Source organism: Ursidibacter arcticus (assembly GCF_009761375.1).
GTDB classification, from domain to species: Bacteria; Pseudomonadota; Gammaproteobacteria; order Enterobacterales; family Pasteurellaceae; genus Ursidibacter; species Ursidibacter arcticus.
The window spans coordinates 1-40,701 of record NZ_LEKM01000114.1 but is presented as its reverse complement, the minus strand read 5'-3'; the positions used below and the strand labels follow the sequence as shown (position 1 = coordinate 40,701).

Here is a 40,701-nt window from a genome sequence, read left to right as displayed (position 1 = left end):
AACGACAAATAGGCTTGAAGGATTATTTAGTGAACTAAAACGAAAATTAAATAATCACAATGGATTAAGCAAAAAACGTAAGATTATGTTTATAAAGGATTTTTTAAATAAAAAGAGTTGCTAACAACATAAGAAAAATATTATTAGCAACCACTTTGTCCACTTGAACGTGTAATGGGTAAATCAGCAACCATTTTGTCCATTACACCAAAAAAGTGCGTTAAAACCTTGTACTATAAGGTCTTAACGCACTTTTAATAAATATTGTTAAGATATCTTTAATGCTTATATTAAAACTTGCTCTTGAACTTGGTAACCTTGTGGCACAGTTTCTTTATCTTCAAAAGTTACAAACTCCCAAGCATTTTGATTTGCTAATACCGCTCTGAGTAATTTGTTATTTAAACCGTGTCCTGATTTGTATGCAGTAAAATCGCCTAGGATATTGTAACCGCACATAAATAGATCACCGATAGCATCTAACATTTTGTGGCGAACTAATTCATCTTTAAAACGTAAACCTTCTTCATTTAGGATACGGTAATCATCTAATACAATTGCATTATCTAAACTACCACCTAATGCTAAACCAATAGATTGTAAATACTCGACATCTTTCATAAAAGTGAAGGTTCTTGCCCGACTTAATTGTTGAATAAAGTGTTGAGCTGAAAATTCCATTTTATAGTTACGCACGCTTTTCGTAATCATTGGGTGGGTAAAGTCAATGGTAAAATCTAATTTTAACCCTTGACTATAAGGTTTAAATTCAGCCCATTTATCACCTTCTTCAACACGAACGGTTTCTTTGATACGAATAAATTTTTTCGCTACATCTTGTTCTTCAATTCCAGCATCTAATAAAAGATAGATAAATGGACTTGAGCTACCATCCATAATTGGAATTTCAGGTGCATCAACTTCGACAATCACATTATCCAAACCTAATGCAGACATTGCCGCATTAAGATGTTCAACAGTCGAGATACGCACACCATCATCGTTGATCATACAGGTACATAATGTAGTATCACGAATAGAATCTGCACTTGCAGGAAAATAAACGACAGGATCAAGATCTGTGCGTGCATAAATAATACCTGTATTTGCAGGTGCTGGACGCAACGTGAGAGTCACCTTTTTACCACTGTGCAGACCAATACCTGTCACTTTTGTAGTTTGTTTAAGGGTTCTTTGTTTAATCATATCGTTTTCCTTGTTTCTCATTTATCTCAATCAAGCTATTATTGCCCATTACGCATAAAGCTAGGAATAGCTGTTGGGTTAAAAATTTGAGAATTATCTACTTGTTGTGGTTTTTGTGCCACTTGTTGCTGATGCCCCCCAAATTGAGTGGCTTGCCCATAACTAGAACCAAATGGGTATGCTGATGGTTGTTGAGCATGTTGTACTTGTGGTTGCTGTGGTTGTACTTGTTGGTAGCCCGTCATTCTTGGTGGAACAATTTCCTCTGGTTGCCCGATACCTGTTGCGACCAATGTAACACGGATTTTACCTTCCATTTCTGGGTAGAACGCAGAACCAAAAATAATCGCAGCATCAGGATCTGCAAAGCTCGTTACATATTCCATAATGGTATTCACTTCAGCAAGTTCAATATCATAACCTGATGAAATGTTTACTAAAATACCTTTAGCACCTGATAAGTCAACATCTTCTAGTAATGGGCTTGCAACTGCATCCTTCGCTGCATTTTCTGCTCGGTTTTCACCTTCTGCGATACCAGTTCCCATCATTGCTCGTCCCATTTCTGACATTACTTTTTTCACGTCAGCAAAGTCAACGTTTACTAAACCTTCAGAGGTAATCATATCTGTGATGCCTAATACTGCATTACGCAACACATCATTAGCTACCCCAAAGGCTTCGCTAAATTTTACATTTTTAGGCAATACTTTTAATAATTTATCATTTTGAATGATAATGAGAGAATCAACATGTTTCGCAAGCTCTTTAATTCCTTGCTCTGCATAACCTGAACGTTTTTTACCTTCGAAAGAGAATGGTTTAGTTACAATACCGACTGTTAGTGCACCTTGGTTCTTTGCAATTTCAGCAATAACAGGAGCAGCACCAGTTCCTGTACCACCGCCCATACCAACAGCAATAAATACCATATCTGCACCAGAAATCATATTAGTTAGCGCATCACGATCTTCTTCTGCTGCTTGATGCCCTACATTAGGATCTGCACCAGCCCCTAAGCCTTTAGTGACCGCTGCACCAATTTGAATAGTATTACGCACTGCACTACTACGCAAAACCTGAGCATCAGTATTCACTGAGAAAAACTCAACACTACCAACCTCATCAGATTGGCTTGCAACCATATGGTTTAAAGCATTACCGCCACCGCCACCGACACCGATAACTTTAATCACCGCATCTTGAGTTGTTTCAAAAATAGGCTCAAACATTTTTATTCTCCCTGTAAAACACCAGTTACCTGCTGATGTTTAAAATTTATCTTTTGTAAATTTAACTGTTTTCTTAACCGCTTTTTTTAACCATTCAACGAACCCTTCACCAGGTATCTGAGTCGTTGTATCAGAATCTTCGTTATAATGGCTGTATTGCAATAATCCTAAAACTGTAGCATATTGTGGTTTATTCACATAGTCTGTTAGACCTGTAATATTAAGTGGATATCCCACTCTTACTTGTAAACCAAAGACAGATTTTGCACATTCTACAATATCTTCGATTTGAGAACCACCACCAGTTAGAACAATTCCCGCAATTAATTCTTGTTTTATCCCTTTTTGATACAAATCAGTTCGTAATTGTGTTAATTCATTAGCAATTATACCTAATAAATCCTGATAACACTGAGATGTGATCTTCGACAACTGTTCTTTACTAAAAGTTCTTGGTGCTCTTCCACCTAAGCCAGCAACTTCAATTTTCTTTTCAGGAAAATGCGTTGGGGGAGAAATAGCACTGCCATATTGCACTTTAATATTTTCTGCATCATTACGAGACGTTGTCAGCATATTGGCGATATACTCTGTAATATTATACCCACCAAAAGGAATAACCTTACTAAAACGTAAAGCACCATCGGTATAAACAAGCACATCCATCGTGCCACTACCAATATCAATTAAACAAACACCAAGCTCTTTTTCATCTTCAGTAAGTACCGAATAACTTGATGCTAACCCTGAAAAGACAATTTGATCAATTTTCAGTTTGCTACGTTCCACTGCATTTTTAAAGTTACGCAACCAATCATTATGACAGGCTATTAAATGTGCTTGTGCTTGTAACCGCATTCCTGATAAACCAAGAGGATTTTTAGTTGCAGGCAATCTATCCACTTTATACTCTTGCGGAATAATATGTAAGGTTTCTAAGCCATCAGGTAATTTAATTGAGCGAGCAATATGGATAGCATTATCCAAATCTTCGGCTTTCACCTCGCCAGAAAGAGGAACAGTACCGCTTTCATTAAACGCTGTAATATGAGCCCCCGATAACGCCAGCGTTACCCCCATAATTTTACATTCTGAAATAGATTCGGCTTCTTCAATAGCACGTTGAATGGAACTTACTGCAGCATCTAAATCAACAACACTACCACCTTGTACACCTTTAGAAGGACTAACACCTGAACCAATGACGTTAATAACACCATCAGGCAATACTTCGCCTACTACGGCAACCACTTTATGTGTGCCAATTTCAAGACCAACTACTATTTTAGATTCTGCTACTTTTGTCATATTTATTACACTTGCCAAATGATAAAATTATTGAGAAATAAACCCTACTGCCGCACCGTGCTCATAACGTAAATCAACATAAGATAAACGTTTTCCATCTGGAATCTCTATTTCAGGGAAAATGGTAACAAAGCGATCAATTTTGGGCAACCAATCACCTCGTCCTAATCTTAATTCAACGTGATTATTGAGCGTGATTGTCCAAGAACCTCGAATATCCATTGCCACAGATTTCAAAACCAAGTTGCGAGATTCTAAATCTTTTTGGATTTTATACCAAGCCTCTAAGACTTTTTTAGCTTCTGAGTCAGGCCCATAAAGATCAGGCAAGCCATCTGCATTAAAACGCTCTTTGGGTAAATCAAATACCACACCTTGTGCAGAAACAAAACGCGTTTGGTTCCAAATTGCTGTTGGGCGATGTTCAACCAAGGTTAAACTAATGCGATCTGGATAGACTTTTCTCACTGCCACATCTCTAATCCAAGGGATTTCAAGAAATTTATCTTTAATTTCTTGAATATCTTGCCCAAAATAGCCTTTAAGTACAGGCTCTTTTGATAGCAACTCCCGAATATCCGCATTAGTGGTAAATTGTGTTTTATGGGTTAATGCGTATGCTCGAATCGGTGTCTTATCTAACAATGCTAACCAACTAGACCAGTTGCTATACATTACATAAGCAAACAGAAGACACAAAAACATCAACATTGGCTTAATCAAAAGCAACCAATTCGTTGGAGTTTTCGGTTTACTTGCTTTAGTTCGAATTACCGATGTCGTTTTTTTCCGCAACGCCATTACCATTAAATACTTAGCTCCAATACTCGCTCTACTAAGCGTTCAAAACTGTATCCTACCGTTGCTGCTGATTTAGGGAAAATGCTGTGGCTTGTCATTCCTGGGCAAGTATTCACTTCAACCAATCTGAACTGCCCTTTGTCATCTTCCATTACATCTATACGACTCCAACCACGGCAACCCACTACGTCATAAGCTTGTTTAACCAATTTTGTCACTTCTGCTTGACGTGTTTCTGATAGAACAGGGCAAAGATATTGTGTATTATCAGATACATATTTGGCGTGGTAATCATAAAACTCACCATCTGGAATAATTTGTACAGCGGGTAATACTTCACCGTCCAATACAGGTACTGAGTACTCTGCACCAGCTAAATTCTCTTCTACTAATACAATAGCATCATATTTGAGAGCTTCTTCAATCGCAGGGATAAGCTGTTCTGCTGTTTTTACTTTACTTACTCCAACGCTCGACCCTTCACTAGCAGGCTTAACAAATAAAGGTAAACCTAATTTAGCAATAATTTCATCAGAACTTACTGCTTCACCGCGACGAACAACAACCATCTCCGCAGTAGGTAAACCGACTGCATTCCATAACAATTTAGTACGGAACTTATCTAAAGTAATTGCAGATGCCATTACGCCACAACCTGTATAAGGGATACCAAGTTGCTCTAAAGCTCCCTGTAATACGCCATTCTCACCGATACCACCGTGTAAGATATTAAAGACACGCTGAATACCTTTTTCTTTTAATTTTTCAATGGGGAATTCTTTCGTATCAATCCCTTGAACATCATAACCTAAACTTTGTAATGCCCCTAAAACTGCTGCCCCTGAATTCAGTGATACTTCACGCTCGGCAGAGACACCGCCAAATAACACCGCTATTTTTTCATTTTTTAAACTCATTGCTATCACCATTATCTGCTTGCAAAATATTTTCTCATTCTCACCGCTTCCAAATTATTCTTTCAGTAAAGAGAGAATATTATTGACGCCAACTTTCTGCTAAATCACGCGAAAGTTTGCTTACATTACCAGCTCCTTGAGCTAAAATTAAATCGCCATCTTGAATAATTTGATCAATCACTTCACCTAACTGGCTAGTGTCCGAAACTAAGATTGGATCGACTTTTCCTAAGTTACGAATAGAACGGCATAATGCTTTACTATCCGCCCCTACGATTGGTGCTTCACCTGCGGCATACACATCAAGCATTACCAAAGCATCGACCTGCGATAATACTTGTACAAAGTCATCAAAGAGATCACGAGTACGAGAATAGCGGTGCGGTTGAAATACCATTACAACACGTTTATTATCCCAACCTTGTCGAGCAGCTTTAATGGTTACATCAACTTCAGTTGGGTGATGCCCGTAATCATCTACTAACATTACTTTACCATTAGGGCGAATAAATGAGCCAAGTTGGTCAAAACGACGACCAGCACCTTGGAAGTTGGCAAGTGCCGCTAAGATGGCTTCATTATCGATACCCTCTTCTTTGGCAACCGCTAATGCGGCTGTTGCATTCAATGCATTATGTTTACCTGGTACGTTCAGTAGAACATCAATTCTCTCGCCTGTTGGGCAAACTACCGTATAATGACCTTGAAACCCTGTTTGCTGATAATCTTCAATACGATAATCGGCAAACTCACTAAAACCATAACTTAAAACTTGTCGCCCTACTTTAGGTGCAATTTCCATCACAACAGGATCATCGGCACACATTACTGCTAAACCATAGAACGGTAAATTACGCAAGAAACGGATATAGGTATCCTTCATCTTCTCAAAATCACCGCCATAAGTATCCATATGATCAGGCTCAATGTTAGTTACCACAGAAACCATCGGTTGTAGATGTAAGAATGATGCATCACTTTCATCTGCTTCTGCAATTAAATAGCGACTTGCTCCTAAATGCGCATTTTTACCTGCTGATTTAACTAAACCACCATTTACAAAAGTTGGATCAAGTTTTGCTTCGGTGTAAATCATTGAAATCATTGCTGTTGTTGTTGTTTTCCCGTGAGTTCCCGCAATCGCAATCCCGTGACGGAAACGCATTATTTCTGCAAGCATTTGTGCACGTTGAATAACAGGAATTCGTGCTTCTTTAGCAGCCACAACTTCAGGGTTATCATCAGTAATTGCACTTGAAATAACCACAACACTTGCACCACAAACATTTTCGCCATAATGTCCAAAAAAGATTTTCGCACCTGCTTTTGCCAAGCGTTGAGTAACAGGCCCATCTGCAATATCTGAACCACTAATTTGATAACCTTCATTAAGTAATACTTCTGCGATACCACTCATTCCAGCACCGCCAATACCAACAAAGTGAATTTGGCTCACTCGACGCATTTCAGGTACTAGTTTTTTCACTTTATCTTGGAAATTTTTCATTCAGATTCCTTATTCGGATATTTTGTAAAAAATAAGTCGAATCTAACCGCTTAGATCTTTTTATCTAGCCTGTTATGATCCATCATAAAATTTATAAACAATGCTCTTTAATAACATCTGCCACACGTTTAGCGGCTAATGGTGTAGCTTTTTCTTTCGCTTTTATCGCCATTTCTGTTAATTTCTGACGTTCTGCAATCAATGGTGCTAAAGCTTGAGCTAAACTTTCAGGATTAAAATCTTTCTGCTCAATAATAATTGCTGCACCTGATCGAGCAAGATATTCAGCATTAAAAAATTGTTGGCGATCTTTATGTTGAAATGGTACAAAGATTGCAGGCAACCCTGCTGCTGCAATTTCACATACGGTCAAAGCACCTGAACGACAGATGACTAAATCCGCCCACTCATAAGCTGCTTTCATATCATCAATAAACTCACTAGCAATCCCATTACCTGTAGCTTGATAAACTTCAGCAACGCCAGCTAATTTACCTTTACCAACTTGATGACTAATAAAAACTTGCTCACCAAAGAGCTTAGCCATTTCAGGTACAGTTTGGTTAATCACCATCGCTCCTTGGCTTCCACCCATTACTAAAATATTGATTGGGTAGCCTTTTTCAGCAAAACGTTGTTCTGGTGGTGCAATTTGAAATAGATCTTGACGAACAGGGTTTCCAACCACTTCGGCATTAACAAAAGCACTTGGAAAGGCTTGCAATGTTTTGTGTGCAATTTTTGACAACCAAACATTAGTTAAACCCGCTACGGCATTTTGCTCGTGTAAAATGACGGGTACACCGCATAATTTTGCCGCAATACCACCCGGCCCTGATACATAGCCCCCCATACCTAATACCGCATCCGGTTGATAGGCTTTGATAATTTTTCTCGCTTGGAATACTGCTCTTAGAATAGCAAAAGGGGCGGTTAATAAGGCTTTAATCCCCTTACCTTTAATGCCTGAAATTTGAATAAACTCAATCGGAATACCGTACTTAGGCACAAGCTCCGCTTCCATTCGATCTTTAGTGCCTAACCAACGAATTTCCCAACCTTGCTGCTGTAATTCTTTTGCTACTGCGATTGCAGGGAAAACGTGTCCTCCTGTTCCGCCTGCCATTACTAATAATTTTTTTGTCATATTTATCCTTTATCAATCATCATTTAAGTGAGCGTGTCCAACTTTCACTAAACGATTTTCGTGATCTATTCTCACTAATACTGCAATGGCAATTGCCATAATAACCAAACTCGAACCGCCATAGCTAACGAGTGGAAAAGTTAATCCTTTAGTTGGTAGTAATCCTGATGCGACACCAAGATTTACGAAACCTTGTAGAAAAATCCACACTGCAATTCCAAAAGCAAAAAATCCTTTAAAACGTTCTTCTAATAACAAGGCTTCTTTACTGATTCTTAAAGCACGTAAAGTTAAAGCACAAAGTAATAACACTATTACAATGATACCGAATAAACCAAACTCTTCTCCAACAACAGCCATTACAAAGTCAGTATGTGCTTCAGGCAAATATTCAAGTTTTTGAATTGAGTTACCTAAACCACTGCCCCAAAACTCCCCTTGTCCAAAGGCCATTTGTGAATTAGAAAGCTGGAAACCATCACCATAAGCATCGGCAAAAGGATCCATAAATGATGTTACTCTTTTCAGACGATATTCAGAAGTTAAAATTAAAAATCCGAATAACAGCACTCCAAGCCCACCTAATACAATAAATTGCAGAATCTTAGCTCCCATAATAAACAACATTGCAAAAGTTAGTACAAATAGCACCGCTGTACTGCCTAAATCTGGTTGTAAAATCAGTAGTCCACCAAATAGCCCTAAGATAACCATTGGACGAATAAAACTCATATTATCATTACGCATTTCATCGAAACGACGAACATAAAAGCTGGCGAAATAGCAGATTACAGAGAGTTTTGCCAACTCAGCAGGTTGGAAGTTAATCGGACCGATTGGAATCCAACGAGTTGCACCATTTACATTTTTACCCAGTATCAAAACGAGAAATAATAGCAATAATGAGCTCATAAAAAACCACACATTCCACTTTTCCCATTTTTCACTTGGAATACGAATAAATTGGCTAAATGCTAAAAGTGAGATCGCTACATAAAACGCATCTCGAATCGCAAAATGAAAAGGATCATCATACAAACGAGTACTTACTGGGATAGACGCCGAAGTTACCATTACAAAACCAATGGTAAGCAAGCCAATAAATAACCAAATCAATGTACGATCATAAAGGGAATTTGCAGGGGTTAATCTCACCCATTTGTCCCACTCTTGTTTTATTTTTTCTCGCATTAACGTGCGGCTCCTTGTGCTAGCTCTGCAAATTGCTTACCACGCACCTCAAAGTTCGGGAATTGATCCAAACTCGCACAAGCAGGGGAAAGCAAAACCATATCGCCACTTTTTAATAATGGACGAATGGCATCTACCGCTTGTTGCATTGTTTCAACTAAGACGCTATTTGTAGTGAGTTCCGCTAGCTGTTTGCCATCACGCCCAAAGCAGTAACAACGAATATGATCTTGATTAACCAATGGCTTTAATTCTGAGAAATCTGCTCCTTTACCGTCCCCACCTAATAGTAGATAGAGTGTACCATCAACTTTTAGACCGTTTAATGCAGCAACAGTACTGCCTACATTAGTCGCTTTCGAATCGTTAATCCAACGCACACCATCAGTAGTCGGAACAGGTTGGAAACGGTGATCTAATCCTGAATAAGTTTTCAAGGCTTGAATAATACCACTTCTCGCCACACCTGCTTTTTCAGCTAATGCAATGGCAGCAAGAGCATTCATTTCATTGTGGCGACCTTTTAATAACATCTCTTGACTTTGAAGAATTAGCTCATTACCACTATACAATCCGCCGTTTTCTAAACGATATTCTCCGTTATTTTCTGCAAATTTAAGCAAACAACTTACCGCTTGTTCAGGCAAGGTTTGCGGATCTTCACCATTCACAATGACATATTCCGCGTTCTGATAAATTTTGAGTTTTGCTTGGCGATAATCTTCAATGCTCGCATAACGATCCATATGATCTTCACTGATATTTAATACAGTTGCCGATTTCGCTTTAAGTGAATAGGTTGTTTCAAGTTGGAAACTCGATAATTCAAGCACATAGAGTTCATAATCACCTGTTAATAAACTCAATGCAGGCACACCAATGTTGCCTCCCATTCCCACTTTTATGCCTGCTTGCTTTGCCATTTCGGTGGTCAATGAGGTTACGGTACTTTTACCATTTGAGCCTGTAATCGCAATAATCGGTGCTTTAGCTTCACGACAAAATAGCTCAATATCTCCCACCACTTCTACACCTTGATGAATGGCTTGTTGAATTTCAGGTGTCGCAAGGGCAAGCCCAGGGCTAATCACAATCAAATCAGAGCTTAATAACCAATCAAGCTTTAAACTACCCGTATGCAATGCAATATGACTTGGTAGTTTGTCTGCTCCTGTTGGGTTAGCCCGTGTATCGATAACACGCACAGTTGCATTTTTATCTGTAAAGAAATCCACACAAGAAAGCCCTGTTGTGCCAAGCCCAATGATAGTTATTGTTTTACCCTGATACTGATTTTGCATTTTATTATTCTCTTAACTTGTAAAATTTAGTCGCAATCCAACCGCTTTTATCGTTTCAATTAACGTAGTTTTAATGTAACCAAGCCAATTAATACCAACATCAATGTAATAATCCAGAAACGAACGATAACTCTTGGCTCTGGCCAACCTTTTAATTCAAAGTGATGATGAATTGGTGCCATTCTGAAAATACGTTTTTGGCGTAATTTATATGACCCCACTTGTAAAATCACCGACAATGCTTCTACCACAAATACCCCACCCATTATGACGAGTAATAATTCTTGGCGAACAAGTACGGCGATTGTGCCTAATGCACCACCGAGAGAAAGCGATCCCACATCACCCATAAAGACTTGAGCAGGATAAGTGTTAAACCATAAGAACCCTAAACCAGCCCCAACAATCGCAGTACATAAAATTACTAGCTCACCACTATATTTGATATAAGGGATATGTAGGTATTCAGCAAAGTTATAGTTACCCGTTGCCCAAGCAATTAAAGCAAAAGCACCCGCTACCATAATGATAGGAACAATGGCTAAACCATCTAAGCCATCCGTTAAATTTACTGCATTACTTGTACCGACAATTACAAAATAGGTAAGTACGATATAGAATAGACCAAGCTGTGGCATCACATCTTTAAAGAATGGGACAACTAATTGTGTGGCTGCGGTATCTTTACCTACCGCATACATTCCAAAAGCAGAAATCAAGGCAATCACTGAAAGCCAAAAATATTTCCAGCGAGCAATTAGCCCATCAGTATTTTTGCGTGCAATCTTCCAATAATCATCAACAAAGCCAATAACACCGTAGCCAAATAGCACAAATAGTACAAACCATACATACGGATTAGAAAGATTTGCCCAAAGTAGCGTACTAACGCCGATAGCAAATAGAATCATAATTCCGCCCATCGTTGGCGTTCCACGTTTTTTATAATGGCTCTCAGGTCCATCGTGGCGAACTTCTTGACCAAATTTTAAGATTTGTAAACGGCGAATTACCGTAGGTCCAATCCATAGACCAATAATTAATGCAGTCAAAAGTGCCATAATGGAACGGAAAGTGATATATGACACTACATTAAATACAGTGTGATACTGCACTAAATATTCAGCTAACCAAACTAACATTTGTTAATCCTTAAAAAGAAACATTAAAAGAGTGACACAAAGAGCGAATAAGCTCTTCCATTTTTTGACTACGAGAGCCTTTCGCTAATAATACAAGCGGTTGTTTTTCTTCTATTTTTTGTAAAATAATCGGCAGTAAGAAGTCTGCCATTTGGTTTTTATCCGTAAAGTGATGTGCTACATTATGGCTAATTACTGCACTCTCTTTACCGAAAGAAACAACTAAATCCAGTTCAGCTTTAGCCACAAAATCTGCGACTTCTTGATGACAAGCAGTACTTTCATTACCCAATTCCGCCATATCACCCACTGCAAAAATACGAAATGCAGGATAATTCTTCAGCACTGAAACCGCCGATTTCATTGAATCTACATTGGCATTATAACTATCATCAATCAACAATAAATGTGGATTGATTTCAATCGGGAATAGACGTCCTTTAACATTAGAACGCTGTTCTAATCCTGTTTTAATGGCATTCAGATCCGCTCCAACCGCCATTGCTAAAGCACTTGCTGCTAAAGCATTACTGATATTATGTTCACCTAAATAAGGCAAATTGATCTGAACTTCCCCTTGTGGTGAATGTAACGTAAAACGGGAACCACTCAGATGTAACTCAACGTTCTCTGCCCAAAAATCAGCATAGCTGTCTTTATCTTCGCCTGTATAACAAAAAGATTGTAACTCGTGCTCACCAATCTCTTTTTGCCATTGGGGATAATAATGTGCCAAATTCACAATCGCCTTACCACCTTGTTTTAAGCCACGATAAATTTCCCCTTTAGCTCGTGCAACACCACCTAAAGAGCCAAAGCCTTCTAAATGAGCCGCCGCCACATTATTGACTAAACAAGCATCGGGTTGTGTTATCTCTGTGGTATAAGCAATTTCACCAATGTGATTTGCCCCTAACTCGACTACGGCAAATTTATGTTGTGGTGTTAGACGGAGTAACGTCATCGGTACGCCTAAATCGTTGTTTAAGTTACCAAAAGTGTAAAGCACTTCATCATCACAAGCGGTAACTTTCTGCAAAATTTTTGCAGTCATTTCCTTAACCGTTGTTTTCCCCGAAGAGCCTGTCATTGCCACGGTTTTCGGGTTTATTTCTGCTTTTAACCATTTTGCCAACTGCCCTAATGCTAAACGAGTATCTTCTACAATAATTTGTGGCACCGACAAATCTAACTCTCGTTCCACCACTGCTGCAACACAGCCTTGTTCTACCGCTTGTTGAGCATAATCGTGGGCATCAAATTTCTCGCCTTTTAATGCAAAAAATAAGCTGTTTTCCACCGCTTGTCGTGTGTCGGTACTGACGGTTTCAATCGTAATCTCACCATTACCGATCAATGTGCCATTTAAAGTTTGGGCGATCTGTTGGGTTACTTGTTTTATCATTTTGTTTTACTTATAAATTATTTGGACGTACTCTTTTTAGGTATGTTTCAAATCTCCCCTAACCCCTCTTTGCTAAAGAGGGGGATCGGATCGAAAAAACTATTCGTTGATTTAACGAATTAACCTAGCATCAAAGCCCTTTTTCTTAAAATTTCAGCTAAGCTAGTTCCCCTCTTTAGCAAAAAGGGGAATCGGTTCGAAAAAACTATTCGTTCATTTAACGAATTAACCTAGTATCAAAGCCCTTTCTCTTAAAATTTCAGTTAAGCTAGTTCCCCTCTTTAGCAAAGAGGGGGATCGGTTCGAAAAAACTACTCGTTCATTTAACGAATTAACCTAGTATCAAAGCCCTTTTTCTTAAAATTTCAGCTAAGCTAGTTCCCCTCTTTAGCAAAGAGGGGGATCGGTTCGAAAAAACTATTCGTTCATTTAACGAATTAACCTAGTATCAAAGCCCTTTTTCTTAAAATTTCAGCTAAACTAGTTCCCCTCTTTAGCAAAGAGGGGTTAGGGGAGATTTGGCAAAACGCCTATTACCCCAAAAACTTCTTCGCCCATTCTTGATCCGAGAAATGATATTTTTTTGTGCCGATAATTTGGTAATCTTCGTGCCCTTTACCTGCAATCAACACCACATCTTTTGGTTCTGCTTGAGCAATCGCTGTTTCAATCGCATATTGTCGAATGTGCATTTGTTGGACTTTATTCGGCTTTTTGAAACCTTGCATAATATCGGTAAAAATAACATCAGGATCTTCTGTACGAGGATTATCGTCCGTTACAATCACTTTATCGGCATTTTGTTCTGCAATGCGTGCCATTAGCGGACGTTTTCCTGTATCACGATCGCCGCCGCAACCAAAGACACACCATAATTCACCTTCACAGTGCAAACGAGCAGCCTCCAAGGCTTTTTCCAATGCATCAGGTGTATGCGCGTAATCCACAATAACCATTGGGCTTTCTGCTTGATTTTCTTCACTTACCAAACATTCCATACGCCCACATACCCCATTTAATAGCGGTGCGGTTTCGACTAATTTTTGCAAATCATAGCCTAACACCAGTAACCCAGCGAATGCAGTAAGCAAATTGCTCACATTAAATGCCCCAATCAATCGACTTCTTAGTGAGCCATTGCCCCAGCTTGAACTAAACTCAATGGTTGCACCTTGCAAGGTATAATCAACTTTTGTCGCTTTAATCCAACGGTTTTGGTTTAATTGTTTTTGTGGGTCAATACTCACTGCAACGGCAGTTGGTAGCAGTCTCAACCATTGTTGCCCGATTTCATCATCGGCATTAATGACTTGCTGTTTTGTGTTAAGTTCATTGAATAAGCGAAATTTTGCTTGGGCGTATTCTTCCATTGTGTTGTGATAATCAAGATGATCTCGGCTTAAATTGGTAAAAATTGCCAAATCAAAATCCAAGGCTTCTGCTCGGTATTGGGCTAAACCGTGACTGGAAACTTCCATTGCACAGAAATCTGCTCCCTGTTCAACAAAACTAGCTAAATTGCGTTGAATTTCAATGGCTGAACCTGTGGTATTTACCGCTTCTTGTACTGCACCATACAAGCCATTGCCGATCGTTCCCATTACAGCTGATTTTCCACCAAGCAAATTACGCCACTGAGCAAGTAATTGAGCTGTTGTAGTTTTTCCGTTTGTGCCAGTAATGCCAACTAATGTTAATTTATGTGAAGGTTGTTGATAGAAACTATCTGCAATCGCAGAGAGATGTTGAGCCAATTTAGGCATTGCAATAACCTTACAAGCGGTACGATCAAGATTATATTTTGCAAATTTACTATCCAATTCTGCTTCATCAATGCCATCATCGGCTTCACTTAGAATAATAGCTGCACCTTGTTCTATGGCTTTTTCAATAAATTGGCGACCATCAACATTATGCCCTTTTAATGCGATAAACAAGTCGCCTTGTTGTACTTGGCGACTATCTAGTGTCATCTGATTTAACAATTTAATTTCTGTCCAAATAGGCAGTTCAGGCAGAAAAGTAAGCAAACGGTTCATAATCTTTCTCTCTAATTCGTTTGATGTGGTTTAAGTTCTCTTACCGCTTGGCGAGTTTCTTCTGTCAGGTTATCAGGCTTAATATTTCTGGATTTTAATGTATAGCCCATAATGCTAGAGAACAACGGTGCGGAAATAGCACCACCATAATACTTACCCGCTTTCGGTTCATTAATTAACACTGCTAAAGCAAAACGGGGGTCACTAGCAGGAGCTAGACCTGCTGTATAAGCAATATATTTTCCTACATATTTCCCTTCTTCTAATTTACGTGCTGTACCTGTTTTAACTGCAACTCGGAACCCATCAACTGCAGCACGATGCCCACCTTCGCCTTTTTGAGCGACCCCTTCCATCATATGTACTACATCACGTGTAATTTTCTCTGGGAGTACTCGCTCCCCAATTACTGGTGGATCAACTTTGGTGATAGATAAAGGGCGATAAATGCCAAAACTACCTAAAGTAGCGTAGGCTCTAGCTAATTGTAATGGAGTGACATTCAACCCATAACCATAGGACATCGATGCTCTTTCAATATCCGCCCAACGTTTACGATCTCCGTTTGTACCACGTTCTTCACCCAAACCAAGCCCTGTATCTTTACCAAATCCCACTTTGCTATAAGTATCAACCAAAGCAGTTGGTGGCATTCTTAACGCTAAACGACTTACCCCGATATTACTTGATTTCTGTAAAATGCCAGTCAATGAAAGGCTATCTCTAGGTGCAACATCAGTGATCGTATGCCCATTTACTGTAAATGGTCGAGTATTTAAAATTTCTCCAGGATAAGTTGCTTTATTATGTAAGGCTGTAAGTACGACTAACGGTTTTACCGTTGAACCAGGCTCAAAAGTATCAGTAATCGCTCTATTACGGGCTAGCTCAGGTTTAAAATCTGTACGATTATTCGGGTTATAAGATGGTGCAGTTGCCATTGCCAAAATTTCCCCTGTCTGAATATCTACCAATACCGCAGTACCAGATTCTGCATTATTTTCAATAACAGATTTTTTAATTTCACGATAGACCATTGATTGTAATTCCTCATCAATACTTAGTATGACATCTTGAGGAGTATATTCTTTCTCATCGCGAATATGTTCAATTACGTTACCACGAGCATCTTTACGAAAAACTCGTTTACCATTTTTTCCTATCAATAGTGAATCAAAACTCCGTTCTAATCCTTCCTGACCACCTTTATCCTCTACATCCGTAAAACCTATTAGTTGAGCAATCTCCTCACCCACAGGGTAAAAGCGACGAAATTCGGTTTTAATCACCAAACCTTCAATTTTTAGTGCTTTAGCATAATCTGCAGAAACTTCAGAATGGTGACGAGAAATATAGATAAAACGATCTTCAGAAGCATTATTTAGACGAGTAATAACATCCTTATAATTCATTGAAAGAGCTTTTGACAACGCTTCAAGTTTCTCTTTCTCCAAACTCTCTGCTTCCTTATCAGCTAATACAAAAGCTGAGCTAGGATTATTCCTAACTTTCTCAATCAATAAGTTGTAATCTATACCAGTGGCTTTAGCAAGTATGTTCCAATAATCTTCACTCTTACTGTTCAAAACAGCACTTGGATTATATCTTTTCTGTTTTTTATCCACTTTCTGTTTTATAAAATTATTCACACTTGCTTCAATTTTACTTGAAGAGGCACCAATTTCCATTGCGAGCTTACGCCATCTTTGTTTATCTCTTCGTAACAATGAATCAAAATACTCTTTAGGATCCATTGAGATTGAGTACATAGGCACACTCATCGAAAGTACTTCGCCATTTCGATCAAGAATTTGCCCACGAGTGAAAGGAATCGTACTTTCACGTAATGAACGCTTATCAGCTTCTTTTATTAAACGTTCAGAATCCGTTAACTGTAAATAGGCACTTTGTCCAAATAAAGCAACTGCCATAGCACCAATAAATACATATACGGCCAGAAATCTTATTGGGATAAAACTCGGTAGAGTTTTAGAACGGTCATTCTTTTTTTTACCTTCCACAATTCGTTCTTTTTTAGATTTAAACTTCACTGACTTCATCGTCTTATCTCACCAAAATAATTTCTTGCTCTTTCTTAATCTCTTGTAATCCTAACTTATAGACATCTTCATCTTTTTTACTTGATGTTTCTTCTAAGCGTAAATGATAAAATTGATTCTGTAACTTATGATTTGCTTGAATTAACTTGCTTTGCTCTGCAGTAAAGATACGGGTTTTATGTGTTACCCACACAGTTGCAATTGCACTAGCGATCACAAGTAACAACAGTAGTAAAGCAACTTTATTATGGCTAGTTAAATCATCTAAAATAATTTGACGCAAAGGATAGCGATCATTTGACATTATCTTTTCTCCGCAATTCGTAAAACAGCACTTCGTGAGCGTGGATTGGCTTCAATTTCAGCAGCTGTTGGCATAATGGCTTTGCCAATTGTTTTAAGGGGAATATTTTTATTCAATTCGCTTTCTAAAATAGGCAGACCTTTTGGTACAGCTTCGCCTTTGCTATGTTTACGCATAAACTGTTTTACCATACGATCTTCAAGTGAATGGAAACTAATAATAGATAAACGACCTTGTGGAGCAAGCACACTGATTGCAGAATTAAGTGCTTTTTCTAACTCATCTAACTCACTATTGATAAAAATGCGAATTGCTTGGAACGTACGAGTCGCAGGGTGTTTATGTTTATCTTTAAAGGGAACAGCATTGGCGACAATATTAGCCAATTCAAGTGTGCGAGAAATCTTCTCAGGTGCAGATTTATTGAAAGAAACCACCGCTTGTGCAATCTTTTTTGCAAAACGTTCTTCGCCAAATTCTTTGAGTACCCACGCCAAATCTTCTACGGATACTTGAGCCAGCCACTCCATCGCTGACAAACCTTTTGTGGTATCCATTCGCATATCTAAAGGCCCATCACGCATAAAGCTAAAACCACGTTCAGCTTCATCTAATTGAGGAGAAGAAACCCCTAGATCCAATAAAATACCATTAATTTTACCGACTAACTCGAGCTGCTGACAAATTTCAGGGATTGCCGAAAACGCACTGTGAACGATTTGAAAACGTGGATCTTTAATAGTTTCAGCTTCCGCAATCGCACGAGGATCACGATCAATCGCAATCAATCTCCCTTTTTCACTTAACTGACTTAAAATTAGACGAGAGTGCCCACCACGACCAAAAGTACCATCAATATAAATCCCGTTAGGATCAATTGCTAATCCCTCTACGGCTTCATTCAACAGTACGGTAATATGTTTCGGGTTATCACTCATTTTGATTTCCTGCTATTTTTAGCTATCTATTATTTACAAAGAGAAGTTTTTAAGTGCTTCACAAGTTAGCATATCAACTGAACTGCCAATTGCTAGATCTTCAGCGATTTGCTCTTGCCACTGTTTATCTTGCCAAATTTCAAATTTATTTAACTGCCCAACAAGCATTATCTGTTGTTCAAGTTGTGCGTGCTGACGTAAGGTTGGACTAAGTAAAATACGCCCTGCGGAATCCATTTCACATTCGGTTGCAAACCCTTGCATTACACGTTGAATACGGCGTTGTGCAGGATCAAAATTTGACAAAGAGAGTAGTTTTTGCTCGACAATTTCCCATTCGTGTAATGGATAAAGCAGTAAACAAGGCTGACGAATATCTACCGTACAAATTAAGTGTCCTTGGTGTTTTTCCAATAACTCAGCTCGATAACGTGTTGGAATAGCCAACCGCCCTTTATTATCTAAGCTAATTGAAGATGCACCACGAAACATACTCGTACCTAATAGGTTGATTTTTATAGATTTTATGGTTAAATCACAATTTTCACCACAAAACTCCACTTTTTACCACTCTAATTGGAGAATTCTATAATTTTAGGCGTTGATGAGCAAGCTGTTTTATAAGCCAAATAGGATAAATGAATAAAGGCACATTTGTGCCTTTATTCAGAGATAAGTCGAAATAGGGTTAAATAATAGCAGTTTATTCCCCAAAATGTTCAGGCAGATTCTTTAACATTTCACTCCAAATTGCAGTGCTACTTTGTCTATTACGAGCCATACACTCTACCGCTTTTTCGTATTCTCCTGTTTGACAAGCCTGTTTAAGAGCTTGATAGAAATTAAAGGTTAATTGACGAGATTGTGTTTCTGAAAAAAAGAGTGTCGCAACTTGATAGTAAAGATCTTTAAAACTATTTAGAATTAACCCATAAACAGGCTTATTCGCTACAAAAGTAAAGCTGCGATATAAGTTATAATCAAATTCAGCATAGGCTTTAGGATTATCTAAAAGCTCATCTAATCCTTCAAATAGTGTCAATGATCTTTTTGTATCTAAACGAATCGCTTCAGGAATATAATATTCTGCCATTCGAGTTCTCAAGGAAACAACATTAGCAATAATCATTGGAATGATTGAGCGATCAAGTTTTATCAAAGTTTCAATAATATTTGGGCCTGCGGTTTCCCATACATTATTCACTCGAGTAGGTTTACCGTGCTGAATACTTAACCAACCATCTCTAGCTAAGCGTTGCAATACTTCTCTTAATGTTGTCCGAGTCACACCTATGATATCGGCTAATTCTCGTTCTGCTGGTAAATCTGATCCCGCAGGGAAGCGATTATTCCAAATGCTTTTAACAATATACTCTTCTGCCAGAGCGGCTGGGCTTTGAGCCTTTAAGATTTCAGATTTATCCATTTACATAAATTCCAATTGAGAAATGAAGAAAAACTCCACTATTAATCTTAAAATTGTGATTTAGTTATCAAAAATCAAAATTCCTGCTACTAAATCACCTTCTTGTCTATTATCGTTCAATCTAAAGTATATTACAATTTAGCCATTTTGATTACCTTTAAGAAGAAAATCTTATGAAGAATTTAGACGCTTTTTTCAAAAATTTTTTAGGGAACTCACCAGAATGGTACAAAATTGCTATTTTGGCATTTTTAATCATTAATCCGCTGATTTATTTCTTTATCAGTGAGTTTGTCGCAGGTTGGGTACTTGTTGCAGAATTTATTTTTACACTTGCAATGGCATTAAAGTGCTATCCGCTCCAACCAGGTGGTTTACTTGCTATCGAAGCTGTTGCAATAGGAATGACAAGTCCACACCATATCAAACACGAAATTGTGGCAAATTTTGATGTTATTCTGCTACTGATGTTTATGGTTGCTGGTATCTACTTTATGAAGCAACTTCTTTTGTATGTATTTACTAAATTGATCATCGCAGTCCATTCTAAGAAAATACTTTCTCTCTCGTTCTGTTTAAGTGCCGCCTTTCTATCTGCATTTTTAGATGCACTGACAGTTATCGCAGTAATTATCAGTGTGGGAATGGGCTTTTATGGGGTTTATCATAAAGTCGCTTCAGGTAATAGTTTTGAAGATTCAACGGATATTACTAATGATGACAAGATCACGAATAATAAAGCAATTTTAGAACAATTTCGTGGTTTTTTGCGTAGTTTATTGATGCACGCAGGCGTGGGAAGTGCCCTAGGCGGTGTAATGACAATGGTGGGAGAACCGCAAAATTTAATCATTGCGGCACAAGCAGAATGGGGCTTTGGTGAGTTTTTCCTACGGGTGTCTCCTATCAGTATAACGGTGTTACTTTGTGGTATAGCAACTTGTTACCTTGTTGAGAAATACAAGCTATTTGGTTATGGCGACCGCTTACCACGCAAAGTTTGGGTAGTTTTAGCACATTACAATATCCAAAAAGAGCAAAAAATGACGAAACAAGACCGTCTAAAACTAGCAGTTCAAGCACTTGCTGGGGTATGGTTAATTATTGGTTTAGCATTACATCTTGCAGATGTCGGTCTTATCGGCTTAACTATTATCATTATCTGCACTGCATTTTGTGGCATCAATGACGAACACGCCCTTGGAAAATCGTTTCAAGAATCGCTCCCATTTACTGCGTTATTAGTGGTATTTTTCTCCGTTGTTGCAGTGATTGTTGATCTCAAATTATTTGATCCTATTATTCAACTCGTTCTTGCCGCAGAAAAAGATTCTCAACTCGCTCTGTTTTATGTCTTTAACGGGTTACTTTCAAGTATCTCAGACAACGTGTTTGTAGGGACTGTTTACATCAATGAAGCAAAATCAGCACTGCTATCTGGTGCAATCGATCGTTCACAATTTGATTTAATTGCCGTAGCGATCAACACAGGTACAAATTTACCTTCTGTGGCGACACCAAATGGACAAGCAGCCTTTTTATTCTTATTAACGTCATCATTTGCTCCGTTAATTCGTTTATCTTATGGTAGAATGGTTTATATGGCATTGCCTTATACTATTGTGTTATCTGTGGTTGGTTTTCTCTCAATGGAATTTTTACTCCAGCCATTTACACAACTATTACTAGACTGGGGTTGGATTGTAACCCGCTAAATAGGAACCACTATGTTCAATTATTTAAAAGAGCTTTCATTCACAAGAGGGGCTTGGTTGCTACTAACAGCAAGCTGTACTGCATTAGAGGCAACTGCACTATATTTTCAACACGGAATGGGGCTAAACCCTTGTGTAATGTGTATTTATGAACGTTTAGCATTGCTGGCTATTTTAGTGGCAGGAATTATAGGTTTTTTAGCACCTAAATTTATACTTACACGTTGGATTGCTCTTTTACTTGGTTTATACGGTGCTGTTAAAGGGCTAACTCTTGCAATTAAACATACCGATTATCAACTCAATCCTGCACCTTGGAATCAATGTTCACCTTTTGTTGAATTTCCCGAAACGTTGCCGTTAAATGTTTGGTTCCCATCTATCTTTGAGGCTTCTGGTAATTGCGGAAAAATTGTATGGCAATTCTGGGGACTAAGTATGCCACAATGGTTGATTGCTATTTTTGCTGTTTACACGGTGCTATTTGCTTGTCTTGTACTAAGCCAGTTTAAACGCTCTCGCTTAAAAGAACGCAATTTATTTTCTTAGGTGTACTGACTAACAACTTACCTTGCGAATAATCAAGCCAAATATCAGCAGGATTTGTTTTATGTTGAAAGGTAATGTTTTAAGATTTGCAAAGTTGAACGTTACTTTTCTTTCTATGCTTGTGAAAGGTAAAATATTGATATTATAGGTAATCTTTATTTATTTCAAAAAAGTGGTGGGCGATACCGGTCTCGAACCAGTGACCCCCTCCTTGTAAGGGAGGTGCTCTCCCAACTGAGCTAATCGCCCTTCATAGATATGAAGTTTAGATTTTAAGTCTAAGTGGTGGGCGATACCGGTCTCGAACCAGTGACCCCCTCCTTGTAAGGGAGGTGCTCTCCCAACTGAGCTAATCGCCCACTTGAGACTTAAATCAAGGGAATGTTTGAAAGGTTGGCACTTAAAAAGTGGTGGGCGATACCGGTCTCGAACCAGTGACCCCCTCCTTGTAAGGGAGGTGCTCTCCCAACTGAGCTAATCGCCCTTTTCAAACTATGCAACAGTGCGTTGCGGAGTGGCATTATAGGGATATTAAAACTATCGTCAAACAATTTTTGTAAAATCTTACTCATTCGCCGAATTTTTCGCCCAAAACACTAAATTTTCACTACTATTCCCCGATCATAAGAGTAAAATAGCTAAGTTTTTTGCTAAAAAATTGAATTAGGATAGAGAATGAAAATTGAAACCCTTTTCCCATTAGATCCAAATGTGAAAGTTCGTACCCGCTTTGCACCAAGTCCAACAGGTTATTTACACGTTGGTGGTGCAAGAACAGCCCTTTACTCTTGGTTATATGCTAAACATAACCAAGGCGAATTTGTATTACGTATTGAAGATACTGATTTAGAACGCTCTACCCCAGAAGCAACCCAAGCCATTTTAGAAGGTATGGAATGGCTAAATTTAGAATGGGAGCACGGCCCTTATTATCAAACCAAACGTTTCGATCGTTATAATCAAGTTATCGATCAAATGATTGAGCAAGGCTTAGCATACCGTTGCTACTGTTCAAAAGAACGTTTAGAAACATTACGAGCTGAACAAGAAAGTAATAAAGAAAAACCACGCTACGACCGTCACTGTGTACATAATACACCAGCGGATATAAATGCTCCGCACGTTGTTCGTTTTAAAAACCCAACTGAAGGTTCTGTTATCTTTGATGATGCAGTACGCGGTCGTATTGAAATCAGCAACAGTGAGCTAGACGATTTAATCATTCGCCGTACTGATGGTTCGCCAACTTACAACTTCTGTGTTGTTGTTGATGACTGGGATATGGGAATTACTCACGTTGTGCGTGGAGAAGATCACATCAATAATACCCCTCGCCAAATTAACATTTTAAAAGCATTAGGTGCACCAATTCCTGTATATGCTCACGTTTCGATGATCTTAGGTGATGATGGACAAAAACTGTCTAAACGTCACGGGGCTGTTGGCGTAATGCAATATCGTGATGATGGCTATTTACCAGAGGCACTCAATAACTACCTTGTTCGCTTAGGTTGGGGACACGGAGATCAAGAAATTTTTTCTCGTGAAGAAATGATTGAACTATTCAATCTCGAAGCGGTAAGCAAATCTGCAAGTGCCTTCAATACCGAAAAACTACAATGGTTAAATCAGCACTACATTCGTACTCTTGAGCCAAGCTATGTTGCTAAATACTTAGAATGGCATATGCAACAGCAAGGCATTGATTACAGTAATGGCCCTGCTCTTGCGGAGATTGTTAGCGTACTGGGCGAGCGTTGCAAGACTTTAAAAGAGATGGCAAGTGCAAGCCGTTATTTCTTTGAAGAGTTTACTGCTTATGATGAAAAAGCGGTTGCCAAAAACTTTAAAGCTGAAGCGATTGCACCACTTGCAAAATTGAGTGAGAAACTCACCGCTTGTAATGATTGGACGGTTGAAAATATCCACGAAGCAATGAACCAAACTGCTCAAGAACTTGAAATTGGTATGGGTAAAGTTGGAATGCCGTTCCGCCTAGCAGTAACAGGTTCTGGACAATCACCATCAATGGATATTACAGCCAAATTAGTTGGCAAAGAGCGTACGCTTGCTCGTGTTCAAAGAGCGATTGAATTTATCCAAAATCATAATTAGTCAATTTTTAAACAATCAGCCCTTGATTGTGTTTTTATAATTGACAGTAAAAAAGCGAGAGCATATTATTTCTCGCGTTTTTGGGGATATAGCTCAGTTGGGAGAGCGCTTGAATGGCATTCAAGAGGTCGTCGGTTCGATCCCGATTATCTCCACCAAATTACTAATAAATATCGAGTATTCATAAAATTACCTATAAGCCTTGCAATGCAAGGCTTTTTTATTGCATAAAATTTTTCTCTAACTTTTAAATTTAGCGTTGTTCTAACAATTATTATTTTATCCCCATTGACGAAGCTAAAAGAATTGCTAAAATTCGTGGCTCTTTTTAATAAAGAGATGTTCGGATGAAGATAGCTGGAGAGTGGGGATTAACCCCACACCGACGAGGTAAACTCTTTCAGGTGCGACAGCGAGGACAGCTATTGGACGAACCCTTGGAGAGATCCAGTCCGTACATAAACGGAAAATGGACGCCGAAGGCGCAAGTGGCACAAGCCGTGAAACGCTCAGGCAAAAGGACAGGGGAGAAAAGTAACCTATCAGATACCTAACGTGATAATATCGAGTATAGTGATATATCAATAAGCGGTGCGATTTTGCAAATTTTTTGCGAAATGTTACCGCTTGTTGCTTTCATTGCTTTTCTTTCCTTGTAAATCGTTTTACGAGGAACTTTCAATGTCAATCGACCAAATTCTTAATACAATCAATAGCTTTGTTTGGGGTATTCCCTTACTTTTACTGATTTCTGGGGTGGGAATTTACTTCACTCTGAAACTCAGATTTTTACAATTTATTCATCTACCTAAAGCCTTTGCCTATATGTTCACTCGAGAAAAAGGGAACAATCAGTCAGGCGATATTTCTGCTTTTGCGGCACTCTCAACTGCCCTTGCTGCAACCATTGGTACAGGTAACATTGTAGGCGTTGCAACAGCCATTCAAACTGGTGGACCAGGGGCAATTTTCTGGATGTGGCTAATCGCCTTATTTGGAATGGCGACAAAATATGCGGAATGTTTATTAGCGGTAAAATTCCGAACCAAAGATAAAGATGGATTTATCGCTGGCGGCCCAATGTATTACATTGAACTAGGAATGGGCAAACAGTGGAAATGGTTAGCAAAAACCTTCGCATTTTTTGGGGTAATGGTGGCACTCTTTGGTATTGGAACGTTTCCACAAGTAAACGGTATTACAACGGCTTTGCACGATACGTTTGATCTGCCAATTCTGCTAACAGCCCTTGTTTTAACGCTTATTGTGGCAGCCATTACTTTAGGCGGTGTGCAACGTATCTCTAAAATCGCAAGTGTTATTGTGCCTTTTATGGCGATTGCTTATGTAGCGGCATCAATACTTGTTCTCTCTATCAATGCGGATAAAATTCCTGATACACTGATTTTTATTGTTCATTCTGCTTTCAACCCTGAATCTGCTATCGGTGGCGTAGTCGGTTTTAGCGTAATGCAAGCTATTCAAGCAGGTGTTGCTCGTGGCATCTTCTCCAATGAAGCTGGACTTGGCAGTGCCCCCATTGCCGCTGCTGCTGCACAAACCAAAGAGCCAGTACGACAAGGGCTTATCTCTATGACGGGTACGTTCTTAGATACCATCATCGTATGTACGATGACTGGCTTAGTTATCGTACTAACAGGAGCTTGGAAAGGAACAGCTCAAGGTGCTGAATTAACTAACCTAGCCTTTTCTCAAGGGCTATTTAGTTCTGTTGGTGCGATTATTGTAACTATTGGTTTGATTTTCTTCGCTTTTACCACCATTTTGGGCTGGTGCTATTATGGCGAGCGTTGTTTTGTCTATCTTGTTGGGGGGAGAACCAAAGGGATTAAATTCTATCGTATCGCCTTTATTGCATTGATAGCCGTCGCACATTTTATTCATCTGAATACGATTTGGACAATCGCTGATATTGTAAATGGTTTAATGGCATTTCCGAACTTAGTCGCTTTAATTAGTTTACGCCATATCGTTATCGCAGAAACTCGGAGCTATTTTGAGAGAATGAAAACAGATCTAAATTTAAGATAGGTAAAAGAGAAGCGGTGAGTTTCCAATCAACATTTGCAAATGTTTATACTGTTCTCACCGCTTGGGTTTGATATTACTGCTCAGATAAAATCTGGCGTACTCGTTCTAGATCTTCAGCGGTATCTACCCCGACCTGTGGGGCTTCTTTGGCAAGATCAAGATGAATTTTTTCTCCGTACCACAATGCTCGGAGCTGTTCTAGTGATTCTAATTGTTCAAGTTGAGTTGGTTTCCAAGCAACATATTGTTTTATAAATCCTGCTCGATAAGCATAGATACCAATATGGCGTAGGTAGTTTTGTTGTTGAACAAAATAATCATCACAATCCGCAAAATAATCTCGAGCAAAAGGTATTGGTGCTCGAGAAAAATAGAGTGCCATTCCTTGTTTATCTGTCAATGTTTTAACCACATTTGGATTAAATAATTCTTCTTTTGTCGTCAGTTTAACAGCAAGAGTTGCCATATTAACTTGATGCTGATCGAGGTTCTTAGCAACTTGAGCAACAATCACTGGGGGAATTAACGGTTCATCACCTTGAATATTGACAATAATTTCGCTATCAGGGATTGCCATTTTCTCAATAACTTCGGCTAAACGCTCCGTTCCTGAATTATGTTTATCCGATGTTAAGCAAACCTCACCACCAAAAGCAGTAACCACTTGCTCAATTTCAGGGTGATCTGTTGCCACGATAATACGCTCAGCCCCCGATAATTGTGCTTTTTCCCAAACGTGTTGGATCATCGGTTTACCTGCAATATCCAATAGAGGTTTACGAGGTAAGCGGGTGGATGCATAACGTGCTGGAATGATGACAGTAAAAGCCATTTTAAGCTCCTAAATTTTAGCTAAATCGAAACGAGAAAGATCAATACAATTTGGTGTACCATAGAACTGACAAAGTGCTTGACGTAGCTGTTCTGCTCTTAATGGTAAACCTTTTTCTGCATAGGTTTTTACCTGTTGATAGACAGCTTGCTTAAATGCACTATTATCTCCTGCATTGCCTGTTAAATTATCTGCACTGGCAAAATAACGAAAGTTAGCAGCAGTTGCTAAAATCCATTCAATCGCTTGGGGTTTAACTTCAACTTGTTCAAACTCTCGTTGGCGTTCTGCAGAACGTCCATCTGGTTCATACCAATAACCAAAATCTTCTAATTTTCGGCGTTCTTTGCCCGCAACGAGCCAATGAGCAATTTCGTGTAAAGCACTGCTATAAAACCCGTGAGCAAATAAAATGACGTTGTAAGGACGCTCACTTGGGGTATTATCTTCATCAATAAACTCAGGTAGATAAATGGGGTAATCTCCCCCACGTTCTAACCGAGTATTATAACTTTGACTAAAACAGCCATCAAAAATAGCAATTAAATCTTCGTATTTATGTTCGTCTTGGTTCATTTTAGATTGTATAAGTTATTTTAAATAGTGAACAAAGCCAGAAATATCTTCAGCTTGGCTGGCTAGGGTAATTTCGTTCTCTTCTTCAGGAGAGCCGATCATCAATAGAGCAACAATTTTATCAAATTCTTGGCAGTTTAGTGCTTGGCGTAAGGCACTACCATTTACCCATTTATTAGTAATCCAACAAGTTTCAAATCCAAGACTATTCGCAGCTAATTGAATGGCATAGGTTGCACAACCTGCGGTAAGCATTTGCTCCCAAGCGGGGACTTTCGGTAAATCTTTGGTAATTTTAGCAACCACAGCAATAATCATTGGCGCTTGTGAACTAATTTTTTTAGCTTTTTTAACGCCATCTTCGCCTAAATTGAATTCTATTACGGCAGAATTTAGATGCTGTTCAAAAGTTGCTAATTGTGCTTGTTCAATAACGAAAAATTGATAAGGCTTGAGATGTCCGTGATCTGGCACACGAAGTGCGGCTTTAAAAATAGTATCTAATTGTTCTTGGTTTGGTGCTTTTGTACCAAATTTTTTGCTCGAACGGCGAAGTTGTAATAGATCTAACGTCTTCACTAAGTATTCCTTGCTGACTTTATTAGGTAAAATTTGCGTGGAGAATAGCACATTCTGTTAAATTCTGCCTGTTTTTGTGGTACTTTATACGACAATTTTCCCTATTTCATCTATTGCTATGTTATCAATTTTAAAAAGCCTTTATCGAGTTTTCCGAATTTTTCGGGAATTTGTTATCAGCCTATTTTTCATTTTATTCGTACTAATCTGTTTTGCTATTGTCAGCTTGATGCAGAGTGATACACAAACTAATAAACAGATCGTACCTTTTGATAAAGGGGCGTTGATGCTCAATTTAGATGGCTATTTAGCAGATAATCACGATGAATTTGGCGATTTTCATCGCTTTCTACAATCTGAATTAGGTGGAGAAAGTGAGCCAGTCAAAATTTCGACTTTTGATGTAGTAAGGGCTATCAGAAAAGCAGCACAAGATGAGCGTGTAACAGGGTTAGTATTAGATTTAAAATACTTTGAAGGTGGTGATCTCTCGTCCTTGCAATTTGTGGGTAAGCAACTCAATGCATTTAAAGACACGAATAAACCTGTCATTGCCATTGGAGAACATTATTCACAGCAACAGTACTATTTAGCCAGCTTTGCTGACAAAATTTATCTCAATAAAGTCGGATTTGTGGACTTACACGGGCTAAATTACTCTAATCTCTACTTCAAAACGTTATTTGAGAAAATTGAAGCTGTTCCACATATTTTCCGAGTAGGCACTTATAAATCTGCCGTAGAACCCTTTTTGCGTGATGATATGTCGCCAGAAGCTCGTCAAAATGCAACCTTATGGGTCAATCAATTATGGCAACAATTTAGCCAACAAATTGCTCAAAATCGTGAAATTGATGCAAAATCCGTAGTACCTGCTCCGAAAGTGTATATTGAACAGTTTAAGCAAGCCAAAGGCGATGATGCACAATATGCTTTAAACCGTAAATTAGTTACCGAATTGGTTACTACGCAACAACTTAATCAGATTTTAATTGATACCTTTGGCGAAGATAATGAAAAAGTTTATCGCCATATTGATTTCTTTGATTATGCGGAATCATTAACCGATCGCTTTGAAGTAACGGGTAAACATAAAATTGCTGTGATCAATATAGAAGGCGAAATTACTTGGGGTGAGAGCGATGAAAGCTCTGCGGGTAGCGATACTATTGTGAGATTACTCCAACAAGCTCAAGACGATGACACAATTCAAGGCGTTATCTTACGCATCAATAGCCCAGGTGGAAGTGCAATGGCATCAGAACTTATTCGCCAACAAGCCGAAGCCTTACAGCAAGCAGGTAAGCCAGTTATTACATCAATGGGCGGAATGGCTGCTTCGGGTGGATATTGGATTGCCGCAACGAGCGATAAAATTATCGCTAGCCCAAGTACCTTAACAGGTTCTATTGGTATTTTTGGTTTAGCCGTTACGTTTGAAAAAACAGCTAAAAAATTGGGTATTAGTGAAGATGGTGTATCCACATCACCGCTAGCAAGCCAATCAGCACTAAAATCACTCCCGAAAGAGCAAGGAGAAGTAATCCAAATCAGTATTGAAAATGGTTATGATCGCTTCTTAGAGCTTGTTAGTCGTGGTCGAAAAATGGATAAAACTGCGGTTGATAAAATTGCTCAAGGTCAAGTATGGTTAGGCACAAGTGCATTTGAGCAAGGTTTGGTAGATCAACTCGGTGATTTTAATGATGCTTATACGATAACAACTGAAATCATTAACCAAAAACGCCAAGCTGAAGGCAAACCTGCGATTGAAAAGTTTGAAACCCAGTGGTTAATTGAACAGCAAGATGATTTACTGAGCCAAATAATGCGAGATTTCAAAATGCAAAGTAAGGTACATATTGCCCGTTGGTTAAACTTGCCCTTTAGTCAGCAACTCTCGCGTTCTAAAGATGTCCTAGAAAAATTGAACGACCCAAAACAAACTTATTTATACTGTTTGAACTGCGGTAGCGTTAAATAGTGAAAAGATAAGCGGTTAGATTATCAGATTTTTTGTAAATTTTGACTAAAATCAGACCGCTTATCTATTGAAGATAACAATGAAATTTACGCTTCTTACATTATGAAGATTGCAAAACAGGTTATATCTCTTTAAACTTCCGACTAATTTTTTTATTTTAAATAAGCAACGATACGAGTACGTAACAATGACTGAAACGACCGAAATGCTCTCTTTAGGGCAAAAACTTAAAAATGCAAGAGAAGCATTAGATCTTTCTATTGAAGATATTGCGGTTAAAACAAATTTAAAGAAAAATCATATTGAAGCATTAGAAAATGATATTTTCATTCTAAAAAATGTGCCGCCAGCGTTTGTGCGTGGTTATGTTCGTAATTATGTACGTTTTTTACGCTTACCTGAAGAACTAGTTAGCTCTGTCAATTATGGAGAAGTAACAATTCCAAATGAAGTAAGACGGACTTCAAGTATTCCAATGAATAATCAAAAATCTCAAACACGTTGGGTAAAAATATTAACGTGGTTCATTTTACTTTGTGCAGCGGGTATGACACTCGCTTGGTGGTGGCAAGAACATCAGAAAGAGAAAATGAGTAGCGATCAGCTTGTTAGCAATAATATTCCAGTAATCCAAGCAGCTCCAGCTACTGAAACACCTGCTGTTGCAACCGTATTACCAACAGTTGAAGCACAATCGGAATCATCTTCAAGTAGTGTTACTATCCAGCCTGTTGAAACGACACCGACAGAAACAAAAGTAACATCAGATGAAACATCACAAGCGGTAGGATCTAGCGAGAATAATGCAACTCCAACAGAAAACACGCAAGTGCCAGTGAACATCTTGCAGCAAAATGTATCTGAACAAGGAGCTGTGATAGAAGCAGCAAAAACAGAAGAAACGCCAGTAGAACAATCACAGTCAATCGGCAATGATGAATTACGCATTGAAATTACCAATGCTCAAAGCTGGATTACTGTGCGTGATGGTAAACGTAAGCGTTTAGCTGAGAAATTATATAATAGTGGTGAAGTGCTGACTTTTAACGGTAATGAACAATATAGTTTAACCGTTGGAGCCCCAGGTAATGTAAAAATCTATTACAAAGGGCAGGAAGTACCACTGAAAGTTGATGGGCGTGTTGCTCGTTTTAAATTACCTTTAGCGAACTAAAAATGTTAAAAGAACCACCAATTAAGCGTCGTCAATCGACCAAAATTTATGTCGGGAATGTGCCTGTGGGGGGCGATGCACCGATAGCTGTACAATCAATGACTAACACTCGTACAACAGATGTGGAAGCAACTGTGGCACAAATTAAAGCCTTAGAGCGTGTTGGAGCAGATATTGTGCGAGTTTCTGTACCGACAATGGACGCAGCAGAAGCCTTTAAGTTAATTAAACAACAAGTGAATGTGCCACTAGTGGCAGATATTCATTTTGATTATCGTATTGCTCTCAAGGTTGCCGAATATGGCGTAGATTGCTTGCGTATCAACCCAGGTAATATCGGTAAAGAAGAACGTATTCGTGCAGTTGTGGATTGTGCTAGAGATAAAAATATTCCCATTCGTATTGGGGTAAATGCGGGTTCTCTTGAAAAAGATATTCAGGAAAAATTTGGCGAACCGACACCAGAAGCATTGTTGGAATCTGCACTTCGCCACGTTGAGATCTTAGATCGACTGAATTTTGATCAATTTAAAGTCAGCGTAAAAGCATCCGATGTCTTTTTAGCGGTGGAATCTTACCGCTTACTAGCAAAAGCGATTAAACAACCAATCCATTTAGGCATTACAGAAGCAGGTGGTGCAAGAGCAGGGGCAGTAAAATCAGCGATTGGCTTAGGATTATTATTATCCGAAGGTATTGGAGATACCTTGCGTGTTTCTCTCGCAGCCGATCCCGTAGAAGAAATTAAAGTTGGCTTTGATATTCTCAAATCATTGCGTATTCGTTCTCGTGGCATCAACTTTATCGCCTGCCCGACTTGCTCTCGCCAAGAGTTTGATGTAATCGGTACGGTAAATGCGTTAGAACAGCGTTTAGAAGATATTATTACGCCGATGGACGTATCCATTATCGGTTGTGTCGTAAACGGTCCTGGTGAAGCATTAGTGTCTGACTTAGGCGTTACGGGCAGTAATAAAATGAGTGGATATTATCTTGATGGTGTTCGTCAGAAAGAGCGTTTCGATAATGAGAAATTAATTGATCAACTCGAAGCCAAAATTCGTGCAAGAGTTGCTGAACAGCATAATCGTATTGAAATAAACCAAATCTAAGCTATACATTTTAAAGGACGCAAAATGAAAATCGCTGTTTTTAGTACCAAAAGTTATGATCGTAAATATCTAGAACAGGCAAACCAGCAATATGGTTTTGAGCTGGAGTTTTTTGATTTTATGCTCAATGAACAGACGGTCAAAATGGCGGAAGGCTGTGAAGCCGTTTGTATTTTTGTGAATGATGATGGCAGTCGTTCTGTTTTAACCAAATTGGCAGAACAAGGCACTAAAATGATTGCTCTACGCTGTGCAGGGTTTAATAACGTTGATTTAGAAGCTGCTAAGGAATTAGGCTTACAAGTTGTAAGAGTACCAGCGTATTCACCAGAAGCGGTTGCAGAACATACCGTTGGGTTAATGATGACCTTAAACCGCCGTATTCATCGAGCGTATCAGCGGACGCGTGATGCTAACTTTTCTCTTGAAGGGCTAATCGGCTTTAATATGCACGGTCGGACTGTTGGCGTAATTGGGACAGGAAAAATTGGGATTGCAACAATGCGAATTTTAAAAGGGTTTGGAATGCAGATTTTAGCATTTGATCCATTTAAAAATCCTATTGCCGAAGAGATTGGTGCAACTTATGTTGGGTTAGATGAGCTTTATGCAAGATCAGATGTAATCACATTACATTGTCCTGCTACCCCAGAAAACTACCACCTTCTTAACAAAGAGAGCTTTGATAAAATGAAAGAAGGGGTAATGATCATCAATACTAGTCGTGGCTCGTTAATCAATACAACAGATGCGATTGAAGCCTTAAAACAGCGTAAAATTGGAGCTTTAGGTCTAGATGTATATGAGAATGAAAGAGAACTCTTTTTTGAAGATAAATCAAATGATGTTATTCTTGATGATGTTTTCCGCCGTATTTCATCTTGTCATAATGTCTTGCTGACAGGGCATCAAGCGTTCTTAACGGAAGAAGCCTTAATGAATATTTCAGATGTTACACTTTCAAATATTCAAACTTTATATACTCACACTTCTTGTGTAAATCAAGTAAACTAACAGACCTATTTAACAAGCGGTGAGAAATTCTAAACATTTTGCAAATAATAAAAAATAGGAAAATAACGTGGCAAAAACAATTCAAGCAATTCGTGGAATGAATGATTGCTCGCCAACCGAAACACCTTTATGGCAGTGGGTTGAAGAGCAAATTAAAGACACTTTAGCAAGCTATGGTTACAGCGAAATGCGTAGCCCAATCATTGAATCAACTGCACTTTTTGAACGTGGTGTTGGTGAAGCAACAGATATCGTTGAAAAAGAGATGTTTACCTTTGTGCGTGATGAAGAAAGCTTAACATTACGCCCAGAAGGCACAGCGGGCTGTGTTCGTGCCGCCATTGAACACGGTTGGATCTATAACCAAGAACAACGCTTGTGGTATATTGGTCCAATGTTCCGCTATGAACGTCCACAAAAAGGACGCTATCGCCAATTCCACCAAGCTGGAGTGGAAATTTTTGGTATTCCGAATGCCGAAGCCGATGCAGAACTTATTCTCTTAACTGCTCGTTTATGGAAAAAACTAGGTATCGATCAGCACGTTAGTTTACAACTGAATTCTATCGGTGGTTTAGAAGTTCGTACTAAATATCGTGAAGCCTTAGTTGCCTTCTTACAAAACCATTTGGATATTCTTGACGAAGATTGTAAACGCCGCTTGCATACTAATCCAATGCGAATTTTAGATACAAAAAATCAAGCAATCCAAGAAGTACTGAATAACGCACCTAAACTACACGATTTCTTAGATGAAGAATCAAAAAATCACTTTGAAACGCTTTGCTCAATTTTAGATGCAATGGGAATTCGTTATGAAGTAAACCAAAAACTAGTTCGTGGTTTAGACTACTACAATAAAACCGTCTTTGAATGGGTAACCACAGCACTAGGTGCACAAGGCACAGTATGTGGTGGTGGACGTTATGATGGCTTAGTGGCTCAACTCGGTGGACATTCCACAGAAGGTGTTGGTTTTGCAATGGGGTTAGAACGCTTGGTATTATTAGTTCAAGAAGTTAATCCAAATGTTCAACTTGCTCGTCCTGTTGATGTTTACGTTGTTTATCAAGGTACAGGCACAACGGCAGCAGCCTTTAACTTGGCAGAAACATTACGTTCTGCATTACCACAATTACGCATTATGCAACACGCAAGTGGTGGTAATTTCAAAAAACAATTTAAACGAGCAGATAAATCAGGGGCGAAAATTGCACTGGTATTAGGCGAAAGCGAAGTCGAGAATAATAGTGTTGTAGTAAAAGATCTTTTCGGTGAAACAGAGCAGATCACGATTTCACAAACTGATGTAATTGCAGAATTAACTAAACGTTTTGCATAATGTTTCAATATAGGGAATAAAAAATGAGCGAATATCTTAACAGTACAGAAGAACAACAATTTAATGAAGCAAAGAACTGGTTTAAACAAAATGGTACACCAATCTTATTGGCTATCTGTTTAGTTTCAGGTGCGACATTTGGTTGGAATTATTGGAAAAAACATCAAGTTGAAGTAGCTCAAAGTACATCGGCAACTTATCAACAAGTAATGGAAAGCTATTTGCAAGATCCAAATAAAAACGCACCGCTTGTCGAGAAGTTTATTACCGAAAATAAAGGCTCTTATGTTACTTTTGCTCAATTAGAACAAGCAAAACAGCTTGCTGCAAAAGGCGATTTTAATGCAGTAAAAACCCTATTAGAGCAGGCACTTACAACCACAGATGATACGACATTACATAATGTTATTCGTTTCCGCCTAGCCAATGTGGAATATCAGCTCAAAAATTTTGATGCGGCATTATCTGTATTAAGCAATTTAAAAGATAAAGCGTGGGAGCTACGCAAACAAATTTTGACTGGCGACATTTTACTCGCCAAAGGTGATAAAGATGCAGCTAAAAGTGCTTATGAACAAGCTAAAGCTAACGCAAAAGCAGAAGAACAGTTATTGATCGACGTACGTTTAAATAATTTATAAGTAAGAAAGGATTGTGGCAACACAATCCTTTGTTTTATCAAAAATAAGGAGACAAAATGAACGCAAATCAATTTATTCAACAGCTCAAAAGTGATTTGTTCAATGATTGGAAACCTTTTGAAGTTGCTTGGCTTTTCCTATTTATTGCTGCTCAAATTGGGATTTATATCCATAGCCCAGATTCTATTTTGGGAATGGTAGCTGGCATTTCAGGTATCATCTGTAATGTATTCATTACTAAAGGTAAAATCAGTAACTACTTATTTGGCTTGATTTTTGCATATAGCTATTTCTATGTTTCTTTAGGACAAAATTTCCTTGGTGAAATGAATACCACCTTATATGTTTACATTCCTGCACAATTTATCGGTTATTTCCTATGGAAAGAACATATGCAAAACGCAGGAAAAGGTGAAGCGGTTATCGTAAAAGCCTTAAGTGCAAAAGGTTGGATCGCACTAGTGGCCTTTATTACAATTGGTACACTACTTTTCGTTCAAGCATTAAATGCGGCTGGGGGGAGTTCTACAGGTTTAGATGGCTTAACCACTATTATTGTTGTCGCAGCACAAGGTTTAATGTTATTACGTTATCGTGAACAATGGCTACTTTGGATTGTCCTGAACATTCTTTCTATCGTACTTTGGGCAGAAAATCCATCTATGTATATTATGTACTCAGCTTACTTATTAAACTCATTGTACGGTTACTATAACTGGATCAAACTACAAAAAGGAATCCATTCATAAAGGTGTAATGGACAAAATGGTTGCTAAAAAGTGCGTTAAGAGCTTATAGTGCAAGGCTTTAACGCACTTTTTTGAAAATGAATAAAAGGTGTAATGGGTAAATCAGCAACCATTTTGTCCATTACACCATAAAAGTGGGTTTGTAAAATATAGTTTTAGCTAGAAACTTTTGTTTACATTAAAGAAAACTTGTTTCTTATCGTAAGAATAAATTGCGATATTACTATCTGTTTTAGAGTAATTAAATGTTAATCTTGGTGTTAAGCCCCAAAAATGTACATTTTTATTCCATAGCGAGATAGATGCAGAATATTCTTGGTTTTTCTGCTTCATACCAAAGAATGTTTTTTCTTTGTAATTACGTTTACCCACACCCAAGGTAGTAGAAGTCACAAAACCCTTACCCCATTCTTGTCCCCAAGTTAGCCTCGTACCAATTCGCTCGTAAGAGTTAGTTTCATCTTTAGCTGATTTCTTAGCTGTATCAAGAGCTAATGACCAATATTGTGTTGCACTTGGTAAATACATTATGCTATTAGATACACTATGAGATGCTCCATTATATTGTTTACTATAACTCAATCTATCATACATTTCATAGCCAAAGTCATAAGAGAAGGTATATTTCCAACGTTGATTTAACCAATATGATAAATCAAATGTGGCACCATAAGTATTAGAATATTTTTTTAGAGATTTAGTCGAATTTGCCCCACCTGCATACCAACGTTTATCAATATAAGGGGTTAATGATAAATCTAATCTCGCATTAGAATAACCGATACCTAAGCCAATATGGGCGTTAACATCATTATAGTATTTGTTATCCCAATAATATTTGGTTGATAAATTACTATCAAAGGCAATATATTTACCGCTATTTAAACCCCACCGTTTACTTGCTCCACTCCAAACAGAAACACCTTGCCCAGACTGTCTTGGCGATGAGTAGGTTAGTGTTCCACCATTAGGTAAGGTCATTACCGTTCCTTGTGGTGCAGAGTTTGATAAATTTTTATCATTTAAGAAAGTACCACCAAAAGAGAAACTCCACTCTTCTTTACGGTTAATGGCTGCAATATAATTATCAAATACCACAATATCTTGCGGAGATACGCCTTTTGAGGCTCTTAAACGTTCAAATTGTGTTTTTGCAGCTTCAAACTCTTGGTTATAAAATAGTGTTTCTGCTAATTGGAAGCGAATAAAATCATTATCGGGTAATTTAGTATGTAACGCTCGATAAGCTGAGACTGAATCAGTTAAATTTTTATCTCTTAATAAAATCGCATTTGCCCAATCAATTAAAGATTCATCTCGATTTGGAATGTGACTATATAATTTAATATAAGTAGGTAAGATAGCACTATTTGGGTTAATTAACGCTCTTAGGAATAAATCTTCTAAAATTTCAGGGTTTTCTACTAGCTGTCTTCCTGTATATTTAAGCACATTTCTTTTATCTTCCGCTTTATTCGCCTCAGATAATTTTTGCTGTCTTAATAGATCATCCTTTAATTTATTTTGTTCTAAAGGTGATGGATTGTTGATATTAGTTTGGTGTGGATCTCTCTCCACTACTGTGGTTTCTGCACACACTGTTGTACTTAACAGTGCTACATATACAGCTAATTTTTTCATAAAATCATTCCGTAGTATAAAAACAGCCCACCTAGGGTGGGCTGATTATTAAATTAATAGCGATTCTTAACTAAGAATTAGCGGCTATTTGCAGTTGCGTTATTACCATCTGTACTATCAGTTAAGCCATCAACATCTCTTGGTTGTGGAGCACCAACAGCAACAGCACCAAATACAGCACCCCAGCTTTCATTAGCTAAGTGAGATTTACTCTTCACTGCACCACCTAATTCTTGAGCATTAGTACCGAATACATTAGCATTGAATGTACCTTCTGCACCTTTATGGTTTGAAGTACCTGCGATCGCACCATTAGCTACATTTAATCTACCATTAAAGCTAACAAGGTCATTCTGTTCAGTAGCAACTGAGCCATATGCACCGTGAGACCACACATCATATAATTTACCAGTAACTTTGTTATCTGCTAAATCAATATTTGCTTGAACGTGTGTACCACTCACTAACTCTTTCTGATAACCGATCGCATTTGGAAGACCACTTTTTGCTTTGAAACTATGATCTAAACCGTAAGTTACAGCATGTCCATTATATTGAACAACACCACTTCTATAGTGAGCTTGTAATGCAGCCACATCTACAGGGTTACGAGAACCGGTGTTACTACGATAGAAGTAGTGATCTTCTGTAGCATCTTGACCATATAAACCAAAACTTGCAATACGAGTTTTGTCACCATCTACAACAGGTAAACCTTCACGGAAATCATCCATTTTGCGTTCATGTAATTTAGATGTAACACGTCCATACTGAACAAGGTTTAATCTACCCGCAACAGTATACTCACCGTTTTGATCTTTATATAAGAACGGAGCGTTAGATAAATTTTCATTAGCCACGATTTGTGCTGCCTGGGCTTCTGCAGAATTACCAGCTAAGAAAGTTCTATTACCATAAACTTCTGCAACACTGTCTGTACGATCACGAAGACCACGTGGATCTGTTAACTGCTCGTTAGAAAGTTCTCTCTCTTCTGTAGAGATGTAATTTAAACGATCTTGTTGGAAAACTAATGCTTTACCAGTTTCTGTACCTTGAAGATCTGTTTTAGTTCTTGATCTACCGTCTGCACGAGCAACACCAGCATTAACAGTAGAACCATCTGCTGTTACGTGGATGTGCTGTAGTGTATGCTCACCTGTTGTATTATCAGTATTGCCACGGAAATCAAAATCTTCTAAATACGCACCTTGTTGGCTGTCTTGGAAGTTACCTGTTGCAATAACAATTGTATCCAAGCTAGGGTCTAGTGGAATTGTCATCGCTGTAGGAACATTTGAAGAATTACTTGAAACTTCTTTACCTTGACCTACATTTAAGTTAGACACACGTTTTTTTACTGATTTATGTCCGTATGACTTACCATCTAAAGAATCATTCGTTACTGTTGTAACACCTTCAGTTGCTCCAGTTTGTGGTGCTTGTGGTGCTTGTGGTGCTTGTGGTGCTTGTGGTGCTTGTGGTGCTTGTGATCCACCGTTACCGCCTGAGCTACCACAAGCTGCTAATACTGCAGCTGAAACTAATGTTAAGCTAAATTTAACAAATGTGTTTTTGTTCATATTTTTAACCTTTATATAAAGTTATTGAGTAAAGACACTCATATTATCTTGAGCTATTACGTTAGTAATAGCTCCCCTTTTGTATACAAAAGACCGATTAGTCTTTCAGATGTAATTTATACCAAAGAATCACAATGAGATCAATCGCTATTTACGTTCAAAACTCAAAATACACTCAAACTAAGCACAAATTATATCCAAATTAAGCTATTTTACCTTTCCAAAACTACTTTTCAGCTTTGGTTTCATCTTTGTTTTCTACAGCTTTAGTCGCTTCTTGTGTATCACTTTTAAGCCCAGAGGCTACATTCTGAATCACCTTTCCTGCACTATCCATTTTATCTGCAATCACCTCTTTGGCATCTTTTAATGTTGAGCTTAAAGACTCTTTAACTTCGCCTAATGCTTCGGATAACTTACTTTTCTTTTCTGATGCGGTATTCTTAGCATCTTCCACTACTTCTGCAACAGCTTGCTTTGGCTGGCTTAATTTAGATTCAATAGCTTTTTTCATTTCTTGCCATTTATCATCTGAAATCTTTCTAGCTTCAGCAACTTGGCTTTCTACTGAATTTCTCATTTCAGTCAGTTGTTTTTCTGTTTCTTGCTTAATTTGTGCAATTTTCTCTTCTGCTGATTTATTTGCTTCTGCTACTTTTTCGTCTGCTTGTTGTTTTACTTGAGCGACTTTTTCATCTGCTTCTGCGTGAGCTTTAGCAATATGTTCTTCCGCAATTTTTTGAATCTCAACCAGCTTTTCATTCGCTACTTTTTCTAATTGAGCAAATTTTTCTTGAGATGCTTTTAAATCGGCTTCGAGTTTACTTTTTCCATTATCACACGCTGTTAAGCTTAAAATTGCTCCTAATGTAATAGCTAATAATGATTTTTTCATTCTAAATTCCCTCTATGACATTAAATTACAATAAAGGCACAGAAACTGTGCCTCAGATTATTGACAAAGTCTTTTTTCATTCGGACGCCAGCGTGGCGTCCCTACAAGGAAAGTTATAACCAATTGAAAAATAACAGATTTTATTTTGTTATGTAGGGACGCCACGCTGGCGTCCGTTAATTGGATACAACAAATTGGGGTTTGTCATCAGTCTGCAGTTTTAT

General features: G+C 38.3%; 34 protein-coding genes, 4 tRNA genes and 1 riboswitch. Of the genes, 12 read left to right on the top strand and 26 right to left on the bottom strand.

Annotated features, from left to right (window positions below):
* Window positions 1–285: 285 nt before the first annotated feature.
* From lpxC to fadR, 17 genes are all read right to left on the bottom strand, one after another.
* Window positions 286–1,206, bottom strand: a complete 921-nt coding sequence (gene lpxC / locus A1D25_RS03720) for a UDP-3-O-acyl-N-acetylglucosamine deacetylase (RefSeq protein WP_157394351.1) — start codon at window positions 1,204–1,206, stop codon at window positions 286–288.
* Between the two features lie 38 nt (window positions 1,207–1,244).
* Window positions 1,245–2,438 (bottom strand): cell division protein FtsZ, encoded by a 1,194-nt coding sequence (gene ftsZ / locus A1D25_RS03715; protein WP_157394350.1) that lies wholly within the window; start codon window positions 2,436–2,438, stop codon window positions 1,245–1,247.
* Window positions 2,439–2,477: 39 nt separating this feature from the next.
* The gene (gene ftsA / locus A1D25_RS03710; RefSeq protein WP_157394349.1) at window positions 2,478–3,746 is read right to left on the bottom strand and encodes a cell division protein FtsA; all 1,269 of its coding nucleotides are present in this window, start codon (window positions 3,744–3,746) and stop codon (window positions 2,478–2,480) included.
* A gap of 27 nt (window positions 3,747–3,773) precedes the next feature.
* Window positions 3,774–4,553 (bottom strand): cell division protein FtsQ/DivIB, encoded by a 780-nt coding sequence (locus A1D25_RS03705; RefSeq protein WP_157394348.1) that lies wholly within the window; start codon window positions 4,551–4,553, stop codon window positions 3,774–3,776.
* Window positions 4,553–5,464, bottom strand: coding sequence for a D-alanine--D-alanine ligase (locus A1D25_RS03700; protein ID WP_157394347.1), 912 nt, complete (start codon window positions 5,462–5,464; stop codon window positions 4,553–4,555). Before A1D25_RS03700 ends, A1D25_RS03705 begins: the two co-directional genes overlap by 1 nt.
* 79 nt (window positions 5,465–5,543) lie before the next feature.
* Window positions 5,544–6,971 (bottom strand): UDP-N-acetylmuramate--L-alanine ligase, encoded by a 1,428-nt coding sequence (murC, locus tag A1D25_RS03695; protein ID WP_157394346.1) that lies wholly within the window; start codon window positions 6,969–6,971, stop codon window positions 5,544–5,546.
* A gap of 91 nt (window positions 6,972–7,062) precedes the next feature.
* A complete protein-coding gene (gene murG, locus A1D25_RS03690; RefSeq protein WP_157394345.1) occupies window positions 7,063–8,118 on the bottom strand; it encodes an undecaprenyldiphospho-muramoylpentapeptide beta-N-acetylglucosaminyltransferase in 1,056 nt (351 codons plus the stop codon).
* A 12-nt stretch (window positions 8,119–8,130) separates the two neighbouring features.
* Window positions 8,131–9,309 (bottom strand): putative lipid II flippase FtsW, encoded by a 1,179-nt coding sequence (gene ftsW, locus A1D25_RS03685; protein WP_157394344.1) that lies wholly within the window; start codon window positions 9,307–9,309, stop codon window positions 8,131–8,133.
* Entirely contained in the window at window positions 9,309–10,610 is a 1,302-nt protein-coding gene (gene murD / locus A1D25_RS03680) for a UDP-N-acetylmuramoyl-L-alanine--D-glutamate ligase (RefSeq protein ID WP_157394343.1), read from the bottom strand. The genes ftsW and murD overlap by 1 nt, the downstream gene beginning before the upstream one ends.
* Window positions 10,611–10,669: 59 nt before the next feature.
* Window positions 10,670–11,752: a phospho-N-acetylmuramoyl-pentapeptide-transferase gene (gene mraY, locus A1D25_RS03675; RefSeq protein WP_157394342.1), complete on the bottom strand. Its 1,083-nt coding sequence runs from the start codon at window positions 11,750–11,752 to the stop codon at window positions 10,670–10,672.
* A 10-nt stretch (window positions 11,753–11,762) separates the two neighbouring features.
* A complete protein-coding gene (gene murF, locus A1D25_RS03670; protein WP_157394341.1) occupies window positions 11,763–13,157 on the bottom strand; it encodes a UDP-N-acetylmuramoyl-tripeptide--D-alanyl-D-alanine ligase in 1,395 nt (464 codons plus the stop codon).
* A gap of 533 nt (window positions 13,158–13,690) precedes the next feature.
* The gene (gene murE / locus A1D25_RS03665; protein ID WP_157394340.1) at window positions 13,691–15,196 is read right to left on the bottom strand and encodes a UDP-N-acetylmuramoyl-L-alanyl-D-glutamate--2,6-diaminopimelate ligase; all 1,506 of its coding nucleotides are present in this window, start codon (window positions 15,194–15,196) and stop codon (window positions 13,691–13,693) included.
* 11 nt (window positions 15,197–15,207) lie between these two features.
* Window positions 15,208–17,256, bottom strand: a complete 2,049-nt coding sequence (locus A1D25_RS03660; RefSeq protein WP_157394339.1) for a penicillin-binding transpeptidase domain-containing protein — start codon at window positions 17,254–17,256, stop codon at window positions 15,208–15,210.
* Window positions 17,257–17,260: 4 nt separating this feature from the next.
* Window positions 17,261–17,560, bottom strand: a complete 300-nt coding sequence (locus A1D25_RS03655) for a cell division protein FtsL (protein WP_420825102.1) — start codon at window positions 17,558–17,560, stop codon at window positions 17,261–17,263.
* Window positions 17,560–18,498 (bottom strand): 16S rRNA (cytosine(1402)-N(4))-methyltransferase RsmH, encoded by a 939-nt coding sequence (gene rsmH / locus A1D25_RS03650; RefSeq protein ID WP_157394338.1) that lies wholly within the window; start codon window positions 18,496–18,498, stop codon window positions 17,560–17,562. The genes A1D25_RS03655 and rsmH overlap by 1 nt, the downstream gene beginning before the upstream one ends.
* Before the next feature lie 33 nt (window positions 18,499–18,531).
* The gene (gene mraZ, locus A1D25_RS03645) at window positions 18,532–18,990 is read right to left on the bottom strand and encodes a division/cell wall cluster transcriptional repressor MraZ (protein WP_157394337.1); all 459 of its coding nucleotides are present in this window, start codon (window positions 18,988–18,990) and stop codon (window positions 18,532–18,534) included.
* Window positions 18,991–19,201: 211 nt separating this feature from the next.
* On the bottom strand, window positions 19,202–19,924 hold the full coding sequence (gene fadR / locus A1D25_RS03640) for a fatty acid metabolism transcriptional regulator FadR (protein WP_157394336.1): 723 nt from the start codon (window positions 19,922–19,924) through the stop codon (window positions 19,202–19,204).
* Window positions 19,925–20,097: 173 nt separating this feature from the next.
* Here fadR and nhaB point away from each other — a divergent pair, with 173 nt between their 5' ends.
* Together nhaB and dsbB are read left to right on the top strand one after the other, a co-directional pair.
* On the top strand, window positions 20,098–21,639 hold the full coding sequence (gene nhaB, locus A1D25_RS03635; protein WP_157394335.1) for a sodium/proton antiporter NhaB: 1,542 nt from the start codon (window positions 20,098–20,100) through the stop codon (window positions 21,637–21,639).
* Between the two features lie 12 nt (window positions 21,640–21,651).
* Window positions 21,652–22,188: a disulfide bond formation protein DsbB gene (gene dsbB / locus A1D25_RS03630; RefSeq protein WP_157394334.1), complete on the top strand. Its 537-nt coding sequence runs from the start codon at window positions 21,652–21,654 to the stop codon at window positions 22,186–22,188.
* Window positions 22,189–22,361: 173 nt separating this feature from the next.
* Here the strand turns inward: dsbB and A1D25_RS03625 are convergent.
* The 3 genes from A1D25_RS03625 to A1D25_RS03615 form a co-directional block, all read right to left on the bottom strand.
* Window positions 22,362–22,437, bottom strand: a tRNA-Val gene (locus A1D25_RS03625).
* Between the two features lie 34 nt (window positions 22,438–22,471).
* Window positions 22,472–22,547, bottom strand: a tRNA-Val gene (locus A1D25_RS03620).
* A gap of 49 nt (window positions 22,548–22,596) precedes the next feature.
* Window positions 22,597–22,672: transfer RNA gene (locus A1D25_RS03615), tRNA-Val, on the bottom strand.
* Window positions 22,673–22,863: 191 nt separating this feature from the next.
* Between A1D25_RS03615 and gltX the strand changes: the two genes are divergently transcribed.
* The 3 genes from gltX (at window position 22,864) to A1D25_RS03600 (ending at window position 26,355) form a co-directional block, all read left to right on the top strand.
* Window positions 22,864–24,303 (top strand): glutamate--tRNA ligase, encoded by a 1,440-nt coding sequence (gene gltX / locus A1D25_RS03610; RefSeq protein WP_157394333.1) that lies wholly within the window; start codon window positions 22,864–22,866, stop codon window positions 24,301–24,303.
* A gap of 82 nt (window positions 24,304–24,385) precedes the next feature.
* A tRNA-Ala gene (locus A1D25_RS03605) sits at window positions 24,386–24,461 on the top strand.
* Between the two features lie 269 nt (window positions 24,462–24,730).
* A riboswitch (glycine riboswitch) is annotated at window positions 24,731–24,838 on the top strand.
* Window positions 24,839–24,984: 146 nt separating this feature from the next.
* The gene (locus tag A1D25_RS03600; protein WP_157394332.1) at window positions 24,985–26,355 is read left to right on the top strand and encodes an alanine/glycine:cation symporter family protein; all 1,371 of its coding nucleotides are present in this window, start codon (window positions 24,985–24,987) and stop codon (window positions 26,353–26,355) included.
* A 73-nt stretch (window positions 26,356–26,428) separates the two neighbouring features.
* Here A1D25_RS03600 and kdsB read toward each other — a convergent pair whose 3' ends face one another.
* From kdsB to A1D25_RS03585, 3 genes are read right to left on the bottom strand one after another with little or no spacing between them, the layout of a single operon-like run.
* Window positions 26,429–27,187, bottom strand: coding sequence for a 3-deoxy-manno-octulosonate cytidylyltransferase (kdsB, locus tag A1D25_RS03595; protein ID WP_157394331.1), 759 nt, complete (start codon window positions 27,185–27,187; stop codon window positions 26,429–26,431).
* Window positions 27,188–27,196: 9 nt separating this feature from the next.
* Window positions 27,197–27,763: an elongation factor P hydroxylase gene (locus tag A1D25_RS03590; RefSeq protein ID WP_157394330.1), complete on the bottom strand. Its 567-nt coding sequence runs from the start codon at window positions 27,761–27,763 to the stop codon at window positions 27,197–27,199.
* Between the two features lie 15 nt (window positions 27,764–27,778).
* Window positions 27,779–28,342 carry a nitroreductase family protein gene (locus A1D25_RS03585; protein WP_157394329.1) on the bottom strand — a complete coding sequence of 188 codons (564 nt, stop codon included), beginning with the start codon at window positions 28,340–28,342 and terminating at the stop codon, window positions 27,779–27,781.
* Between the two features lie 118 nt (window positions 28,343–28,460).
* On the opposite strand from A1D25_RS03585, the gene sppA reads away from it, so the two are divergent.
* The 7 genes from sppA (at window position 28,461) to pnuC (ending at window position 36,358) form a co-directional block, all read left to right on the top strand.
* A complete protein-coding gene (gene sppA, locus A1D25_RS03580; RefSeq protein ID WP_157394328.1) occupies window positions 28,461–30,326 on the top strand; it encodes a signal peptide peptidase SppA in 1,866 nt (621 codons plus the stop codon).
* 187 nt (window positions 30,327–30,513) lie between these two features.
* Window positions 30,514–31,500 carry a RodZ domain-containing protein gene (locus tag A1D25_RS03575; protein WP_157394327.1) on the top strand — a complete coding sequence of 329 codons (987 nt, stop codon included), beginning with the start codon at window positions 30,514–30,516 and terminating at the stop codon, window positions 31,498–31,500.
* Between the two features lie 2 nt (window positions 31,501–31,502).
* On the top strand, window positions 31,503–32,612 hold the full coding sequence (gene ispG / locus A1D25_RS03570) for a flavodoxin-dependent (E)-4-hydroxy-3-methylbut-2-enyl-diphosphate synthase (protein WP_157394326.1): 1,110 nt from the start codon (window positions 31,503–31,505) through the stop codon (window positions 32,610–32,612).
* Window positions 32,613–32,636: 24 nt separating this feature from the next.
* Window positions 32,637–33,626 (top strand): 2-hydroxyacid dehydrogenase, encoded by a 990-nt coding sequence (locus A1D25_RS03565; RefSeq protein WP_157394325.1) that lies wholly within the window; start codon window positions 32,637–32,639, stop codon window positions 33,624–33,626.
* Window positions 33,627–33,693: 67 nt separating this feature from the next.
* A complete protein-coding gene (gene hisS, locus A1D25_RS03560; RefSeq protein ID WP_157394324.1) occupies window positions 33,694–34,968 on the top strand; it encodes a histidine--tRNA ligase in 1,275 nt (424 codons plus the stop codon).
* A 23-nt stretch (window positions 34,969–34,991) separates the two neighbouring features.
* On the top strand, window positions 34,992–35,609 hold the full coding sequence (locus tag A1D25_RS03555; protein WP_157394323.1) for a YfgM family protein: 618 nt from the start codon (window positions 34,992–34,994) through the stop codon (window positions 35,607–35,609).
* Between the two features lie 56 nt (window positions 35,610–35,665).
* Window positions 35,666–36,358, top strand: coding sequence for a nicotinamide riboside transporter PnuC (gene pnuC, locus A1D25_RS03550; protein WP_157394322.1), 693 nt, complete (start codon window positions 35,666–35,668; stop codon window positions 36,356–36,358).
* A 159-nt stretch (window positions 36,359–36,517) separates the two neighbouring features.
* Here pnuC and A1D25_RS03545 read toward each other — a convergent pair whose 3' ends face one another.
* The 3 genes from A1D25_RS03545 to A1D25_RS03535 form a co-directional block, all read right to left on the bottom strand.
* The gene (locus A1D25_RS03545; RefSeq protein WP_157394321.1) at window positions 36,518–37,999 is read right to left on the bottom strand and encodes a surface lipoprotein assembly modifier; all 1,482 of its coding nucleotides are present in this window, start codon (window positions 37,997–37,999) and stop codon (window positions 36,518–36,520) included.
* Between the two features lie 77 nt (window positions 38,000–38,076).
* On the bottom strand, window positions 38,077–39,582 hold the full coding sequence (locus A1D25_RS03540; RefSeq protein ID WP_157394320.1) for a transferrin-binding protein-like solute binding protein: 1,506 nt from the start codon (window positions 39,580–39,582) through the stop codon (window positions 38,077–38,079).
* Between the two features lie 226 nt (window positions 39,583–39,808).
* Window positions 39,809–40,477: a hypothetical protein gene (locus tag A1D25_RS03535; protein WP_157394319.1), complete on the bottom strand. Its 669-nt coding sequence runs from the start codon at window positions 40,475–40,477 to the stop codon at window positions 39,809–39,811.
* Between the last annotated feature and the right edge of the window lie 224 nt (window positions 40,478–40,701).

Bases quoted from the DNA above. Each gene is read 5' to 3' on its own strand.
- murF (WP_157394341.1), bottom strand. From the start codon at position 13,157: ATGATAAAACAAGTAACCCAACAGATCGCCCAAACTTTAAATGGCACA.
- nhaB (WP_157394335.1), top strand. From the start codon at position 20,098: ATGAAGAATTTAGACGCTTTTTTCAAAAATTTTTTAGGGAACTCACCA.
- dsbB (WP_157394334.1), top strand. From the start codon at position 21,652: ATGTTCAATTATTTAAAAGAGCTTTCATTCACAAGAGGGGCTTGGTTG.
- A1D25_RS03660 (WP_157394339.1), bottom strand. From the start codon at position 17,256: ATGAAGTCAGTGAAGTTTAAATCTAAAAAAGAACGAATTGTGGAAGGT.
- murE (WP_157394340.1), bottom strand. From the start codon at position 15,196: ATGAACCGTTTGCTTACTTTTCTGCCTGAACTGCCTATTTGGACAGAA.
- A1D25_RS03700 (WP_157394347.1), bottom strand. From the start codon at position 5,464: ATGAGTTTAAAAAATGAAAAAATAGCGGTGTTATTTGGCGGTGTCTCT.
- ispG (WP_157394326.1), top strand. From the start codon at position 31,503: ATGTTAAAAGAACCACCAATTAAGCGTCGTCAATCGACCAAAATTTAT.
- A1D25_RS03565 (WP_157394325.1), top strand. From the start codon at position 32,637: ATGAAAATCGCTGTTTTTAGTACCAAAAGTTATGATCGTAAATATCTA.
- A1D25_RS03545 (WP_157394321.1), bottom strand. From the start codon at position 37,999: ATGAAAAAATTAGCTGTATATGTAGCACTGTTAAGTACAACAGTGTGT.
- murG (WP_157394345.1), bottom strand. From the start codon at position 8,118: ATGACAAAAAAATTATTAGTAATGGCAGGCGGAACAGGAGGACACGTT.
- ftsA (WP_157394349.1), bottom strand. From the start codon at position 3,746: ATGACAAAAGTAGCAGAATCTAAAATAGTAGTTGGTCTTGAAATTGGC.
- rsmH (WP_157394338.1), bottom strand. From the start codon at position 18,498: ATGAGTGATAACCCGAAACATATTACCGTACTGTTGAATGAAGCCGTA.
- A1D25_RS03575 (WP_157394327.1), top strand. From the start codon at position 30,514: ATGACTGAAACGACCGAAATGCTCTCTTTAGGGCAAAAACTTAAAAAT.
- A1D25_RS03600 (WP_157394332.1), top strand. From the start codon at position 24,985: ATGTCAATCGACCAAATTCTTAATACAATCAATAGCTTTGTTTGGGGT.
- A1D25_RS03540 (WP_157394320.1), bottom strand. From the start codon at position 39,582: ATGAACAAAAACACATTTGTTAAATTTAGCTTAACATTAGTTTCAGCT.
- murD (WP_157394343.1), bottom strand. From the start codon at position 10,610: ATGCAAAATCAGTATCAGGGTAAAACAATAACTATCATTGGGCTTGGC.
- A1D25_RS03655 (WP_420825102.1), bottom strand. From the start codon at position 17,560: ATGTCAAATGATCGCTATCCTTTGCGTCAAATTATTTTAGATGATTTA.
- kdsB (WP_157394331.1), bottom strand. From the start codon at position 27,187: ATGGCTTTTACTGTCATCATTCCAGCACGTTATGCATCCACCCGCTTA.
- ftsW (WP_157394344.1), bottom strand. From the start codon at position 9,309: ATGCGAGAAAAAATAAAACAAGAGTGGGACAAATGGGTGAGATTAACC.
- lpxC (WP_157394351.1), bottom strand. From the start codon at position 1,206: ATGATTAAACAAAGAACCCTTAAACAAACTACAAAAGTGACAGGTATT.
- gltX (WP_157394333.1), top strand. From the start codon at position 22,864: ATGAAAATTGAAACCCTTTTCCCATTAGATCCAAATGTGAAAGTTCGT.
- mraY (WP_157394342.1), bottom strand. From the start codon at position 11,752: ATGTTAGTTTGGTTAGCTGAATATTTAGTGCAGTATCACACTGTATTT.
- murC (WP_157394346.1), bottom strand. From the start codon at position 6,971: ATGAAAAATTTCCAAGATAAAGTGAAAAAACTAGTACCTGAAATGCGT.
- ftsZ (WP_157394350.1), bottom strand. From the start codon at position 2,438: ATGTTTGAGCCTATTTTTGAAACAACTCAAGATGCGGTGATTAAAGTT.
- fadR (WP_157394336.1), bottom strand. From the start codon at position 19,924: ATGGATAAATCTGAAATCTTAAAGGCTCAAAGCCCAGCCGCTCTGGCA.
- A1D25_RS03535 (WP_157394319.1), bottom strand. From the start codon at position 40,477: ATGAAAAAATCATTATTAGCTATTACATTAGGAGCAATTTTAAGCTTA.
- A1D25_RS03555 (WP_157394323.1), top strand. From the start codon at position 34,992: ATGAGCGAATATCTTAACAGTACAGAAGAACAACAATTTAATGAAGCA.
- pnuC (WP_157394322.1), top strand. From the start codon at position 35,666: ATGAACGCAAATCAATTTATTCAACAGCTCAAAAGTGATTTGTTCAAT.
- sppA (WP_157394328.1), top strand. From the start codon at position 28,461: ATGTTATCAATTTTAAAAAGCCTTTATCGAGTTTTCCGAATTTTTCGG.
- mraZ (WP_157394337.1), bottom strand. From the start codon at position 18,990: ATGTTTCGTGGTGCATCTTCAATTAGCTTAGATAATAAAGGGCGGTTG.
- A1D25_RS03705 (WP_157394348.1), bottom strand. From the start codon at position 4,553: ATGGTAATGGCGTTGCGGAAAAAAACGACATCGGTAATTCGAACTAAA.
- A1D25_RS03590 (WP_157394330.1), bottom strand. From the start codon at position 27,763: ATGAACCAAGACGAACATAAATACGAAGATTTAATTGCTATTTTTGAT.